Annotated in this window: 49 protein-coding genes and 1 pseudogene (2 of these 50 cut by a window edge); 24 read left to right on the forward strand and 26 right to left on the reverse strand. The window is 62.6% G+C overall.

Annotation, left to right across the window (positions count from 1 at the left end; all coding sequences use genetic code 11):
* Nucleotides 1–775, reverse strand: the 5' portion of a protein-coding gene (locus tag JF616_03535; GenBank protein ID MBW8886810.1) for a hypothetical protein. The gene continues 551 nt to the left of window position 1, outside the view; the window shows 775 of its 1,326 coding nt (coding positions 1–775); the start codon lies at nucleotides 773–775; its stop codon lies off the left edge, out of view.
* A 22-nt stretch (nucleotides 776–797) separates the two neighbouring features.
* On the reverse strand, nucleotides 798–2,246 hold the full coding sequence (locus JF616_03540) for a polysaccharide deacetylase family protein (GenBank protein ID MBW8886811.1): 1,449 nt from the start codon (nucleotides 2,244–2,246) through the stop codon (nucleotides 798–800).
* A gap of 118 nt (nucleotides 2,247–2,364) precedes the next feature.
* Here JF616_03540 and JF616_03545 point away from each other — a divergent pair, with 118 nt between their 5' ends.
* Together JF616_03545 and JF616_03550 are read left to right on the forward strand one after the other, a co-directional pair.
* The gene (locus JF616_03545) at nucleotides 2,365–3,513 is read left to right on the forward strand and encodes a glycosyltransferase (GenBank protein ID MBW8886812.1); all 1,149 of its coding nucleotides are present in this window, start codon (nucleotides 2,365–2,367) and stop codon (nucleotides 3,511–3,513) included.
* Between the two features lie 11 nt (nucleotides 3,514–3,524).
* Entirely contained in the window at nucleotides 3,525–4,430 is a 906-nt protein-coding gene (locus JF616_03550) for a glycosyltransferase (protein ID MBW8886813.1), read from the forward strand.
* A 41-nt stretch (nucleotides 4,431–4,471) separates the two neighbouring features.
* Here JF616_03550 and JF616_03555 read toward each other — a convergent pair whose 3' ends face one another.
* Both JF616_03555 and JF616_03560 read right to left on the reverse strand, forming a co-directional pair.
* Nucleotides 4,472–6,712, reverse strand: a complete 2,241-nt coding sequence (locus JF616_03555) for a T9SS type A sorting domain-containing protein (protein ID MBW8886814.1) — start codon at nucleotides 6,710–6,712, stop codon at nucleotides 4,472–4,474.
* Nucleotides 6,713–6,740: 28 nt separating this feature from the next.
* A complete protein-coding gene (locus tag JF616_03560; GenBank protein MBW8886815.1) occupies nucleotides 6,741–7,898 on the reverse strand; it encodes a tetraacyldisaccharide 4'-kinase in 1,158 nt (385 codons plus the stop codon).
* Nucleotides 7,899–7,990: 92 nt separating this feature from the next.
* Here JF616_03560 and JF616_03565 point away from each other — a divergent pair, with 92 nt between their 5' ends.
* Nucleotides 7,991–8,965: a DUF2225 domain-containing protein gene (locus tag JF616_03565; protein ID MBW8886816.1), complete on the forward strand. Its 975-nt coding sequence runs from the start codon at nucleotides 7,991–7,993 to the stop codon at nucleotides 8,963–8,965.
* A gap of 9 nt (nucleotides 8,966–8,974) precedes the next feature.
* The gene (locus tag JF616_03570) at nucleotides 8,975–12,007 is read left to right on the forward strand and encodes a PorV/PorQ family protein (protein MBW8886817.1); all 3,033 of its coding nucleotides are present in this window, start codon (nucleotides 8,975–8,977) and stop codon (nucleotides 12,005–12,007) included.
* Between the two features lie 19 nt (nucleotides 12,008–12,026).
* On the opposite strand, the gene JF616_03575 is transcribed toward JF616_03570, so the two are convergent.
* On the reverse strand, nucleotides 12,027–12,785 hold the full coding sequence (locus tag JF616_03575; protein MBW8886818.1) for a pyridoxine 5'-phosphate synthase: 759 nt from the start codon (nucleotides 12,783–12,785) through the stop codon (nucleotides 12,027–12,029).
* Between the two features lie 15 nt (nucleotides 12,786–12,800).
* Nucleotides 12,801–13,532: a hypothetical protein gene (locus JF616_03580; GenBank protein ID MBW8886819.1), complete on the reverse strand. Its 732-nt coding sequence runs from the start codon at nucleotides 13,530–13,532 to the stop codon at nucleotides 12,801–12,803.
* A 76-nt stretch (nucleotides 13,533–13,608) separates the two neighbouring features.
* On the opposite strand from JF616_03580, the gene JF616_03585 reads away from it, so the two are divergent.
* Together JF616_03585 and JF616_03590 are read left to right on the forward strand one after the other, a co-directional pair.
* Nucleotides 13,609–15,156: a hypothetical protein gene (locus JF616_03585; GenBank protein MBW8886820.1), complete on the forward strand. Its 1,548-nt coding sequence runs from the start codon at nucleotides 13,609–13,611 to the stop codon at nucleotides 15,154–15,156.
* A gap of 84 nt (nucleotides 15,157–15,240) precedes the next feature.
* The gene (locus JF616_03590; GenBank protein ID MBW8886821.1) at nucleotides 15,241–16,815 is read left to right on the forward strand and encodes an amidase; all 1,575 of its coding nucleotides are present in this window, start codon (nucleotides 15,241–15,243) and stop codon (nucleotides 16,813–16,815) included.
* Between the two features lie 46 nt (nucleotides 16,816–16,861).
* Here JF616_03590 and JF616_03595 read toward each other — a convergent pair whose 3' ends face one another.
* From JF616_03595 to JF616_03615, 5 genes are all read right to left on the reverse strand, one after another.
* Complete coding sequence (locus JF616_03595; protein ID MBW8886822.1) at nucleotides 16,862–17,185, reverse strand: PilZ domain-containing protein; 324 nt, start codon at nucleotides 17,183–17,185, stop codon at nucleotides 16,862–16,864.
* Nucleotides 17,186–17,317: 132 nt separating this feature from the next.
* A complete protein-coding gene (locus JF616_03600; protein ID MBW8886823.1) occupies nucleotides 17,318–17,710 on the reverse strand; it encodes a TraR/DksA C4-type zinc finger protein in 393 nt (130 codons plus the stop codon).
* Between the two features lie 197 nt (nucleotides 17,711–17,907).
* A complete protein-coding gene (locus JF616_03605) occupies nucleotides 17,908–21,219 on the reverse strand; it encodes an isoleucine--tRNA ligase (protein ID MBW8886824.1) in 3,312 nt (1,103 codons plus the stop codon).
* Nucleotides 21,220–21,351: 132 nt separating this feature from the next.
* Nucleotides 21,352–22,173 carry a purine-nucleoside phosphorylase gene (locus JF616_03610; protein ID MBW8886825.1) on the reverse strand — a complete coding sequence of 274 codons (822 nt, stop codon included), beginning with the start codon at nucleotides 22,171–22,173 and terminating at the stop codon, nucleotides 21,352–21,354.
* 118 nt (nucleotides 22,174–22,291) lie between these two features.
* Entirely contained in the window at nucleotides 22,292–22,582 is a 291-nt protein-coding gene (locus tag JF616_03615; GenBank protein ID MBW8886826.1) for a hypothetical protein, read from the reverse strand.
* A 237-nt stretch (nucleotides 22,583–22,819) separates the two neighbouring features.
* Here JF616_03615 and JF616_03620 point away from each other — a divergent pair, with 237 nt between their 5' ends.
* From JF616_03620 to JF616_03645, 6 genes are all read left to right on the forward strand, one after another.
* Nucleotides 22,820–23,005 (forward strand): hypothetical protein, encoded by a 186-nt coding sequence (locus JF616_03620; protein MBW8886827.1) that lies wholly within the window; start codon nucleotides 22,820–22,822, stop codon nucleotides 23,003–23,005.
* Nucleotides 22,992–23,231, forward strand: a complete 240-nt coding sequence (locus JF616_03625) for a hypothetical protein (GenBank protein ID MBW8886828.1) — start codon at nucleotides 22,992–22,994, stop codon at nucleotides 23,229–23,231. The genes JF616_03620 and JF616_03625 overlap by 14 nt, the downstream gene beginning before the upstream one ends.
* A 228-nt stretch (nucleotides 23,232–23,459) precedes the next feature.
* Nucleotides 23,460–24,530 (forward strand): hypothetical protein, encoded by a 1,071-nt coding sequence (locus tag JF616_03630; GenBank protein MBW8886829.1) that lies wholly within the window; start codon nucleotides 23,460–23,462, stop codon nucleotides 24,528–24,530.
* The gene (locus JF616_03635) at nucleotides 24,527–25,408 is read left to right on the forward strand and encodes a helix-turn-helix transcriptional regulator (GenBank protein ID MBW8886830.1); all 882 of its coding nucleotides are present in this window, start codon (nucleotides 24,527–24,529) and stop codon (nucleotides 25,406–25,408) included. The genes JF616_03630 and JF616_03635 overlap by 4 nt, the downstream gene beginning before the upstream one ends.
* Nucleotides 25,409–25,478: 70 nt before the next feature.
* Complete coding sequence (locus tag JF616_03640) at nucleotides 25,479–25,898, forward strand: ester cyclase (protein MBW8886831.1); 420 nt, start codon at nucleotides 25,479–25,481, stop codon at nucleotides 25,896–25,898.
* Nucleotides 25,899–26,029: 131 nt separating this feature from the next.
* Nucleotides 26,030–27,406, forward strand: coding sequence for a hypothetical protein (locus JF616_03645; protein ID MBW8886832.1), 1,377 nt, complete (start codon nucleotides 26,030–26,032; stop codon nucleotides 27,404–27,406).
* A gap of 131 nt (nucleotides 27,407–27,537) precedes the next feature.
* On the opposite strand, the gene JF616_03650 is transcribed toward JF616_03645, so the two are convergent.
* Nucleotides 27,538–28,755: a hypothetical protein gene (locus tag JF616_03650; GenBank protein ID MBW8886833.1), complete on the reverse strand. Its 1,218-nt coding sequence runs from the start codon at nucleotides 28,753–28,755 to the stop codon at nucleotides 27,538–27,540.
* 242 nt (nucleotides 28,756–28,997) lie between these two features.
* Here JF616_03650 and JF616_03655 point away from each other — a divergent pair, with 242 nt between their 5' ends.
* Both JF616_03655 and JF616_03660 read left to right on the forward strand, forming a co-directional pair.
* Nucleotides 28,998–29,693: a cysteine hydrolase gene (locus tag JF616_03655; GenBank protein ID MBW8886834.1), complete on the forward strand. Its 696-nt coding sequence runs from the start codon at nucleotides 28,998–29,000 to the stop codon at nucleotides 29,691–29,693.
* A 129-nt stretch (nucleotides 29,694–29,822) separates the two neighbouring features.
* Nucleotides 29,823–31,295, forward strand: a pseudogene (locus JF616_03660) (regulator).
* A 193-nt stretch (nucleotides 31,296–31,488) separates the two neighbouring features.
* Here JF616_03660 and JF616_03665 read toward each other — a convergent pair.
* From JF616_03665 to JF616_03690, 6 genes are all read right to left on the reverse strand, one after another.
* Nucleotides 31,489–31,749, reverse strand: a complete 261-nt coding sequence (locus JF616_03665) for a type II toxin-antitoxin system RelE/ParE family toxin (protein ID MBW8886835.1) — start codon at nucleotides 31,747–31,749, stop codon at nucleotides 31,489–31,491.
* A gap of 32 nt (nucleotides 31,750–31,781) precedes the next feature.
* Complete coding sequence (locus JF616_03670; GenBank protein ID MBW8886836.1) at nucleotides 31,782–32,063, reverse strand: type II toxin-antitoxin system Phd/YefM family antitoxin; 282 nt, start codon at nucleotides 32,061–32,063, stop codon at nucleotides 31,782–31,784.
* A gap of 64 nt (nucleotides 32,064–32,127) precedes the next feature.
* Nucleotides 32,128–36,600 (reverse strand): cadherin-like beta sandwich domain-containing protein, encoded by a 4,473-nt coding sequence (locus JF616_03675; protein MBW8886837.1) that lies wholly within the window; start codon nucleotides 36,598–36,600, stop codon nucleotides 32,128–32,130.
* Nucleotides 36,601–36,604: 4 nt separating this feature from the next.
* Nucleotides 36,605–37,243, reverse strand: a complete 639-nt coding sequence (locus tag JF616_03680) for a hypothetical protein (protein ID MBW8886838.1) — start codon at nucleotides 37,241–37,243, stop codon at nucleotides 36,605–36,607.
* Nucleotides 37,244–37,395: 152 nt separating this feature from the next.
* Nucleotides 37,396–38,937, reverse strand: a complete 1,542-nt coding sequence (locus JF616_03685; GenBank protein MBW8886839.1) for a hypothetical protein — start codon at nucleotides 38,935–38,937, stop codon at nucleotides 37,396–37,398.
* 146 nt (nucleotides 38,938–39,083) lie between these two features.
* The gene (locus JF616_03690) at nucleotides 39,084–40,241 is read right to left on the reverse strand and encodes an ATP-binding protein (GenBank protein ID MBW8886840.1); all 1,158 of its coding nucleotides are present in this window, start codon (nucleotides 40,239–40,241) and stop codon (nucleotides 39,084–39,086) included.
* 136 nt (nucleotides 40,242–40,377) lie between these two features.
* On the opposite strand from JF616_03690, the gene JF616_03695 reads away from it, so the two are divergent.
* From JF616_03695 to JF616_03705, 3 genes are read left to right on the forward strand one after another with little or no spacing between them, the layout of a single operon-like run.
* Nucleotides 40,378–42,033, forward strand: coding sequence for a PEGA domain-containing protein (locus JF616_03695; protein ID MBW8886841.1), 1,656 nt, complete (start codon nucleotides 40,378–40,380; stop codon nucleotides 42,031–42,033).
* Nucleotides 42,030–42,815: a hypothetical protein gene (locus tag JF616_03700; protein ID MBW8886842.1), complete on the forward strand. Its 786-nt coding sequence runs from the start codon at nucleotides 42,030–42,032 to the stop codon at nucleotides 42,813–42,815. The genes JF616_03695 and JF616_03700 overlap by 4 nt, the downstream gene beginning before the upstream one ends.
* The gene (locus JF616_03705; protein MBW8886843.1) at nucleotides 42,815–43,798 is read left to right on the forward strand and encodes a hypothetical protein; all 984 of its coding nucleotides are present in this window, start codon (nucleotides 42,815–42,817) and stop codon (nucleotides 43,796–43,798) included. The genes JF616_03700 and JF616_03705 overlap by 1 nt, the downstream gene beginning before the upstream one ends.
* A 55-nt stretch (nucleotides 43,799–43,853) precedes the next feature.
* Here the strand turns inward: JF616_03705 and JF616_03710 are convergent, their stop codons facing one another.
* From JF616_03710 to JF616_03720, 3 genes are all read right to left on the reverse strand, one after another.
* Nucleotides 43,854–44,378 (reverse strand): RNA polymerase sigma factor, encoded by a 525-nt coding sequence (locus JF616_03710; protein ID MBW8886844.1) that lies wholly within the window; start codon nucleotides 44,376–44,378, stop codon nucleotides 43,854–43,856.
* A gap of 5 nt (nucleotides 44,379–44,383) precedes the next feature.
* On the reverse strand, nucleotides 44,384–44,593 hold the full coding sequence (locus JF616_03715; GenBank protein ID MBW8886845.1) for a DUF2892 domain-containing protein: 210 nt from the start codon (nucleotides 44,591–44,593) through the stop codon (nucleotides 44,384–44,386).
* A 137-nt stretch (nucleotides 44,594–44,730) separates the two neighbouring features.
* Entirely contained in the window at nucleotides 44,731–46,713 is a 1,983-nt protein-coding gene (locus JF616_03720) for a helicase-associated domain-containing protein (GenBank protein MBW8886846.1), read from the reverse strand.
* Between the two features lie 159 nt (nucleotides 46,714–46,872).
* Between JF616_03720 and JF616_03725 the strand changes: the two genes are divergently transcribed.
* The gene (locus JF616_03725; GenBank protein MBW8886847.1) at nucleotides 46,873–47,523 is read left to right on the forward strand and encodes a hypothetical protein; all 651 of its coding nucleotides are present in this window, start codon (nucleotides 46,873–46,875) and stop codon (nucleotides 47,521–47,523) included.
* 26 nt (nucleotides 47,524–47,549) lie between these two features.
* Here JF616_03725 and JF616_03730 read toward each other — a convergent pair whose 3' ends face one another.
* The gene (locus tag JF616_03730; GenBank protein ID MBW8886848.1) at nucleotides 47,550–48,359 is read right to left on the reverse strand and encodes a transglutaminase family protein; all 810 of its coding nucleotides are present in this window, start codon (nucleotides 48,357–48,359) and stop codon (nucleotides 47,550–47,552) included.
* 521 nt (nucleotides 48,360–48,880) lie between these two features.
* Between JF616_03730 and JF616_03735 the strand changes: the two genes are divergently transcribed.
* The 4 genes from JF616_03735 to JF616_03750 all read left to right on the forward strand — a co-directional run bounded on the left by JF616_03735 (nucleotide 48,881) and on the right by JF616_03750 (nucleotide 54,605).
* A complete protein-coding gene (locus tag JF616_03735) occupies nucleotides 48,881–51,427 on the forward strand; it encodes a peptidoglycan-binding protein (protein ID MBW8886849.1) in 2,547 nt (848 codons plus the stop codon).
* A gap of 63 nt (nucleotides 51,428–51,490) precedes the next feature.
* Nucleotides 51,491–52,462 carry a hypothetical protein gene (locus JF616_03740; GenBank protein MBW8886850.1) on the forward strand — a complete coding sequence of 324 codons (972 nt, stop codon included), beginning with the start codon at nucleotides 51,491–51,493 and terminating at the stop codon, nucleotides 52,460–52,462.
* 65 nt (nucleotides 52,463–52,527) lie between these two features.
* Nucleotides 52,528–53,496, forward strand: a complete 969-nt coding sequence (locus JF616_03745) for a hypothetical protein (GenBank protein MBW8886851.1) — start codon at nucleotides 52,528–52,530, stop codon at nucleotides 53,494–53,496.
* 128 nt (nucleotides 53,497–53,624) lie between these two features.
* Nucleotides 53,625–54,605: a ThuA domain-containing protein gene (locus JF616_03750; protein ID MBW8886852.1), complete on the forward strand. Its 981-nt coding sequence runs from the start codon at nucleotides 53,625–53,627 to the stop codon at nucleotides 54,603–54,605.
* A gap of 15 nt (nucleotides 54,606–54,620) precedes the next feature.
* Here the strand turns inward: JF616_03750 and JF616_03755 are convergent, their stop codons facing one another.
* The gene (locus tag JF616_03755) at nucleotides 54,621–55,088 is read right to left on the reverse strand and encodes a hypothetical protein (GenBank protein MBW8886853.1); all 468 of its coding nucleotides are present in this window, start codon (nucleotides 55,086–55,088) and stop codon (nucleotides 54,621–54,623) included.
* 66 nt (nucleotides 55,089–55,154) lie between these two features.
* On the opposite strand from JF616_03755, the gene JF616_03760 reads away from it, so the two are divergent.
* Nucleotides 55,155–55,562, forward strand: a complete 408-nt coding sequence (locus tag JF616_03760; protein MBW8886854.1) for a DUF2721 domain-containing protein — start codon at nucleotides 55,155–55,157, stop codon at nucleotides 55,560–55,562.
* Between the two features lie 62 nt (nucleotides 55,563–55,624).
* Nucleotides 55,625–56,098: a hypothetical protein gene (locus JF616_03765; GenBank protein ID MBW8886855.1), complete on the forward strand. Its 474-nt coding sequence runs from the start codon at nucleotides 55,625–55,627 to the stop codon at nucleotides 56,096–56,098.
* Between the two features lie 75 nt (nucleotides 56,099–56,173).
* Here the strand turns inward: JF616_03765 and JF616_03770 are convergent, their stop codons facing one another.
* The 3 genes from JF616_03770 to JF616_03780 form a co-directional block, all read right to left on the reverse strand.
* Nucleotides 56,174–56,344 carry a hypothetical protein gene (locus JF616_03770; protein ID MBW8886856.1) on the reverse strand — a complete coding sequence of 57 codons (171 nt, stop codon included), beginning with the start codon at nucleotides 56,342–56,344 and terminating at the stop codon, nucleotides 56,174–56,176.
* Between the two features lie 2 nt (nucleotides 56,345–56,346).
* Nucleotides 56,347–57,000 carry a hypothetical protein gene (locus JF616_03775; GenBank protein MBW8886857.1) on the reverse strand — a complete coding sequence of 218 codons (654 nt, stop codon included), beginning with the start codon at nucleotides 56,998–57,000 and terminating at the stop codon, nucleotides 56,347–56,349.
* Nucleotides 57,001–57,193: 193 nt separating this feature from the next.
* Nucleotides 57,194–57,671 carry the 3' portion of a GNAT family N-acetyltransferase gene (locus tag JF616_03780; GenBank protein ID MBW8886858.1) on the reverse strand. Its footprint extends 29 nt past the window's final position, so 478 of the gene's 507 nt are visible here — the last part of the coding sequence; its start codon lies beyond the right edge, outside the window; its stop codon occupies nucleotides 57,194–57,196.

The raw sequence follows: 57,671 nt of genomic DNA on the forward strand, positions 1-57,671 counted from the left end.
GGTAGGCCGCGCCATAGGCTCCCAGGAACGGGCTATCGCCGCTGGCGGCGCGGAAAGCGTAGAAGCCGAGGGGCAGGAACAGGAATTCCAGGGAGTAGGCGAGGGTGAGCGGCAGGGATCTCTGCCAGAGAGCGCGCACGCGCGCCCCGCGCGGGCCGGGCCAGGGCCAGCGCAAGCCGCGGCCCCCGGAGGCGGCGCGGAACAGGAGGTAGGCGAATGCCGCCGCGGCCCCGCCCGCGAAGGCCCCGGCGGCGGCGATCAAGGTGGGATGGCGCCGCACCAGGAACCAGGTAAGGGCCAAGGTGACCCCGCCCCCCAGGATGCGATGGACCACGAGGTCGTACCATTTGCCGCGCGCCACCGACCACCATTCCAATTGCGCGGCGCTGAAGAGCAGGGCCGGCGTCAGCGCCAGGGCCGTCAGGAGCATTCCCCGATCCCGGAAGGCCGCTTCGAAGGCCAGGTAGATCACCGCGGCGGCCACGGTCGCCCAGCCGCGCGCGCCCGCGATGAGGGCGAAGGCGCGATCCGAAAAACGCGCCCGCACGGCCAGGGAGATGCCCGTGACCGGCGAGGCCAGATTGGCGACGTTGGAAAAGAGGGTGAAGTCCAACAGGCATACGCCGTAGCGGCCGAAACCTTCCAGCCCCAGGGCCGCCGAGCAGACGGAAATGGAGATCAGGTTCAGGGCCTGCCCGATCGCCAGGGAGGAGAACAGCAAAGCCGTCGGGCGCGCGGGCACCATTTCCGCAACGGCGGCGGCGCGGGACCGCATGCCGCCGGTGGATCCGCCGCCTTCACCCGGCATCGGCCCCCACGTAACGCGCATGCGTCCCCAGGGGATCGAAGTCCGGCAGGCCGCGCCCGTCCGCCCGGGCGATCAGATCGGCGTAGACTTCGGCGTTGCCGGGGAATTCGTCCGCATGGAAGTAGTCGTTATGGAACAGCACGGTGAAGACCCCGCCTTGGCGGCAGGCCGCCTCCAGATAGCGTCCCGCCAGGGCCCGCGCAGGCTCGACCTCGCAGGTGCGCGGATCGTAGGCTTGGAACTCGGCGAAGATAAGCGGGACTTCCATAAGCCGGGTAGGGCGATCGGCGGCGCAATCGAACCAGAGGAAAGGCCAGGACGTGCCGCAGCGGAAGCCGGGAGTATCGTTGTAGCCTAGGGTGGAATCGACGCGTATCCCCGCGGCCGCGAGATGGGAAAAGGTCGAAGCCGCGTCCCAGCGCAGGTAATGTTGACGGTTGAGGAAGACGGGCGCGTCCGCCAAACGCGAGATTTTTTCGCGCTCCGCGCGGATGCCCGCGGCATCGTCGATCACGTGCACCTGCCCATGCAAGCCCACGTCCTTGCCCGCGTCCTGGCATTGGCGCAGCACCTTAAGGTAGCGCGGCCGCGACAGTTCATAACGATGGATGAGATGGTCCCGCCCGTTGGCCAGGAAAAAGCTGGCCGAGCGCCGGCGGCCCTCCATTGCATGCACGCGTTCCATGCAATCGTACGGATCGCGGCCCGTGAAGGCGCGCGTCCCGATTTCGCCCCAGGCGCGCTTCAGCGCGCCCCAACGGCCCCGGGCCAACTGCAGCGGCGAGCGGGCGATCTGCCCCGCCACCGATCGCATGCGCCATTTGGAAAGGTTGTCGAGATCATGGGTGAGCCACAGGCGCGCGCGGCCGGGAAGTGCGTCGATGGAAGGCGTGAAGCGCGGGAGCAGCCCCAGGAGTCGGAACATCCAGCGATCCACCCAAGGCTCGGCATCCAGGCCGAAGGCGGGGTCCGGCAATTCGCGGAAGACCGCTTCCCGGGAGGCGGATGCGAAGGCGGGCAAGCGCTCGGCGCGGCGGAAGAGGATGTCGGCGCAGAAGGAAAGCAGATCCCAATCGGAACGGATGATCGCGCCCGAACGGGTCAAGGCGAGGTTCCCGCATGCGTCCAGGACATCGCCTCGGGCCGCGGCCTGACCGGACCCGGCCGCCGTGCGCGGGACCGGAAAACCGCCGCGGCTGCGCGCGCAGACGGGCGCGCTATCGCCGGCGGCCCGGCCCGGGATCACCAGGCAGGCGGCCTCGCCGACGGGCTCGCGATCCCAATGGATATCGGCTTCCGCATCCGTTTCGACCAGCCCCAGTCCCAGATGCGCCGCGTAGGTGCGCACCAAGTGGAGGACGGCGTTGTGGTCGGGATGGGATCGGTTGCCGCGGAACCGCAAGGGATCGGGCGAAGCCATGCGCCGGGAATATAGCAAGTCGGACCCGATGCCCCGCCAGGGGCCCCCGCGCGTTGACTTTTCCGGAGGCCCATCCTAGTTTGGGCCCGTGGCAAACCGGGGCGCAAAGGGATCGGCGGCGCGGGAAATCACCCTGGTGTCGGCCCAATCGCCGCGCTATTACCCCCATGTCGCCCGCCATCTCGGCAGCCTTCGGAAAGCCTTTCCGCGGGTACGTCTGCTTTATTGGGAGAAGGACCCGAACGAGCCCATGTACGCCTTTCCCGGGGTGGAGGCCGTGCGAGTGGTCCTGCCCTTCAGCTCGGGCGGCCCGCGCTTCTTCCTGAAGCTCATGTTCGCCTTCTGGCGCCGCCTGCGGATGATGCGGCCGGAGAATATCGAAGCCATCGATCCGTACGCTCTGATTCCCGCGCGCGCCTATGCGCTCTTCGCCCGGCCGGGAGGACGGCCGCCGCGCATCGTGTATTTCTCCATGGAATACTTCGCCGAAATGCCCAGTCTGCGAGGTAAGCCATGGAAAAGGGGGGTCTGGCTTTTCCTCGAGCGTTGGGGCGCCTCCGGGGCTGCGGCGGCGGCCACGGTTTGCGACAGCATCGCGGAACGGTTGAGCGCCGGATTCGGCCTGCCGGTGGCCACGGTACGCAACGTACCCGCCCGTTCCGGCGGCGGCCCGGCCCCGGACGATTCCCTAGGTAACTTGGATGATACCTCGTATCCCGGCCTGCATGCCCGCTGCGGGGTGGCTCCGGAAATCCCCTTGCTCATTTACCAGGGCGCCCTGCAAATGGGACGCGGCCTCGAAGCCTCCATCCGGGCCTTGGGGATCGTTCCCGGATTGCATCTGGCCATCGTCGGCGGAGGCGGCCTGCGACCGGCCTTGGAAGCCCTGGCGCGGGAGTCGGGCTGCGAAAGCCGGGTCCATTTCCTGGGGGAAGTCGATTTCCGCGAACTCGTTCCGCTCACGCGCGAGGCGGTGGCGGGCTTGGCCCTGATCGAACCCTTATCCGCCAGTTATCGTTTCGCCCTGCCCGGCAAGCTGTTCGAATATATCCAGACGGGCGTGCCGGTGATCGCCACCGCCCTACCCGAGATGCGCAAGATCATCGAAGGCTACGGCGTCGGCGTGTGCCTGGAAGATTACGGCCCCGTCCCCCTGGCCTCCGTCCTGCGGCGCCTGGCCGAGGATCCGGCCTGGCGCGCCGGCTTCGCGGCCAACTTGGAGCGTGCCGCCGCGGATCTCTGCTGGGAAGCCGAAGAAGCGCGTTACCTCGCTTTGTTCCGATGAGACCGCCCGTTATGGCCCAACCCGAATACAGCCTGCTCATCCCGGTCCGCAACGAAGCCGCCCGCATCGAGGGCGTGGTCCGCGCCGTCTTTTCCGAGCTGCGGGGGAACCCCGTCTGGGAAGTTTGCATCGCCGACGACGTCTCCGATGACGGCACTTACGAGCGCTTGCGGGAATTGTCGCAGGCGTTCCCGTTCCGCCTTTTACGTCCGCCCGCGAACCTGGGACGCGGCGGCGTCCGCAACTTCCTGGCGACAGAGGCCCGCGGCGCGATCCTGGTTTTCCTGGACGGGGACAGCCGGCCGCAGCCCGGATTCATCCGGGCCTGGGAAGGGCTTGATCCCGCCGTTGCCTGGATGGGCAGGATCTCTTACGAGGCCTCCCCGCCCAGCGGCTTCAGCCGGTTCCTGGCCCGGGGTTCGGGCATGGGTAAGATCCGCCGGCCGGGCCCGGTACCGACGGCCTACTTCGTCTCGCAAAACTTCCGGATCTCCAAGGACGTTTTCCTGAGGGCCGGCGGTTTCCGTACCGATCTGAAGGGTTGGGGCGGCGAGGACGTGGATTTGGCGTACAAGCTCGCCCGTCTGGGCGTGCCCTTGAGGATCCAGCCCGACTCCGAGGCCCGTCACCCGTCGGTTACGGGTCTGGCGGGTTATTTCAAGCGCTTGGAGGACTTCGGCCGGATCAACCTGCCGACGCTCGTCGCCGAGCACCCCGACCTGGCGGCCCAGTTCAAGCTCGGCCTGGCGCGGCCTCCCTGGAGCCTGCTCTTCCTCAATCCGATCCTGGACGCCCTATGCCGCGCATTAGTCGTGGGCATCCCCGCCTGGCCTTGGCCTTACGCCCTTTACCGGTATGCGGTTTTCAATCGCTATGCGCGCGGGTACCGTCGATCCCTAAGACCGCCGCGGGCCTGAGGGTTTATCGTTTTACGATGGGATCGCGCGGCAATGAGGGCTCATCGCGCGACGATCAGCTTGCCGTGCTTGGTTTCCTTGGAGGTTTTCACGACGTAGAAGTAGACGCCCTCGGTGACCCGTTTGCCCGACGGGTTGCGCCCATCCCATTGGATTTGGTCTCCCGCGCCGCCCTTGGACAGGGTACGCCGGAAAACCACCTCGCCCGCTTGCGTCAGTACCTGGACTTCGCTTCCCGCCGCGAGGTTGTCGAAGACGACGACGCGATGCTTGGGCAGGAAGGGATTGGGATAGGCCTTAACATCGGAAAGATTGGGGCGCAGGGGACGCGAAAAGCTTTCGTAACGCGCGATGCCTTTGTCCGTGGAAACCCAAACGTCCCCGTTATCCGGATTGACGGAGAGGTTGAATATGGTCTCGGAAAGCAGGCCATCGTTGAGCCCGTATTTGCGGAAGGTATGCAGCGATGAATCCTTCCCGGGGATCACCTCGAAGACGCCGCCTTCCGTGCACCCCGACCACAGATGCCCGCTGGGATCGCGCTCCAGGTTCTTGCAGGACACGCCGGAAAACCCATCGAGGGTATGGTAGGTTTTCACGCTGTCGGGGTGATTCGCCAAGTCGTTCACGTAGAGCAAATCCGAGCCTTCCGTCGTGATCCAGAAATTCCCGTAGGCATCGGCGCTGCCCGCCAAGGTGGGAGAGGGAGAGGTAAGCAAATGGGGAAGCCTATTACCCGGCTCCACGGAAACCTTGCCGCCTTGATCACGGATGCGGTAGGCTTCCAATCCCCGATCGGTAACCACCACCAGCATGGTGTCCCCGACCACCTGGAGGCCGCGCCCCTGCTGGGTGCCCTGTTCATCGGTCTGCGGGCAGGTCAGCTGCCGGGTCGCCCGATCGAAGTAGACTAACTGGTATTTCGTATTGGTCCTTAGGATGGTGAAGAAATACCCCTTATCCCGATAGGCCGCCATGGCCTCGATGGCCGGATAATTCGGATCCTTGTCGACCGATGAAACCATGCACGAGTTGGTGGCGTCCAGGGAGAGGGTCACGTTGCCCCGGCGGTAGCGGATGCCGGATCCCCAAGTTCCCAGGACTACTTCGTCCGGCCCGGGTATGTCGAAGTTATGCAGGCCGCGACCGGTCCATTCCGAATTATCATCCAGGATCTGGAAAGCCCCGCCGGCCGTATCCCATTCCTGGCCCCGTAGCTTGAACATCTGGGGGTTGGCATAGCCATATACCCCGTAACGGTTGGCCTTCGTGGCGGTGATCTGCTGGTAGGGCAGGCCCAACGGGTTGACGAGAGCAACGTAGGCGGCCGTATCCCGGGGAAAGAATTCATACATGAAGTCGAAGCGGCCTACGTACCAATGATCGCCGACCTTGCCGATGGTCCCCATATTGAGGGTATCGGGGAAAACCTTGCCGTCCACTTCGAAGGTGGAGCGATTGCGGGAAATGCGCGCGGGGGGGTCGGTCAGGACCACGCCGTCGTAGTCGCTCGCGATGCCCTTGGGCCCGTAATACAGGACGCCATGGGCATGGTCCTGGTTCGCGTCGGGCGGAAGATGGAGGCCGGTGTCCGCCGCGACCGTATTGGAATCCTGCGGAGCGTCCGCCAGGGTCGGGTCGAAATAGAGGCCCCCCGTCACGACCTTGGTCCAGATCGCGGGATTGAAGATGTTGACTTGCGGATCGGTGAGCAGGCGATCGAAATGCAGCACGGCGCGGAAAATGCCCAAGCTGGTGCCCGTGAAAAGCGTATCCCCCACGAAGAGGAGGGAGTTCACCGACATGCCCGACACCGTTTCCAGCTTGGTGACGTTCGCCTCGGCGACCCGCTTCTTCACGTTGTAGAAGCTTAAGCCCTTATCGCTTCCCACCACCAGGTAGCCGGAGCGGTACAACAAGGCCCGCTTGTTCAAATGCCATCCCGCCCCCTTGTAGCCGGCTTCCAAGACTTCCCAGGAATCGGATCCCCAGTTGTACTGGTATAGGAAGCCGAGTTCCGAAGCCGCGAACACGTCCCCCTCGGGACTCGTCGCCAAGGCGTTGATGCCCACGTCCCGCAGCCCCTCATGGTTGCGGTAGGCGGACTCGGCCCGGGTGGAGGGATTGAGTTTGCGGATGCCGCCGGCCGTAGCCGTGAACAGGAAGCCTTTCGCGGAGGCGAAGGCGCGGATGTCCCTGAAAGCGGTGTAGGTGGTCCAGTCGCCAACATAGGCCCGGGCCGCGGAAACGATCGTCAAGGCGATCAGCATCGCGTTGCGCATATTCCCTTTCATGGCACGGCCATCGGGGCTAGATTCGGCATCGCGGGTAATCTACCAAATAAGGATTCCGCCCGGCGAGGGCGGCCAGCGCGTCCGGCACTTCCGCATCCAACTCGATTTCCTGGTCGACGGCCGCCCAGGGCAGTCCCGAGCCCTCCAATTTCACCGCGTCCTTGCGCGTGCAAAGGATGGGCGCGCCCGGGAAACGGGCGACGACGGCCCGCAAGCGCGCGAGCGGAGGCTCACCATGGTTGCGCCCCAAAACGATCCCCAAGGGCCGGATTCCCTCCCGCTCCAAATCGGACAAGAAGGGGGCGGGATCCCCCAAGGAACAATGGACCAGGCAAGGCCGGGAGCGATCCCACCCGGCGGGAAGGATCAACCGGCGACGGAAGCAGGGCCCGTCCGGCCGATCCGCGGTTCCCCTAGGTAACATGCCCGTTACCCCATCCTGCAAGGTCGTCCCCGTGTCTTCCGCCCCGATCCGCCAAGCCCAGGGGCCGGTCACGACCCGATCGGCGCGCGCCGCCGCGGAAGCCGCTTCCCGGAACGGTCCCGCGGGAAGCAGATCCCTGCGACGGGGCTTCTCGCCTGGGCGCGCCAGTAGGATGCGGAATGCGCCGAAGAGGCGCGGGTCCTGGAATCCGTCGTCGGCGATGAAGACGTCGAAAGGGCCGCCGGCTTCCCCGCCCGCGAGCCGGCGCCATGCGCGCGCGCGGTCGCGCGTGGCGAACACGCGCGCTCCCGATTCCCTTCGCAGCAGCACCGCTTCCTCCGAACTGGCCCGCCAATCCGAATCCGGCCCCACTTCCAAAAGGCCTCCGGCTTCGCCTTCCAGGCCCGCGGATCCGCGCGCTTCCCCCGGCCCGATCCGATAGGCCAACAGCGCCGGCCTCAGGCCGCGCCGGGCTAATTCCCTGGCGAATGCCAGGGCCATGCTGGTCTTGCCCGCGCCGCCGGCGCGCAAGGATCCGATCACGATGAGGGGCCGGTCCGGAGGCGGGCCGAGAACGGCGCATTCGCGCATCAGCCAGGCCTGATGCGCCCGGAAACCGAGACGGTACAAGGGGGTCAAGGGGAGAAGCCACGCATGCGGCCGCCAGAGCCGCGAGCCCCAACTTTCCCAAACCGGCAGGGCCCGTTGCCAGGCCTGCGGTCCCGGGGAAATTGAGTTTCTGGCGGCCACGTGTGATAATGGTTGGGATTGTTCCGACGGTCTCCGCGTGGCCGGGAAATCTAGCTATTCCCGTCTCCCGGCCACCCAAAAGCGAGGATGCCATGGGGTTCGACGATAAATTGGTCCGCAAGAAACTGGAAGTGCTCCTGAAGGACGATACCTTGGTGGAGAAGTACTTGCGCGTCTTCGGGCCCCGCTTGGATATGGGGAACGTCGCCAAGCTCAAGCAGGAGCAAATCCGATCCACCGCTTCCGAAGGCGTGGCGGGGGATAAGGACGATCCCACCTACCGGATCATGCTGAAATGCCCCATCTGCAACCAGGCGGATATCACCTGCTTCGAGCTCAAGGCCAAGAGCCTGACCAGCGCTCTCGACCGGTTCCAGGTCCCCCGCTATACCGGGGTGAAGCCGTTCCGCAGCGTCAACTACAGCCTTTTCGCCGTTACCGTTTGCCCGTCCTGCCTTTTCGCCTCGCCCGACAAGCGCGATTTCGTGACCTTCTCCGTGCAGGCCAGGGCCGAGAACAAGTCCCAGCTCAGCCCTTTCGTCCTCGACGAGCTGCGCAAGCGCATCGATGACCGCAAGAAGATCGTACCCGCGCCCGACCTGGCCGCGTTCTTCTCCCATCCGCGCTCGCCCGAAGCCGGCATCGCGAGCTATCGGCTCGCCATCCACCGCGCCCTGGCGGAGGCCTCGTTGGAGACGCCGCTGGCTTGGTACAAGGCGGGAATGTACGGGCTCAAGATCGCCTTGCTGCAGCGCGACACCGGCAAAGACGATACCGATATCCTGAAGGAATCGGCCAAGTACCTGGCCAACAGCTTCCGCGCCAGCGAACTGAAGCTTCCCGACCTGGAGTGCCAATTGGTCTACGTCCTAGCGGCGCTTTTCCTGCGCCTGGGCGAACAGACGCAATGCCAAAGCTACTTGGGCGTACTGGAAAAATGGAAAGGCGAAGTCGCCAAGGGGCAAAGCCAGAACCCGGATCTGACCGCCGCCCACGTCGATCGTTGGCTCGACAAGGCCAAGGAGCTGTGGACCGATCGCGAGCTTCCGGATTTGTGGACGCATTAACGGATCCCGATGGCCAACGATTCCGGCGCGCCCCGTAACCGGCGCGTGACCCTCATCCGAATCCCCGCCAGTAAGTCCCGGGGTAAAACCGGGACGCTCTTCGCGGGCCTCCTCTTATGCGCCGCGGCCGCTCAGGCGCAAAACCTGAACCTGGGCGGCTTCGGGGATTACGCCGGCGGAAGCGCGGGCATGCCGGTGCTGGGATTCCTCAAGCTACCCGTTTCGGCCCGCGGGGTGGGCATGGGCGCGGCCAGCCGCACCACCGACGAAGAGGCCACCTCGGTGCTGGGCAACCCCGCCTTGTTGGGCCTGGTGGGGGATTACTATTACGCCGTCTCGCACACCGAGGTATTGGGCGAGTTCCGCCACGAGAACCTGGCTTTCACCTATCCGACCGCCAGCTTCGGCAATTTCGCGGGCTCGGCCAACATCCTGGCCGCCACCGAGTTCGAGGACGCCCGCGACATCGACGAGAACCGATCGCATCCTTCCGCCTACGACGCCGCCTTCGGCCTTTCCTACGCGAGGAGCCTGTGGCAGGACCGCGTAAGCGCGGGAGCGCGCCTGGACCTGATCCACAGCGAGGTGGCGGGCGCCGGGGCCAACGGGTACGCGGTATCGACGGGCGCCCTTTTCATGCTGGTCCATGACTTAAGGCTGGCATTTACCTTGGATAACCTTTCCCACGGGATTCGTTACGATCAGCACGCCGACGCCCCCATCGAACCCCTGCCGCTCGCCCTCGGAATGGAACTGGGCAAGCCTTTGCTTAACGATCGCTGGTCGGCCCAGGTGGGCGCCGCCCAGGGTAACGACGGCGTTACCCGGTTCTACGGCGGCGCGGAATGGCGCGCGCTCAAATACCTGGTGGTGCGCGCGGGCTACGACGGCAGCGCTCAGGACCGCCGCCTGGGCCCATGGCCCGGCATCGCCGCCGGCTTGGGCATCAAATACGATCGCATCACCTTGGACTACGGCTACCAGTCCATGGGGCCCCTGGGCGATTACCATGCCTTCTCGCTCAGCTACTCCCGCAAATCCGAATTCCTGCCGCGCGACGATATCTACCTGGAAAGGGCGCAGGGGAAATTCCGGAAGGGGGATTACCGCGCCGCGCTTGCCTTGGCCCGCGCCGCCATCGCGGTCAACCCTTACAACCTCAAGGCCCAGGCGCTGGCCCAAAAGGCGGCCTTGGAAATCGATCGCCTGGACGAGATGGCGGTAACCCTGGCTTACACCGGCAACACCGATGGCCGCTTGGCGTCGGAGTGGCGCGACGGAAAGCCCATGGGCGGCCTGCCCCGGCGCAAGACCAAGCTATTGGAAATGAGGGGATCGGACGGCAAGATGCTCATCCTGGACGCGGGGGATCTCACCGCTCCCGGGGCCGGCCTGGACAAGTCCCAGTACGTATACGGGGCCTACGCGCAAATGCCCTACGATGCGGTGAACGTGGGAGCGGCCGAGGCGCGCCTGGGGGCGGAACGCTTGGACGCGCGCCTGCCTTTCCTGGCATCGCAAAAGCCCCTCGACGGAATGCGGCCCTTGGTATCCGAGAAGAGCCTGATGCTTAAGCATGGGACGGAAGTCCGCGTGCTGGGCGCCGCCTCGCCGGCCGGCGTACGGGCGGAAGCCTTGGGCGGCAAGGAGTTGGAAAGCGTGGCGGCTGCCGTCCGCCGGCATGCGGGCGGAAGCGCCGGTAACCGCATCCTGGTCCTGCTTCTGCACGCGGGCCTTCCGGAAGCCCGCGCCCTGGCCGCGAAAGTCCCCGAGCTCGACGTCATCATCCTTTCCGGCGAGCCCATGGCCCTGGCGGCCCCGATGCAGGCCGGCCATACCTTGTTATGTTCCCCTGGCTTCGGGGGCACCCACGTGGGAGAACTCACCCTCCGCCTGGATAAGCGCGGGCATATCCTGACCTATCGCCACTTCCTGCTTCCCCTGGACGGTTCCGTCCCCGAGGATCCGGCGTTGAAGAAATTCCTGGAGCCGGTCACCGTGGACCCGAACAAACTCTCGTTCGACGATGCCGACGACGATTACCGCGCGCAAGTGCTGGCATACGTGAACGCGGATACCTCCGGGAAAGGGGGCCGCCTGTTCCTGCGCGATCTGCGCCGGGGCAACGATTACGAGGTGCCGACGGGAGGCCTTCTGTGCGCCCATCCCATCCTGGGGTACGGCAAGAACAAGGTCGCCTTCACGGGCGAGGACCCCTCCGGGGCGCGGGAGATTTACGCTTTCGAGCCCGGCCTGGCCCGCCTGGACACCCTCACCGCCCTGGGCGGGCGCGCCGGCGAGCTGCATTGGTTCTTGCGCAACAACGCCCTGCTCGCCATCTACGCCAAGGACGGCCATTCCGAATTGTACCGCATCGATCCCTGGAGCCGCGAAACGCGCGATTTGACCAAGGGCCGTTTCGGCGCGGTGACCGGCTTCGATCTGGCGCGCGCCGGCGATCGTCTCGCCCTTTGCGGCCAGGATGGGAAGTCCGCGATCCTCTGGGTAACCAATCCCGATCTGGAAACGCCCGTGATCATCGCCAGCGAACGAGGCTTCGCGGGATCGCCCCGCTGGGATGCTACCGGCGACAAGCTGGCCTGGCTGGCCGCCAATCCCGCCGATAGCGGGCGCGGACTTTCGCCTGCGGACACGGCCGGCGCGGGACCGGGCGGCGGGACGCCGGGCGGCGAATTGCGCGTTTTCGATTTCAAGACCAAGACCCTCATCAACGCCACTTCGCATAGCCGCGTACGTTCTTTCGCCTGGTCCGCCGACGGCAAGCGCGTTTTCTATTCCGCCGGCGTCAACCTCGCCGACGTGAACGCCTTCCGGGTGGACTCCATGACCCTCTCCAAGCTGACCCCCGCCTCCCTCGACCCCCGCAGCGAAGAAAACCCCGCGCCCAAGCTGCTAGGCGATCGGGACGGGATCCTCTTCGAGGCCGCCACCGCCGGGGAACGGAAACTGATGTGGATGGATCTCAAGACGAAGGAAGAACGGGTGCTGGCGGATTCGGCGGGCTACAACTCGCTCAAATGATCACCGTCACGTAAAATATTCATACCCGGTCCGGACCCGATCCGGCGCATCGATCGATGATTTCCAAGTAACGGGCGATGGCGCCTTCGATCCCGAAATCGAAACATTCGCAGATGAAGGCGTGGCCAATGGAAACCTCGAGGACGTGAGGCACTTCCCGCAGTAGGGTCTCCAGGTTTTGCAGGCTCAAATCGTGGCCCGCATTCACCCCGAGGCCGACCCGCCGCGCTTCGACGGCGGTATCGCGAAATGCCGCGGTGACGGCGGCCTGTTCGGCGGATCCGTACGCCGCGGCGAAGCTATGCGTATAGAGTTCCACCCGATCGGCGCCGACCGCGCGCGCGGCGGCGGCATGCCGGGGATCGGGATCCACGAACAGGCTCACTCGGATTCCATGCCGATGGAGCCGCGTGACCGCGTCGCGAAGCTCCTCCTCGCGGCCGGCTACCTCCCAGCCATGGTCGGAGGTGAGTTGATCGGGCGCATCCGGAACGAGCGTATATTGCGCGGGGCGGACTTTTTCCGCCAGCTCGAGAAGAGTCTCGTCGATGACTCCTTCGACGTTGAGTTCGACGCCCGGATATTGGCGGACGAGACGGTCGAGATCGACAACGTCCGCGTATTTGACGTGCCTTTGATCGGTACGGGGATGAACCGTAATGCCGTGGACTCCGGCGGAAAGACAGCGGCGGGCGATCGCCAAGAGATCGGGCTTGTTCGCGCCGCGGGCGTTCCTTACAAGCGCGAACTTGTTCAGATTCACGCTGAAACGGGTCATCGGTTCCGACCCATGCTACCAGACCTTCCGCTTCGCCACCGTGGATCCTTGCCGGCATTCGTATTCGAAGGCGAACGCCTTCTCGCGATGGGCTTCCGCCGCCTGCGTACCCCAGCGGTCGCAGGAATCCTGCGAGGGGAATTTCCCGGGAGCGTCCACCTGCCCGTCGGATCCGGCGCGGTAGGACCCCGTCCATACGGAATCGGGCGCGGGCGGCGGCGTCGGGGCCAGGGCTTCGGTGCGCTCCCGTTGGATCATGCGCCAGCGTACCTGCCGGTAGCGTTCGAACAGTTCGCGGCTTTGCGATTCGCCGATCAAGCGCGCGATGCGCCGCCGCCCCGCTTCCGTATACCCCGGGATCCGCAGTTTGCCGCTGACGTTGAACCGATCCCCCCCGGTCGAATAATCGTCGTAGCGGAAGGCGAACGCGCTGTCCCCTTCGGCCTTGAGCGCCTGCAGGATCTCCTCGTCGCGGGGATTGGCCTTGATCAGGAATTCCAGGCTGTTCTTCTCGAGGTTGATCTGGGTTTTGCTCAAGGAGTCGACTTCGAGATACCCGAATAGGGACCCGTACTGGTTGACATGGGCTTCGGCCTGGGCCGCGGAGCGGGACGGCTTGTCGCAAGGCGCGCCGCAATAGGTGGACGCGCAGGCGAGCAGGAAAGCGAGGGCGGATCCGGACGCGGAGAGGAGGACCGCGCGGGCCAAAGCGGGCATGGCGTAAAGATAGCCAATGCGGGACGGCAAGCTTCAGTTCGCCGAAATCGTCACGGCCTGCCGGGCCATCGTCATTTCGGACGATTCCTAGTTTTCCGGCCCACCCATGGCCGCAACCGTGCGTTTGTCCGAAGTGGTGGCGGTACTCGCCCGGGCTACCGATCTGGCCTGGGGCCAGCCGCGCGAATACGCCTGGGATTGCTGCCGGCTGGCCTTGCGCCTGGCCGAGGCGGCCGGGGCGAATGCGGAGGCGCGCCGCCAAATCTACTACCACTCCCTGTTACGTTATCTGGGTTGCAACGCCGAGACGACCTTATTGGCGGCCATGGCCGGCGACGATATCCTCTTCCGCCGGGATTACGCGCGCATCGATGGGAGCGACCTGCCCGCCGTTCTCGGCGTCATGTGGCGATCCTTGCGGCAATCCCGGCCGCAGGCCCGGGGCTGGGACCTCGCCCGCTCGGCCGCGCGCGGCCTGCTCGCCATGCCCAAGGTACGCGATAGCCTGGAAGCCCATTGCGAAGCGGCCCAGAGGTTGGGCGCGCGCCTGGGGTTGCCGCCTCCGCTACTGGAAGCCCTGGGACAGTTGTACGAGCGTTGGGACGGCAGCGGATTCCCCCGCAAGCTTCGCGGGGACGGCCTGGCCTTTTCCACGCGCGTGGTGGCCCTTTGCCACGACGCCCTCATCTTCCACCATCTGGGCGGCCCGGAAGCCGCGCGCACCGTGATCCGCGAGCGGCGCGGCAAGGCCTACGATCCGGACCTGGCGGACCGATTCCTGCGGGATGCCGAAGGCCTATTGGCGGGGCTGGAAGGCGCCGGAGCCTGGGAAGCGGTCATCGCCGCCGAACCCTCTCCCGGACCGCCCCTGGCCGAAGCCGCCCTCGACGGGGCCTTGATGGCCATGGCCGATTTCTGCGAAGTGAAATCCCTGCATTTCCTGGGCCATTCCCCCGCCGTGGCCGACTTGGCCGAAGCGGCGGGCCGGGCCGCGGGGCTCGCCCCTACGGTAACTTTGATGTTACGTCGGGCGGGATGGGCGCATAATCTCGGGCGCATCGCCGTTTCCGCCGGGATCTGGGATAAGCCGGGCCCGTTGTCGCCGCCGGAACGCGAGCAGGTGCGCCTCTACCCTTACCAGACCGAGCGCCTGCTTTCGGCCTGCCCGGGCCTCGCCGAAATCGCGACCCTGGCGGGCCGCCACGCGGAGCGCCTGGACGGAAACGGATACCATCGCGGCCTCCCCGCCGGGATGCTGACGACCCCGGATCGCATCTTGGCGGCGGCTGCCGTCTACCGTGCCTTGCAGGAAAGCCGCCCATGGCGGGAATCCCGCGCACCCGCGGCCGCGGCCGATCTGCTCTCGCAGGAAGCCAAGGCGGGACGCCTGGATCGGGATGCAGTGGACGCAGTGCTAGCGGCGGACGGGCAGGTAGGGCCGCGGCGCCGAACCGGATCGGTGGCCGGCCTGACCGGGCGGGAGATGGAAGTGTTGGCCTTGCTCGCGCGGGGCCATACCATCAAGGCCATGGCCGGGCGCTTATTCCTATCCCCCAAAACCGTGGATCGCCACATCCAGAACATCTACGGCAAGATCGGCGTTTCCACCCGCGCGGCCGCCGCCCTCTTCGCCTCCGAAAATCGTTTGCTCTGACTTCCGAAATGGGGAGTTCTCCCGATGAGGCGGAGCCCGGGTAAACCTATCATAATGGGCATGCCCATCCCCTCGGAGAAACCCATGTCCGACCCAGCCAAACCCGCGAGCGTCCGCATCCCACCCGCTGAAGGCTTGGCCGGCCTCCCGGCCTCGGTCCTGGCCCGCCGCATCGCCGCCGGCGAAACCACCGCCCGCGCGGTGGTCGAGGCCCATATCGCCCGCCTCGAACAGGTCAATCCGTTCCTGAACGCGGCGGTCGTGAAGCTGTACGAGCGCGCCCGCGCCATGGCCGAGGCCGCCGATGCGAAGCAGCGCGAGGGACTTCCCCTGGGGCCATTGCATGGCGTCCCCGTCACCTTGAAGGAATGCTTTGACGTGGCGGGCACGCCTTCCACTTTCGGCCTGGCCGCGCGCGCCGGCCATCGCGCCGCCGCTGACGGAGTCTATACGGCCCGCCTCTTGGCTGCGGGCGCCATCCCCATCGCCAAGACCAACGTGGCGCAACTCCTTTTTTTCTACGAAACGGAAAACCCCGTCTACGGCCGCACGCTTCATCCCGAGCGCGACGACCGCAGCCCGGGCGGCAGCAGCGGCGGCGAAGCGGCTTTGATCGCCGCCGGCGCCTCCGCCTTAGGGCTCGGCACCGACCTCGGCGGTAGCGTGCGCATCCCGGCCGCCTTCACCGGCATCGCCGGTTTCAAGCCCACCGCGGGACGCTTCCCCGATCCCGGGCGCGGGAGCGTGGCCTGGGGCCAGCGGGCCATCCCCAGCCAGGTCGGCGTGCTCGGCCGGAGTATCGCCGATGTTACCCTGGGCCTACAAGCGCTGGAAGCGGGGCGCGATCCCGCGGTCGATCCGGGCCCTGCCCTGGGCGATCCTGCCGCCGTGGACATCGCCGGATTGCGGGTCGCCTGTTTCGAAACGGACGGGGTTTTCCCGCCTTCGCCGGCCGTCCGCCGGGCCGTGGGCGAGGCCGCCGAAGCCTTGCGCCGCCGCGGGGCGACGGTCATTCCTTGGCGTCTTCACGACGGGCGGCGGGCCCTGGAACTCTCCGGCGCCCTGCTTTTCGGCGACAATGGGGAGGGCTTTCGCGGGCTGCTGGGCCGGGAAAAGCCGGTCCCCCAATTGGCCGATCTGGTAAGCCTATCCCGTTGGCCCGGCTTCCTGCGCAAGGGGATGGGCGCGGCCTTGCGCGCCGTCGGCCAAACCGGGATGGCGGATAACCTGGGCATTTTCGGACACCGGAGCGCGGCGGAGTATTGGCGCAACGTGGAAGCGCAATCCGATTTCCGCGCCGGCTTCGCCCGCGCGCTCGATCAACTTCCGGGCGGCCCTTGCGACGCCGTGCTCTGCCCGCCCTGCGCGCTCCCCGCCTTCACCCACGGGGCCAGCCGGGATGTCGTCACGGCCGGGTGGTACGCCTTGCTCTTCAACCTGCTAGGCTGGCCGGCCGGCGTGGTCCCTTTTACGCGCGTGCGACCTGGGGAGGAAAGCGATCGCCCGGCTTCGAGGGATCGGGTGTCGGCACGGGCCTCGGAAGTGGAGGGCGGGAGCGCGGGACTTCCTATCGGGGTGCAGATCGCCGCGCGGCCTTGGCGCGATGACATCGCCCTGGCCTTGCTCGCGGCGGTGGAAAGGGTTACTGGGCGGGACTAACGCCCGACCCTGATCGTTGGCCTAACGCCCGACCACGGTCGCGGACCTAGCGGCCCACTGCTTGGTTGAACCAGCGGACCAACTCGAACTTTTGACCGTCGTCCATGGGCTGGAAACGCACGCCCACGCCGCGCAGGCCGGGCTCGTCCACCACCCAGATGACTTGGGCGTATATGCCGTTGAGCTTCGGGTTGTAATAGCTATGCAGCAGGACCACGTCCATCTCCCGCAAGCCGGCCACCTCGCCCAGGAAACATCCCCCCAAGTTCACGTTGAGGATATTGGAATCGAAGGCGTGGCCGCTCTGGAGGGTCACTTTTACGGTGACGTCTACGGGCCAGCGCGCGGAGCTTCTGCGTTCATCGGACATGTAAGGGACCTCGCTCCCCCATCATAGCCCAAGGTGGAGGGCCCGATCACGGAAAATTTGCGTCAGGGATTCCTCAAACAAAAAGCCCGCCGGCAGATTGCCGGCGGGCTTTACCTATCAAGCTTGGAGCAATCAGCCCTCGGCGGCGGCCTGGGCGGCCCGTTCCTGCTTGGTCTTGCAATCGATGCACATCTTCGCCGTGGGCACCGCTTCCAGGCGGGGCTTCGGGATCAGCTTGCCGCACTTCTTGCAAACGCCGAAGGTGCCGTTCCGGACCCGGTCCAGCGCTTCTTCGATGTAGAAGAGGTATTTGCCTTCGCGGCTGGCCATGTGGAAAGCCTGCTCGCGATCCTGGGTTTCCGTGGCGTGATCGGCCAAATGGTAGGCATGGCTGGAAAGATCGCCGGCGCCTTCCTTGGACGACAAACGCATGGTATTGTCCTCCAGGTAGCCGAGCTCCTGGATCAGGGTTTCCTTCTTTTCATTGAGCAGGTTCTCGAAGAATTTCAGCTCGGGCTTGCTCATGCGCGCGCGGGGGGCGGCCGGGCCCTCTTCCGCGGCGGGCTTGGCGGCAGCCACCGGCGCCGCCTTGGGCTTTTCCCGCGGGGCTTCCTTAGCCGATTCCTTGGCGGGAGCGGCTTTGCTCGGGGTTTCCTTACCGGCGGTCTTCTTCATGCGATCCTTTCCCACCGACCCCTTTCGGAGCGGTGGATCGATTCAATCTAAACTTTTTTCGATACTGAAAATACGGCGATTTCTCCGTTCACGTCCAGCGAATTATCCTGCCCCTCCCGCACCGCATCGGAAAACCGCATGTCATCGGCTAAAACTTCGGCCGTAATATAGGCAAAATGCGTTTCCAAAGCCTCGCGGAAAAGCTTCGATCCCGTCTTCACTTCGAGCGTTACGGTATCGGTTACCTCCAGGCCGCCATCCTTGCGGAGGTTCTGGATTTTGCTCACGCTTTCCCGCGCCAGCATCTCCAGGCGCAAATCGTGGCCGATGGCGGTGTCCAGGGCCACGGTCAATTCCGGGCTGGCTTCCACCACCAGGCCTTCCTTGGTTTCGCGCACCACCTGGATATCCTCCGCCAAAAGCTCGCCCGCTTCCATCTTCAGGGGTACGCCCGAAAGCACCGATTTTATCTCATCATGGGTGAGCTTCGCAATCTTTTCCGCCACCGGTTTCATGGCTTTTCCGAGGCGCGCCCCCAAGCTCTTGAAATTGGCCTTTGCCTTATAGGTGACGAGGGAGCTTTCATCCCGGGAAACCTGGACCGCCTTCACGTTCAGCTCTTCGCGGATGAGGTCCTCCATGTCCAGGATCTCGCGTTCCTGGGCCTCATTGCGCACCACCACGATGAGTTGGCTCAAGGGTTGGCGGTTCTTGATATTGTGCTGGGAACGCAAGGAACGGCCCAGGTTCACCGCCTGCCGCACGCGGGCCATCTTGGCGTTCAGCGCCTCGTCGAACAAGGTCGCGTCGAAGACGGGAAAATCGCATAAATGAACCGAAACCGCTTCCGCTCCGTCTTTGCCGGAGAAGCCGCCGCCTAGTTCGCGAACCAGCACCTGGTAAATCTCCTCGGCCAGGAATGGGAGGAAGGGCGCCAGGACCTTGGAGAAATCCACCAGTACCCGGTACAGGGTGGCGTAGGCCTGGTTCTTATCCTGGTCGTTATCGCTCTTCCAGAAACGGCGCCGCGAACGGCGGATATACCAGTTGGTCAGATCGTCGATGAACTCCACGACGGCGGGTACCACGTTATAGAGCCGGTAGGCGTCCATCTCGGTTTGGATCTTGCGCAGGAGCTGCTGCAAGTCGGAGAGGATCCACCGATCCAATTCGTTGACGGAGCGCGGGCCGCCCTTGGCGGCCGTGGCCTGCCCCGGGCGCCAGGCCAGCTGGCCCTTGGCGACATCGGCATTGGCGTAGGTGGTGAAAAGGGACAACGCGTTCCACAGCGGCAACAGGACCGCGCGCACGATGTTCTTGACCCCGGCCTCGCTGAAGTTGAGCTCTTCCGCTTTCACCGCGGCCGAGTCGATCATGAACATGCGGATGGCATCGGCGCCGGTGCGTTCGATGAGGTCGTTGGGATCGGGATAGTTGCGCAGCCGCTTGGACATCTTCTGGCCGTCTTCGGCCAGGATGATCCCGTTCACGATCACGTTCTTGAAGGCGGGCTTCTGGAAGAGGGCCGCGCCCAAAACGGTCAAGGTATAGAACCATCCGCGCGTCTGGTCGAGGCCTTCGGCGATGAAGTCCGGGGGGAAATGGGCGTCGAAGGTGTCCGCGCCTTCGAAGGGATGATGGCGCTGGGCGTAGGGCATGGACCCCGATTCGAACCAGCAGTCGAGGACTTCCGGCGTGCGCCGGTATTCCTTGCCTTGGGGATCGAAGGTCTTCTTGTCCTTCGTCCGGATCACCAGCTTGTCGACCACGTGCTTGTGCAGATCGTCCGCCAGGACGCCGGTGAGGGCGCGCAGTTCTTCCACGCTGCCCACGCAAAGCATCTCGCCATCCTCGGCGATCCAGATGGGGATGCAGGTGCCCCAGAAGCGGTTGCGCGACAGGTTCCAATCGCGGGCGCCGTCCAGCCATTTCCCGAAGCGCCCGGTCTTGATATGCTCGGGCACCCAGTTGATCTGCCGGTTGCACTCGATCATCCAGTCCTTGAGGGACTTGGTTTCCCCGGCCGCCGAGGTGACCGGCTTGTCGAGGGCGAGGAACCAATTCTTCTGGGCGCGGTACAGAAGCGGCACGTCGGTGCGCCAGCAATGCGGATAGCTGTGGACCATCGTCTCGTGCCTGAAGACGCGGCCCTGGCTCTTCAGATGATGCAGGATGAGCTTGTCCGCGTCCTTGGCCCCGATGCCGGTCCATTCCGGGACGAGGTGGGTGAACTTGCCGTCCGCATCCAGCGGATCGAAAAGCCCCAGGCCTTCCTTCCGCCCCAGTTGGAAATCCTCTTCGCCGAAGGAAGGCGCGATATGCACGGCCCCGGCTCCGTCTTCCGCGCTCACGAAATCGGCCATCAGGATGGTGTACTGCTTTTCCGTCATGTAGGGCATGTACTGGAAGAGCGGCTTGTAACGCCGGCCCGCGAAGGCGGATCCCTTGCGCGTCTCCAGCACCTCGGCCACCGTGCCGTCCTTCTTCGCGGGCGCCGCGGGGAAGTAAGCCAGGCGCCGCGCTTCGGCCACCCAGTACTTCTTGCCTTCGAAGCGCACCAGGGTGTAGTCGAGATCGGGATGCAAGGCGATGGCCATGTTGGATGGCAGGGTCCAGGGCGTGGTCGTCCACACCAAAAGCGATTCCTCCCCGTCCGTCTCGGCTTCGCCGTGCATCTGCACGGCTTGATCGTGCGCCCGCAGGATCTGGCCGCGCTCCGCTTCCAGGGGAAACGTCAAGGTTACGGAGGGATCCTGGCGATCGCGATAAGCCTGGTTGACCTCGAAATTGGAAAGAGAGGTAGCCAGGGCCGGCGAATAAGGCTGGATGCGGTAGCCCTGGTAGATGAGGCCCTTATCGAAGCATTGCTTGAAGACCCACCAGACCGATTCCATGAAGGAACGATCCATGGTCTTGTATTCGTTGTCGAAGTCGACCCAGCGCCCCATGCGCGCCACGGTCTTGCGCCACTCGTGCGCGTAGGTGAGGACCTTCGCGCGGCAGGCCTCGTTGAACTTGTCCACCCCGAAGTTGATGATGTCCTTCACGGTGTGGAGGGAAAGCTGATCCTGGATCAGGTTCTCGATGGGCAGCCCATGGCAGTCCCAACCGAAGCGCCGCTCCACGCGGTAGCCCTTCATGGTCCAATAGCGGGGAACGATGTCCTTGATGGTGCCGGCCAACAGATGCCCGTAATGGGGCAGGCCGGTCGCGAAAGGCGGCCCGTCGTTGAACACGAAGGGCTTCCCCGCGGGACGGTTCGCGACGCTTTTCCGAAAACTCTGGTCCGCTTCCCAAAGCTTAAGGATGCGTTCTTCCATCGCGGGAAAAGACTGGCTCTTATCGGGGTTCCGGAACATGGGCTCTCTGTAGCGAAAGGGGAGTCAATTTAGCAATAAGCGGCGGGAAAGTCTCCCGGGAAAGGGCGTTTGGGGCCTGCCGGTAGCCTGCGGGATACCGATTCCCGGGTAAGAAGCTTCCGTTAGGGACGCTTAGGCTTCCGCCGCCAGCGCCCGCACGAGTCGCGCCAGATTGGGCTCCGCCTCCGCGGCCACGCGCATGATGGCGGGGATGTCGATGGGCTTGAGATCATCCGGATCGCAGGCATCGGTAATGAGGCTGATGGCCGCCACCTTTAGGCCCGCATGCACCGCGGCGATCACCTCGGGAACCGTGGACATGCCCACCGCATCCGCGCCTAACACCCGCAGCATGCGGTATTCGGCCGCCGTCTCCAGGCAGGGCCCGCTCATGCAGGCGTAGACGCCGCTTCGGAGCCGGAGGCCCAGCCTCGCGCCGGCGTCCGTCAGCTTGCGGCCCAGGATCCGATCATAAGGTTCGCTCATATCCGGAAAGCGCGGGCCTAGGGCCTCGTGGTTCGGCCCGATGAGCGGATTGGTCCCCAACAGGTTGAGATGATCGGTTATGACCATCAGATCGCCCGGATGGTAACCGGCGTTCACTCCCCCCGCGATATTGGTGATGATGAGGATTTTCGCCCCCAGGGCCCGCAGCACCCGGACGGGGAAGGCGATGTCCTCCATGGAATGGCCTTCGTAGTAATGGAGACGGCCCTGAAGCATGGCCACTTCGCGCCCTTCCAGCCGGCCCGTGATCCACCGGCCCGCATGGCCTTCCACCGTAGGGCGCGCGAAATGGGGAATGTCCGAATAGGCGATTTCGGCCTCGGCACGGAGATGCCCGGCCAGCGGGCCCAATCCCGTTCCCAGGATGATGCCGATTTCCGGATTTCGGGGGGCGCGGTCCGCGATGTAGGCCCGCGCCGATTCGATCTTTTCCAGCAAGCCCGCCATGACCTCGATCCTTCCGGCCCATCCTCGCCGGCCACGCCGGGCCGGTGCCGAAGGAAAGGCTAGCAATCCCCGGGCGGAATGCGTTTGGCGCGCGCCGCCCTTGCGGGAAAGGCTTGCCTTAGACCCGGCGGCGCAGGCGCCGCAGCTCTTTTTCCAGATCGCGCACCTGGCCCTTGATGGCAAGCAACCGATCGATCACCGGCGTAAAACGCTGACCGCGCTTGGCGCGGGGATCATCCTTTCCCGTGAGCCAATTCCGCAGCGCGATATAGCTCACCTTGAATTGGCGTTGGGCGGCGGCGATGCCCCCGCGCCCGTGCTTGTTGTCGTACTCCTGGACATAGCGCAATACCCGTTTCTTCTGGTCCGTAGTGTAACGGTTGCCGGTAAATCCCTGCACTTGCCTCATGGATGTTCCGATTGCGATTGTGTTCTGCATGTCTGGCCCTTCCTGCAGCGGCCCCTCGGCCGGGTGGGTTATAAGACCTGACCAAACAAATTAATGGCAATGCGCTTCGCAAGTTTTTTTTCAAGGATTGAACGGCCGCCCAGGTTACCTTTTAGGGGCATTGGGCGCCTGCGGTCCGCGTCCCGGCCCCGACGGCAGGCCCGGCGCGAAGGAGCCCCATGTCCCGCCTCCCTTTGCATGCTTGTCCTGGCGTCCCCTTCCCTCGCCGCCAACCCTACGATAGCGCAAGGCGGTATTCCCACCTACACCTGGCATTGGAAGGATCCCGGCAAGACGGTGGAAACCTTCCATTCCCCATCCTCGGGTAATCCCCCCAATACCTCTTTCGATCTGAGCAAGGCCTGCGCCGATACCATTCACTAATTTAAATGGTCTTGAGAACCTGATCCGGGTATGGGTCACCGACGAGTCCGCGGACGCGGGCGATTGGTATCCGGGGGACGCCTACGTCGATATCGTAGGGCGGCACTACTACTATCCGCGCATCGCCAACCACGGTTCCCTGGCGGCCTCCTTCGAAAAGGTGAAAGATCTCTTCGGCGGGACCGGGCGCATGGCAATACCGCCCCGGATTGGAATTCAATCCTGAACAATCCTTACGTGCTCACCTTGGATAAGATGCCGGGATGGGACAAGGTCATCGTCGGGCTGGGCCGCGAGGAGGCTTCGGGAGAGGCCGGGGTCTACCAGGTCCCGCCAGCCTCGGGAACGGCGACGCCTATTCGTCGCCGGGGGCGATAATTTCGCCATAAGGGTCCAAGAGTTTCGCCATGGGGATACTCCGGTCCCGCCGTGAACGAGTATCTTCGTCTGAAGCATGTCCGCCCTTCCGGAACCCCGACCCTCCCCCGCGCGTTCCTCCGAAAGGGGCAAGGTCCAACGCGAACTGGCCGCGCTCCTGGCGGACATCGCGGAGGCCCGCGCCGATTTGGGCCGCCAGGCCGAGTTCCTACGCTCCCTCCATCATCGCCTTGATCGGGAACTGAGGCCTTGGGAAACCAAGCTGTCGGCCTCCCGCCGCGAGACCTTACGCATCCTGGGGCGGCAATACCGCGCCGGGTGGCTCCCGCGCCGGGACGGCGAACGCTTGCGCGAGGCTTTGCGCGGACTGGCGGATGAATTGGAAGCCGGCTTCGGCTTGGACCTTTCCGCCGAGCGCCGGGAATTCCTCGATCCGATCGGGACGGGCCCGTCGGATGGGGCGGCCCGATCCGGGGCGGAGCGGGACAATCGCAAGACCCGTCTGGAGGCGTTGCGGCTGGCGATCGGCAACGAGAGTGGACCTATGCAAGCCGCCGAGCGGGAGAAGCGGGACCGGATGGATACGCTGCGGAAGGCTTTGCGGGACAAAAGCGATAAGACCGAGACGGAGACCGCGGCGGCGCCGGCGGAAGCGCCGAAGGAGCCCTCCGCCGCGGGCGATATCCGCGCCCTGTATTTGCTTTTGGCCCGGGCCCTGCATCCCGACAAGGAGTCCGATCCCGCGCGGCGCGAAGCCAAGACGGCGTGGATGCAGAAGGTGACGGCGGCCTACGGGGCGCGGGATCTGGCCAAGCTGCTGGACATCCTATCACAGGATCCGCTCGGCTCGGTGGGACCGTACCTGTCGGCGGCCCCGGTGGCGGTGGTGAAGGGATTCGCGAAAAGGTTGCGTAGGGAACTGGCCGCGCTGCGGGCCAAGGCGGAAACGGGACGCACCGGCGTGCATGCCTCGCTGCGCCGGTTCCTGGGGGCGCAGGGAATCAATGAAGGCGAAGTGAAGCGCTACGCGGCGGAGCTGAAGAAGGAGGTGCGCTTCGTGAAGGAGCGCAACGAATGGTATCGGGAGCGATCGGGGGTGGAGGAGATGCTCAAGGCGATGGGCGGGGATTGGCGGGGGTATTTGTGAAGACGGTCCGATTGCCCGAAGACATCCTCGCCGAGCCGGGCGGACATCCCGATGACCTTGCCTTTCGCGACTATACGGCCCCGATCGGCTCCTTCAAGGGCCGGAGCGTGTTGTCCCGGAACGCCATCAGCCTCGTGATTAGCGGCGAAAAGACCATCCACTTCGCCGAAAAGAAGGTGGAGATCAAGGCCGACGAGATCCACTTCCTCTCCACGGGTAACTGCCTGGTTACCATGGACATCTCCGAAAAGACGCCCTTCCGGAGCATCCTGGTCTCTTTCGGCCACGGAACCCTGGACGCCTTTTACCGGAAATACGCGCGGCGCATATCCGGCCTGGGGATCCCGGCCCGCAACCCCGATCAGCCTTTCCTCGCCTTCAAGAAGGATGCTTTCGTCGACGGTTTCATCGCTTCCCTGGATATCCTCCTTAGGGGTGGAGCCAAACCTTCGGCGGAAATGAAATCGCTCAAGTTCGAAGAGCTGATGCTGTACTTGCTGGAAAAGCATCCCCGCCGGCTCCTGGCCTTCCAGGCTTTCAAGAGCAAGGATCCGGAGGATTCCCTCATCCGCATCGCGGTCGAAACCAATGTCACTTCCCGCATCGGCCTGGAAGAGCTGGCCTACCTTTGCAATCTGAGCCTTTCCACCTTCAAGCGACGCTTCCTGAATTTGTACGGGGAACCGCCCAACCAATGGATCCAGCGGCGGCGGATGGAAATCGCCCGGAGCCTGCTGGAGCGGGGCCGGGAAAAGCCCAGCGAAATCTACCATAAGGTGGGATACCGCAACCATTCCAGCTTCACCTCCGCCTTCAGGCAGAGCTTCGGCATGACCCCTAAGGATTTCCGGTCCCGGCGAATGGACGTTCCGCGATAGTTTTTGGACCAAGGGCCTAAACTTCGCGGATCCGGTTGGAGGTAATTTCCCTCGCAACCAAGGAGACCCCATGCCCTCGACCCCCGGCCGCAACAAGGAAATCGTGATCCGTTTCAACGAAGAATTCATCGGGCAGGGGAACCTGCGATCGTTCCGGGAATTGGTCGCCGAAGACCTGGTCAACCACTCCGCCCCGCCCGGGGCCCCGAACGGGCCCCAGAGCATGGTCCACTTCATCCTCGAAGTGCTGCGCAAGGGCTTCCCGGACATCCGTGCGGAAATCCTGGACCAGATCGCCGAAGGCGACAAGGTGACGACCCGGAAGGTCTTGCGGGGCACCCATAGCGGCGAATTCCTGGGCGTCGCGCCCACGGGCAAAACGGTCGCCATCAACGTCATCGATATCATCCGGTTGCGTGACGGGAGATACGTTGAACATTGGGGCATAGGCAACCTCGCCGACGTGGTCGCCGGACTCCGGGGCGGATAAGCCGCGCCCACCCGCCGGTCCCGCACGCCCACTCTACCGCGAAAGGCACGTAGGGCTTGATCGCAGGCGACGAGAATTCCTTTTTGGATTTTTGCCAACTATCCGGTTGGATTTAATCGCGGGAGGGAAGCATGCAAACGAGCAGGTTGGCCAAGCTTGGAATGGGCGCGGCGGGATCGGTTTTGGCGGGTATGGCGGTCCTATCCTGCCATTCCTTAAGCACCCGGGGAGCGCCGATCAACCCGGCCGTCCGGGAAACGCAAAGCGACTACGATCAATCCCTGAAGCCCCATGCCGATGAATTTTGGGAAACGGGTCGCGGGATTTTCCGGAACGAGACTTTCGGGAGCGAGGATTTCTGGGGCGGGAAGCTCCGCCTGCATGAGATTTTCAACGGGGAGAAGCATGGCGGCCAAGGCCCCGGGGTCACGCCCAGGCAAGCCTTGGCGCTGGGCCTTAAGGTGGACATCGGGCGGCTGCCCAGTATCCTTTTGTCCGCCCTGCAGGGCGGCCGGGTCAGCCTCGATGAGGGGAAAACGACGCTGGAACTGCTCAAATCCAATTCCGTAGTCGGGGTGAAAGCCTTCTTCGACGACCCCAAGGACGACATGCGCATGACCTCCCTCGGCATCACCTGCGCCCTCTGCCATTCGACCGTGGACGATCGTTTCCAGGCCGGCATCGGGGCGCGCCTGGACGGGTGGCCGAACCGGGATCTGAACGTGGGGGCCATCGTCGCGCTGGCGCCCAATCCGAAGCCGTTCCAGGATGCGCTGGGGATCGACAATGCCACCCTGGTCAAGGCCCTTAAGGCGTGGGGCCCGGGCCGATACGATGCCGAATTGATCCACGACGGCAAGGCGTTCCGGCCCGACGGCAAGACCGCGGCCACCCTCCTGCCCGCCGCTTTCGGTTTGGCAGGCATCAGCGTGCATACCTATACGGGATGGGGTTCGGTGACCCATTGGAACGCCTATGTCGCGGTGACCCAAATGCATGGCAAGGGAACCTTCTATGATCCGCGCCTGAACGATAAGGATCGTTTCCCCATCGCCGCGCGCACCGGCGATTGGAACCATCGCGATAGCGTCGATCTCGTCGCGCCCAAGCTGGCGGCGCTGAACTACTACCAACTCTCGCTGCCCCCGCCGAAGCCGGCGCGGGATACCTATGATCCGGAAGCGGCCAAGAGGGGAGCCGGGCTTTTCAACGGGAAGGCGGCCTGCGCCCGTTGCCATGTTCCTCCGCTTTACGCCGAGCCGGGCTGGCCCATGCACACGGCGCAAGAGATCGGCATCGACGACTTCCAGGCTTCGCGTTCGCCGGAAAAACGCTACTACCGGACCACGCCCTTAGGGGGGCTGTTCACCCGCCAGAAAGGCGGCTATTACCACGATGGGCGCTTCGCGACGCTTGACGACGTGGTGACCCATTATTCCGGGGTGTTGGGGCTGCAGCTTTCGGAAGGCGATCGGAAGGATCTGATCGAATTCCTGAAATCACTGTAAGAAAGCGAAGGCTCCTCGCCTTCCTCCCAAATCCTGCAACTTCGATCCGTGCCTTCGCCCGCATCTCTTACATCCTATAGTAAGATGGGCCGTCCGGCTCTGGACTTCGGTGGAACACCAACTTTCTTGTCTTAATGATGGAAGGGGAAGCGATAGGCGGGCGTCCCGGTCCAGCGCTGGTTTCGGCCCAAGGCGTTGAAGAAAAGCATTGCCCCGGAATTTTTACCGGAAAGCGATCCCGGCGGTTGCCTCGGTGCGATGGAAATGGGGTTGAGCAAGGACGCCGACAATTGACCGGTCCCCATTGTCGCCTTGCCGCCGGTCGCCTCCCAGAAATTGGATTCGCCCGTGCCATCGTCCCCGGGCCGGCAAAAGCGTTCCGCGTCGCGATCGATGGCGGACCAAGCCGAGTCGGACAAAGGTTTATCGGAAAGCACCACGATCAGGAGCCGGAAATCCTTTTGCGCCGCGGCGTAGCCCGGCGAGCGAGGTCCAAGTTCGGATACGATGCGGGTCGAATCGTAGCGGACGCGGGTATCCGCTTCCCAGGTAAAGGTGGAATCGTTATAGGCGGTGATGTCCCGGAATACGTCGAAGGGGGTAACCTGGCTCGCCGGCAGAAAGCCCGCAAGGTACAGTTCCATCTGCGAGTAGGGCTTGGAATTGCCCCCGTTGGCGAATGGCCCGAACGCATCGGCCTGATACCGTTTGGGATTCCCTCCCACGTTCTCCTTCAGGGTGCTCTGCTTGAAACCGCCCAGTTGACCGGGCGTGCTCCCGCCCGTGAAGCCCCAGTGGGGGCGATAATCCGGATAGATCGTACCGCCGCCGTTCCCGTCCGGCTCATAGGCCCCGGCCTGGATCCCGTAGTTCCCCCAGGTATGCATCAGCTCATGCAGGGACGGCCCGTAGGCCAAATCCTCGAGTTCGGCCAAGGCCATCACCGACTTCAAGCGCCCCGCAGAGCCGTAATCCCGCGTCCGATCGAATGCGCCGATGCCCAGGCCGACGGTTGCGTTCGCGATGGGAATGAGCTTTCCGTAGTAAGGGAATCCTGCCGGGATGACCGGTTCGTCCAGGATCAGGAAAATGAAATCGAAATCGTCCCGGAAGGTCCGATACAGTTCCTGCACCAGGGCGGGGCATTTCGCCCCATCGCTGAACCCGTCGTTGGCCTTCCAATCGGCGTACTCCGCCGGGCCCATCGTAAGCGATGCCACGCGTTGGTTGGGATGGATGGAAATGGGATGGGATTGGGCCCCGGCCGCTTCCGGGAAAATGAGAGCGGCGATGGCCCCGGCAAAAGCGGCCGCGATAGCCGCATCGGCGAACCTCGACCTCGGTAACACTGGCGCTACCCTTCCGGACCGTCGCATCCCATGTTGGTGGGAAAGGGCATCCCCCACGTTCTACCCGGTTACCAGATCCTGCCACTTCCGTCCGCTCGCTTCCGGACAAAGGACGGAATTGGAAAGCAATTGTCCACGCCTTCGCGTGACACCCTTCACAAACGGCCCATTACGGCGGTTCGGAAGCCTGGCCTGACTTTTGATCGGATCCATCCCGTAAGGCTGCAACCGCGAGAGGTCCAATGCCAACGATCACCATCCCCGCCGAGCCCGAAGCGATCACCATCGACCCCGCGCGCACCGCCTTGGTCATCATCGACATGCAGAGGGATTTCCTCGAGCCTGGGGGATTCGGCGAAACTCTCGGCAACGACGTCTCCCGGCTCCAGCGCGCCGTGGGGCCCATCCGCGATCTTCTCGAAAGAGCGAGGGACAAACGGTTGCTGATCATCCACACCCGCGAAGGCCATCTTCCCGATCTGAGCGACGCCCCCAAGGCGAAAATCGAACGCGGCGCCCCCAGCTTGCGCATCGGATCGCCCGGGCCCATGGGCCGCATCCTGATCCGCGGGGAAAAGGGGCACGCCATCATCGAGGAATTGAGGCCGCTGCCCGGGGAATACATCATCGATAAGCCGGGCAAAGGGGCGTTCTATTCGACCGGCCTCGGCACCTTGCTTACGGCCGAGCGGATCGAAAACCTTATCGTCTGCGGGGTGACGACGGAAGTGTGCGTGCATACGACGGTGCGCGAAGCGAACGATCGCGGCTACAAGTGCATCGTGCCCGGCGATTGCTGCGCCTCGTACTTCCCGGAATTCCACGACGCGGGATTGAAGATGATCAAGGCCCAAGGGGGCATTTTCGGCTGGGTCACGGACTCGTCCAAGGTATTGGCCGCCTTAGGCCAGCCCCGACAAGAACGCGTCGCAGCCTGATCGCGGAGCGCACTAAGACGGCTGCCGCGGAGAGCGCCTAAAGCAGGACGCCGCGCGAAGCGCCTGGAGATGGCCCCGATAACCCGTTGCCGCATTTTTCCTTTCCATCAACGACCCGGAGGACCCCACATGACCAGCGCAGCTTCCTCATCCTATTTCAAGCCCAGGCTCTGGGTACCCGGCGATTGGAACGCCCTGTTCGGTTTCGGGACCAATATCCTTGTCAACCTGCTCACCTTGAGCGGCCTGCTCATCTACGTGCTGCAAATGCCGAAGGAACTGGTCTTCGGGCGCATCCTTCCCGCCGCCGGCATGATGATGTGCCTGAGTACGGTGTACTATGCCTGGCTCGCCTACCGCTTGGCGAAAAGAACCGGCCGCTCGGACGTATGCGCGCTTCCCTCGGGGATCAGCGTACCCCACATGTTCATCGTCACCTTGGTGATCATGCTGCCCGTCAAGCTCGCGACGGGCGATCCCGTGAAAGGCTGGCAGGCCGGGCTGGTATGGGTATTCGTGCAAAGCTTCATCCTCATGGGCGGCGGTTACCTGGCGCCCCTGGTCCGCAAGATCACCCCCAAGGCGGCGCTGCTGGGGGCCCTCGCCGGCGTCGCCATCACCTTCATCTCCATGAAACCGGCGCTGGAAATGTTCATGACCCCCATGGTCGGCGTGGTCAGCTTCGCCATCATCCTAGTCAGCTGGTTCGGCGGAGTGAAATACGGCGGCATCCCCGCGGGGCTGGTCGCCATCGCGGCGGGGACCCTGGTGGCCTGGAGCTCCAACCTGTTCGGCCTGCACTTCGGGGGCATGAATGCGGAAGCCCTCAAGGCTTCCTTCGGCACCTTCGGCTTCGCGATCCCCCATCCCCAACTCGGCCTCATCCTGGGCGGCCTGCACTGGTCCTTCCTCAAGACCATCCTGGTCACCGCCATCCCCTTCGGCATCTATGATCTGGTCGAGGCCATGGACAACGTGGTCAGCGCGTCCGCGGCCGGGGACGAGTATCCCACCACCCGCGTGCTCACCGCCGACGGGGTCATCAGCCTGATCGGCTGCCTGATGGGCAACCCTTACATCAACGCGGTCTATATCGGGCATCCGGGCTGGAAGGCCATGGGCGGCCGCATCGGCTATTCCGCCGCCACCGGCGTCATGGTCATCGCCCTTTCGTGGTTCGGGATCATCTCGCTCATGACGGCGGTCGTTCCCGTGGTCGCCATCTCCCCCATCCTGCTCTACATCGGCATGCTGATCGGATCGCAAGCGTTCCAGGAAAGCCCGCATCGGCACGCCCCGGCCATCATCGTCGCCATCGTGCCTTCGCTGGCGGCCTGGGCCAAATTGCAGATCGACAATTCCCTCGGCGCCGTTTCGGGAATCCATCAAATCACCGCGGAAATGATCGCTTCCATGAAGCAGGTGGGGATCATGTACCAGGGCCTTTCCATCCTGGGCGGGGGCTCCATCCTCTCCGGCATCGTGCTGGGCGCGGCGACCATCTACATCATCGATCGCAAGTTCATGCAAGCGGCCGGATTCGCGGCTGCGGGATCGGTGCTGACTTTCTTCGGGCTGATGCACGGGGAAGAGGTCGGCGTCTTCGAGAACCCGTGGGTGGTGTGCGCCTACCTGGTGGTAGCCGCGGTGCTGTTCGCTTGCGGCCGCTTCTCCAAGGATCCCGTGACCAGGGCGGAAACGGCGGAGGCGCCTGTGCCGGAGCAGATGAAGGAAGACGTTCGGCTGGCGCCCGTCGCGGGAGCGGTGGCCTAGGGAGCGGAAGGGTTCCGCTAATCTATTCTTCCAAATCCTTGAGAGGAAGGATTTGCTTGAAGTGACGGACCGTCAGGATGAAGGCCGTTTCCTCTCTAACTTTGTAAACGATTCGGTAATTGCCGAACACGATTTCCCTTATGCTTACCGAATCCAATTCAGGTAGCACGCGCCCTGCTTTCGGAAAGTCCTTTATACCTTCGATTTTCCTCATTAGTCTATCGGCCCATTTGGCCGCATTCGCCGCACTGTCCTTTTCGATGTAGGCGTAGATTTCTTCCAACCGCCTATACGCGACATGGGTCCATTGAACCTTCATTTTTTGGTTCTTTTCCCGAGCATCTCCCTTATTTTCTCGTTGGAATATATCCGCTTGTTCTTGATGTCTTCTTCGGCTTCCGCCAAATCAGAGAGCAGTTCGATTTTATCCAGCAGAGCTTCGTACTCTTTGACGTCAAGAAGGACTGCCGAACTCTTCCCATGTTGCGTGATGACCAGAGGGCGTTTTGTCTTATTGACCTGATCAATCAAGTTGGTTGCATTCGCCCGAAACTCGCTGATGGGCTTTATATCCTTATCTAGCTCAATTCGCTCCATTTTAACCCCTTGTTGTACCATATATTGTACGTTTTACGGTACAAGGCGTCAATGGGTCTTTTAGCTACTTCACGGCCCAGATGCTGAAGGTTTCGTCGCTGGGGTTGCCGTTGGGATCCACGCAACGCACCTCGGTGGCGAGATTGGCGGTTCCGCTCCAACCGTTCACCGAGCAGAGGCTGGACGAATTGAAGGGGGAAACCTGTACGTTACCCGCGCGGGAAGGGAAGACCCCGCCCAAGCCGTTGAAGGTCAGGTTCCAGATACCGGTGGAAGGATGGGTCACGGACACGGTGCCTGCGGAGTTGGTGGCGTTCGCCGTGCTGCCGTCAGGGAAGACGAGGGCATAGCCCAGGCCCATATTGCCGTTCGCGGGCATGGGGCCGGTGATGGAGACCGTGAAGCTGGCGTAGGCGGTGCCGGTGGCGAATCCCGGCGGAAAGCATTCGACCAGCGCATCGTAATCGCCCCCAACGCTCATTCCGCTGGAGCCTACCGCGCAATGATCGGTTGTTGTGCCTAGACCGGTCACCAGGATTCCGTCCGCAGAGCCGATGGCGGTCGACAATTTCCCGAAGGTGATGTTGTAGAGTCCGTGGGTGGTGGGATAGTTGTCGGCTTGGCGGGCCGAGGCGGTCCCGCCGGCGGAGTTGTACCAGACCGTCGGCGAAAAGGTGGGGGAGGAGGCGATGCGCATTTCCGCGTAACCGAAGGGCGCCTGCCGGGGCGGATACAGGGCGAAGGAGAACTTCGAATCCGTGTTGACGCCCGCGGAATTGAAGCAGATCACCTGCGTCGTAAGGCCGGCGGCGGTGGTGGTCATGCCCGTGGTTTTGCAATACCCGCCCCTGATACCGAGGGGCGTCACATTCGCCGCGCCCCTGGCGATGGTGCCGTCGTCCATGCCGTTGAGTACCACAGTGTAGAGGCCGACGCCGGCATGGGTGACGGTTACCGCACCTCCCGAGCTGGCGAAGGACGACGAAACATGGACGACCGCCGAATCGTCCATTACGAAATAGGCCAGGCGCAGCGGCGGCGGCTTGCGGTTCACGGTCACGTTATAGGTCTTGTTCACCGTGCCGTCTTGCGAGGTCACCGTGACCGAAAAGGCATTGTCGCCCTCGATCAGCGGGGAGGCCGGCGAGCTCTGGCCCGAGATCACCACGTGGTTTCCGGGATTCACGACCACGGTGGAACCCGTGGCCGCGACGGTGGGGGTGAGCGAGAAATTGGCCAAGCCGTTGGCCACGGTATCGGCGTAATTAATCTGGGCGGAGGAGAAAGCCGGGCTCAGGCTGCCGCTGCTGGGAACCAGAGAGGACAAATCCGCGTTCGCAGGCGCGCGCGTGATGGTGACCGTATAGGTCTTTTTCACCGAGGTATCCTGCGCCGCCACGTTAATGGTGACGGCGTTGGTCCCGACGATGAGGCTGAGGGTTCCCGAGGCGGTTCCGGAAGCCACCGCGGTGCCGTTCACCTTGATGCTGGAGCCGGCCGCCGACGCGGTCGGGGTGGCGGTAACGCTGAGGACCGAATTCGCGACCGTTGCCGTATAGGCGATGGTGGCGGATGCGAATGCGGGGCTCAAGGTGGCCCCGGAAACGACCAGAGCCGACAAGGTCGCGTCCACGTTGGCGGCCCGGGTTACCGTTATCGTGTAGGTCTTGGTAGTGGTTCCATCCTGGGCGGTAACTACGACGCTGATGGCGTTGGCCCCGACGATCAGGTTGACCGCCCCCGAGGCGGTGGCGGAGGCCACGGCCGTCCCGTTCACCTTGACGGTGGATCCCGTTCCCGCCACGGTGGGAGTGACCGTGAGGCTGGCGGTAGCGTTGGATACGGTGGCCGTATACGCGATGGTGGCAGGCGCGAATACGGGGCTCAAGGTTCCCGCGGAAAGGGCGAGAGCGGAAAGGTCCGCATCGGCGCCGGCCGCGCGGGTGACGGTGACGGTGTAGGATTTGGTCGTCACCCCGTCGGCGGCGGTCACGGCGACGGTGATGATGGTCGAGCCCACGGTCAGGGTGATCGCGCCGGAGGCCGAACCGGATGCCACCGCCACGCCGTTCACTTTGATCGCGGACCCCGCCGCGGCCGCGGCGGCGGTCACTGAAAGGCTGGAGACGGCGTTGGCCACCGAAGCGGTATAGGCGGCGGTCGCGGGCGCGAACACGGGGCTCAGGGTCCCCGCCGACAGCGCCAGGATCGCGAGATCGGCATTCGGGGCGCTCCCGCGGGTGACGCCGATGGTGTAGGTCTTGGTGGTGATCCCGTCCGGCGCGGTCACCAGGACGGTGATGGCCGTGCTTCCGATATCGAGGGTGATGGCCCCCGAGGCGGCGCCCGAGGCGACCGCGGCGCCGTTCACCTTGACGAGAGAGCCGGCCGTCGCGACGGTGGGGGTGACCGTAAGCGATGACACGGAGTTGGCCACCGAAACCGTATAAGCCGCGGTTCCGGCCGCGAAGGCGGGCGACAGGGCGCCGGAGGAGATCGCGAGAGCGGATAGATCGGCGTTGCCCGAGGGCGTTACGGTGACGTTCACCGTGGCGGTGGTGGTTAAACTGTCATCGTCCATGACCCGGAAGACGCAAGGCAAGAGGCCCGCGGTGGCGGGGACCTGGAAGGAAGTATCGCCCTTGGATGCGACCGTAAACGGGCCGCTCCCGATCTTCCACTCCATCCGGATCACCTTCCCCATCCCGTCCGAAGCCTTGCCATGCAGGTTCACGGTCCCGCCCACGGGAAGGCTGGTGTCCTTGCCGGCATCCGCCTTGGGGGGATCCAGGACCACGATCACCCGGGCCTGCGCCGAAGCGGACTTGCCCGCTTGATCCTGCACCTGCAGCGACACCGTATAGGTGCCGGTATCCGGATAGCGATGCCCGCCGTGAAGGGCCGCGCTGCGGCCGCTCAAATCGCCTTGCGAAACCGATTTGCCGTCGCCCAGGGGGTCGAAGCTATACGATTTCAGATCGGCATCCGTCGCCTGCGCTTGCGCCAGGAAGGCTACGGAATCCTTGATGGAAATGGTGGTGTCGCGCGGCGAAAAGGACGGTATGGTAGGCGCCTTCGAATCGTTCACCGTCACGAGGACCGTTTCCTCGTCCGTAAGGCCCCTATTGTTGGTCACCCGGAACACGCAAGCGATCACGCCCGGGGTGGTGGGCGCCGTGAACGTCACCGTCCCCGAATCGGAGGCGGTCGAGAAACTTCCGGTCCCGATCTTCCATTCCCGGAGCACGATGGTCCCCGAGGAATCGGTGCCGGTGCCTTGCAGGCGGACCAGAGCGCCCGCCGCCACGGATTGGGCCGAACCCGCATGGGCCTTGGGGCGATCGAGCTTCACCGCGACCTGGATCGAGCCGGTGACGGAGGCGCCGGCCGCGTCGGTGATGCGCAGGGAAGCCTTGTAGGTCTTCTCATCGGCGTAAGCGAAAGCGCCGCTCAGGGTGGCGGCATTGCCTTGCAGATCCCCGGACTGATCGAACTTGCCGTCCCCGTCGAAGTCCCATGCGAAAGACTTAAGCGCGGTTCCGCCGCCCGAAACCTGGGCGGAGAAACGCACCGTGTCGCCGACGACGGCGGTCGCCGGCGTGGCCGATAAGGAATCGATGGCAGGAGCGGTCGCGCCTACCTTTATATGCCGGGAGGCCGTGGCGACGTTTCCTTCGCCGTCCCGTACGCGCACGCGGACTTGGAAATCGCCGGTCACCGGAAAGGCCTTCGCCGGGGTGGAGAACAGGGTTTGCCCCGCCGTCCCCGCCGCCGAATCCTCGTATTTCCCGTCGCCGTCGAGATCCCAGGCGAACGCGGCGACATCGCCGTATTCCTGGGTCACCTTGACCTGGAAGGACACCCTCGCGCCGGCCGCCACCGTGGTGTCGGAGCCGAAATCGAGCGCGGGCGCATCGACCGCCACCGTCACCGAGGAGGCATCGAAAGCGGTGTCGCCGGAACTCGCGCGGACATAGGTCACGCCCGCATGCACCGGCGTCAGCACGCCGGACTGCGAAACCGTGGCCACGGAAGGGTCCCCCGTCGACCAGGAAAGGTCTTTCCCCCGCCAGGCCTCCGGCGGCTGGGCTTCCAGGGCATAGGTCCCGCCCCCGACGTAAAGCCGTACGTTGTCCGGTCGGATGTCCAGGGAGGTTACCCGCGGCGGATGCAGCCGATCGATCGGGATTTGCACCTGCATGGTGCTTTGCGTACTGCCGTTGTAGTCGCGCTTTTCCTCGTACACCAATTGGCCCGCCTGGAAGCCTTGGATGGTGAACTCGGCGGCGCCGCCGTCGTAACCCTGGGCGGGCAAACGCTGGAGGGTGTCCAGGCTCGCCAATTTCCCGTCGAATAGGGTATCCGTTCCCGACGACGCTTTCAGCACGATGACGACGCGATCCGCGCGCAGAAGGGCGGTGTCCACGGTGATGGCCATGGTGGTGCGGCCCGGCGGAGCATCGGCGAGATGGCAAGCCAGCGGGAGGAGCGGGAGAAGGAAAAGGGTCAGGCGGGCGATGGTTTTTTTCAGATTCATCTCGTTAATTGGGGACGCGGTAGATCTTGTCGGGGGCGGGCGCCGGTTGGTTTTCGATAATGAAATAGGCCGTCGTCAATCCGGCGGCGACGGCAGCCGCTCCCCCCGCGATCCAAAAGCCGACATGGCCGTCCTTGCGGGGCTCCGTGGAGGCCGCAGCGGTCCGATCATTGGCGCGGGATGTGGCCGGGGGATCCTGGGGCAGCGCCATGCGGGCCGCATCGACGCCGAAGTTTTGCTGACGGGCCAGGAATTCCTCGCGCACCTTGTCGAAGATGCGATCGATCTCGTCGCTGACGTACATGTCCACCAGTCTGGCCGAAGGCAGCAATGCCAGTAATCGGTACATGTAGTACTTGCCTTTCTCGCGCGTATCGGGATTGGCGGTATAGACCACGGCCAGGTGTTTGGCGATGAACACGCTATCCTGGAGGCTGTAAGTCTTGTGGGAAGACATAAACGCTTCCAGCGCGTTGGTGACCTTTTCGAAGTTGCCGTCGTTGTAGTCCGCGTGGATTTTCTTCTGATCCAGGGCCGCGACCACCGCGGGGCTGGAGGCGGATTGGGACGGGGAGGGGGATGGCGCGGATTGGCCGGGACGCCAGGCCAGGAAGGCCAACAGTAACAGGTAGGATGTTCGCATCCGGGGAAACTTAACTAACTGGGCTCGTCCTACCATTTACTTGGGCCCCCCGCAGCGCGCCGGGATCAGGCACGCTGGGAGCGTTAGACGCTTCGGAAGCGCGGTTTGCACCACCCAATCGGAATCGATCGATTAATTAATCGGGATTCCGCTCAAAACAGGTAACGGACGTAACTCCGGTCCCCCACGCGGATGAAATAGACCCCTCTGCCCAGTCCCGCGGGCAACTCATACAACCCTTCCCCCAATCGACGCAGGGATATCCGCCGTCCATCGCGGGAAATCAGGCCGACCTCTGCCGATCCTTTACCGGGCCCGATGGCGACCTCTAGGCGGCGGCCTTGCAGGCGTACGGCGTATCCCGCGGGCAGCGCCCCGTGCGGGCGAATGGCCTCCGCGGGAGGGACAGGCAGCGGCGGCATGGCCAGGATCCATTTTTCCAACAGGGCGATGGCGGCGGGATTGACTTCGAAAGTGGCGACCGGGGGCATCTGATCGACGCCGCCGAAATCGCCGGGGACCGTATTGCGCGTCTTCTGGCGTTGCAGCAAAACCGATTTCGAGGGATAGCCGGCGATGATCAGCTTGGCGGCGATGACGAGCGAATCCTTGCGCAGGGGATTGTGGAGGGTATCGGTCACCGGCCAGAACTCCGGGGCGATGGTATCGACGCCGTGGTCGGAGCCCACCCAATGGTCGCGGAATTCGATGTGGGGCGTCATGTTGAAATAGTCATAGTTCAATTCGGTGCTGTTATAGGCGCCGAGCCAGCCCCCGCGCGTGCCATGGCAGCCGGAGCAGTTGGCGCCGATGTAGGATCGGGCGCGCACGTCCAGGCTTTTCCACTTGTCGCTGGTGAACGCGCTATCCTCGAGGCCGCGCCAACGGGGGGCCGTTTCCCACGTGGCCGGTTTCACGCCGTTCAGGACGCCTTGGGAAATCAACCAATCTAATTGGTTCATGGCGGGAACTTTGGGGGCGGGGCGGTTGAGCTGGGCGGTGAAGAACCCCAGCACCGAGCGTCCATGCACGGTATCCGATTGGTTCGACAAATGGCACCGGTCGCAAACGTAACGGCTCGGGAAGGACCATTTCTTCATGCGCGAGGCTTTTCCCAGGCCATCCGGGTAGAAGCGGATCTGGTCGTCGCTGCCTCCCGGCGGCAACAAACGCGCTTCCTTCTGGTTCGCGTCCCACTTATAGCTGTACCCGTACCACTTGTCCGTCAGGGTGATATGCCCGTCGGTCGAATCCCAGATTTGCTTCTTCAGGTAAAGGATGCGCGTTTCCCACAGCACCCGGGTATTGGTGTCCCCCGGCACCGTATCGATGGCGAACTCCTTGACGAACACCGTGCTGTCGGGATAGCTCCAATAATCGTCGTCGACCCTGAAGCCGATGGTTTTTCCGGGCTTCACGATGACCCAACGCTTCTTCTTGGCGTCGTCGCTCCAAAGCGGCGTATTGACCTCGTAGTATTTGGCTTGGCCTATCAGCGCCGCGTTCTTTCCCGGCGCGCCCGGGTACAGCCCCGTCGCGGTCAATGTCTTGGGGATGGTGGCCGTATCCTCCGGGTTCCAATACCTGAAGCCGGCGGGAGACGCGGCGACCGTGGCGCGCGCGGCCAGGGCCGTCATGGCGGAAAGGAGAACGAGGGCCCGGAGAGCGAGGGCGGCGGGAAAGCCTGCGGGCATGGTGAGCTCCTAGGGTGGCGGTTGATCGATGTCCACATCGCGGGGACATCACCGATTCTACCCTTAAAGGAGCGCATGGGCGGATATGGCCCGCCTGGTAGCGCTCCCCCACGGAGAGCGCTCTCGCGCGGAGAGCGCTTTACCGCCTAATCCGGAATGGGTTTCCCCGGCCTCAGCTCCGCGAGGAATCTACCGCAGGGAATGCAGCGGATTCCATCATGGATAAACCTCTCCGCGCCTTGGTGAAGAAGGTAACGCTTCGCGATCGGATACTCCTCCCCGATGGAAATCAGTCCAGAAAAATCCTCCGGGCGGATCCGCTTCGAATTCTTGACTTCGAAGGCATGCATGCCGTCCTTGCCGTAGACGATGAAATCGACTTCAGTGCCAGCCCGGGTCCGCCAGTAGGAAAGCGAGTGCTTGTCCCCGCTGTAACCGATCCACGCGCGCAGGTGTTGGAAAACCATGCCTTCCAAGGCCGCGCCCTCCACCATCCCCGGATCATCCAAAGGACCCGTCGGCCTGAGGCTACGGAAAACGCCCGTATCGAAGTAATAGAATTTGGGGTGGCTGGCCAAGGCCCGCTTGGACCTTTTCTGGAATATCGGTAAACGATGGCCCAGCATCAAGTCTTCCAAAACTTCCAGATACCCTTCGGCCGTTTTCTGGCCCACCTGGCATTCGCGGGCCACGTGGCTAAGGTTCAAGATCGAACCATGCGAAAAGGAAATGGCCTCCAGGAAGCGGGCGAAGGACCCGATGTTCCTGACCAATCCCTCCGCCTGGACTTCTTCCTTGAGGTAAAGCGCGGCGTAGGAAGACAGAGTGCCTTCAGGATCCTTGGCGTTCATCACCAAGGGCACGAGTCCGCTTTTCAATGCCTTTTCCAGCACGAATTTCTTCCCCAATTCGGCGGCCATGAACGGATGAAGGTTTCTCACCAAGGCACGTCCCGCAAGCAAATCCACTCCGGCCCGTTTCAATTTCCGCGCGCTCGACCCCGTCATGATGAACCGGATCCGTTTGTGACTTTCCATCAAGGAGTGGACTTCGTCGAGCAAGGCCGGCGCCTTTTGGATTTCATCCAGTACGACGGTATCGGTCCCGGGGCTCCCGGCTACCAACTCCCGCAGCTTTTCGGGGTTGGCGGTAAGGGAGCGGAATAAATCCATCCTAAGAAGATCCAGGTATAAGATCTTCTCCCCGAAATGCTCGTGGATCCAGGTGGATTTACCCGTGCCCCTGGGCCCGAACAGGAAAAAGCTCTGATCGGGAGGAGTTAAAAAACGAGATACTGTTTCCATTTTGAGTCTAATTTTAGAATATCTATCTCTAAATTGCAATTAAGAAAAACAAGAGGAGATCCCCATTTGGCGCATCTTGAACCCGCCTTTATCGAGGTGAAGTTGCGAAATCCGGAATGGCAAGCGTCCAAGGGACATGCGCCTATTTCTATCTCTCTCTTTCGTTTTTTGCGCCGCGCTCGCGGCCTCGCTGGCCTCCGCCGAGACCGATAAATCCCTTCCGGTTACCCAGGGCCAACTCAATCGGGTCCGGCCGGTGTTGGCCGTCCTCCCGTTCAACGACGCCAATGCCAGGGCCAAGGAATACGGATACGGCACCACCTTATCCGCCATGCTGGTGACGGAGATGCGCAACCATTCCAACTTCACGGTCCTGGAACGATCCAAGATCGCCGAGGTCCTGGGCGCGCAAACCTTATCGTCCTTGGGAATCACGCAAAGGCAAATCCGCCAATTGGAAGCGGCCTATAAGGCGGAAGTGGTCCTGACCGGCGACGTCGCCTATCTGGACGGCGGATTGGAAGTGGACGCGCGTCTCATCTCCACGGGCACGGGCGAAGTCGTGGCGGCGGCTTCCGGGCATTCCGGCGCCGACAAGGATTTGCGAGCGCTGGTGCAACTCCTGTCCGGGACCATCGAGAAGAAATACCTCCGGCAATGGATGGGTTCCATCACCGTGGCTTCCCAACCCGTCGAGGCCGAGGTTTTCCTGAACGGCGATTTCGTGGGCAAGGCCAATCCCAACAGCATCCTGAGGCTGGACGATTTGTTGGGCGGCCGCTACCGCTTGGAGCTGGTGGCGGCGGGCTACCAAAGCTGGATCGATACGGTGGGGGTGAGCCCCAAGACCCAGGTGTCCATCAACGCTTCGCTTACCGCCTTGCCGGGCAACCTGGTCGTCAATTCCCAACCCGTGGACGCGGCGATCTTCCTGGACGGCAAGCCCATGGGCAAGACGCCGCGGGAAATCAAGAACGTGGCCGAAGGGGAGCACCATCTTCGCGTCGAGCTCGCGAACTTTTATCCGTCCGAGGAAAAGGTTTTCGTGAACCGCGGGCAAAGCACGCAGTCCAACGTCCAGTTGAAGATCAAGATGGGCTTCCTGGACGTATCGACCTTGCCGGCGGGATCATCCGTCTCGGTGAACGGCCGCTTTTTCGGGAAGACGCCCCTGAAGGTGGACAAGGTCGAACCGGGCAAGGTTTCCGTGGAAATATCCTCGGGCGGCTACCGTCCCTTCCAAGAAACCTATAGCGTTAAGCCCAGCGACACCATCATCATCAAGGAGGATCTGAAACTGCAAACCGGCCTTCTTACCGTGGTCTCCACCCCCAGGGTGGTGCGCGTGCGGCTGGATGACGGCGGCACCATCAGGGATTTGGGGCGCACGCCCGTGGTCAAGGAAAGCCTGAACATCGGCCATTACAAGCTTCTGCTCGACATGGACGATTATTACTCCAAGGAGACGCCCATCGACATCGTCACCGACGAGGAGACCCGGGAGGAAGTCAAATTGGATCAGAAGCCGGGCCATTTGCAGATTGTCTCGGAGCCGCATACGGAAATCCTGGTGGACGGGGCCTTCAGGGGATACACCCCGGCCGATCCCGTGGCCCTGCCGGAGGGCGAATACACCGTGACCCTCAATTCCTTCCACGGGACCTCCATCGGAAAGGTTTCCGTCAGCGCGGATCATGACACGGCCCTGCATCGCGGGTTCGCGAAAAGCAAAACCTATTTGCTGGGCGCACTCTTCTTCGTCGCTTCCATGGGAGCCTTGATCGCCTTATGAAAATGATCGCCTATATCCTGTCCCCCGCCCTGGCCGCCTTGGTCTGCCTTTCCCCGCTCGCGACGCGGGCGGACATGACCCGCTACGGCTTCACGGGAATCAACTACGTCCCCTCCGACGAGAAATCCTTCGGGCCGGATCTTTCCTCCGGCTATTTCATGGCCGTGAAGGATCAAGGCAACGTCTCGCGATACCCCGCCGGGCTCACCTTGATGGCCTCCTTGACCACCCTGCCGATCGAGATCGGCTTGAGCAACACCTACCGCATGGCCTCCGGCAGCGAGGACGGCGGCTTCTCTCCCCAGACCGCCGGCCCTTACATCCCCATCGTCCCGAGCATCAAGTACGCCCTGGGCGAAGCGCCCACCACTTGGGGCCAATGGCGCATGGCCACCGGCTTCGCCCTGCCTTACGGCGCCTACTTCGTGGCGGGCTTCCAAAGCACCTTGCCCTACGTGCAACCGCATGTCACCGCCGGCCTCAGTTCGCGGTACAACGCCTTCCATATTTTCGGGGGCGCGCAATTGCGCCTGGCCGATGGGAAAGGCAAACCCCTCCCCTTGTCCTTCACCTCCGATTTCGCGCTGGGGAATTCCCTGGAGCAACTCGATCGGATCGAAGAGCGGTTCTATTCCGTGGGCGTGCGCATGGATGCGGGGCAGTATTTGCAATTGGGCATGGTTTACCGCGTCGACAGCGGGTATCCCACCCTGGCGAATGATGGCTTCGTCGCCTTCTCCGTCACCGCCCATTTCAATCCCTTGTCCCGGAGAATGCCGTAATGCGGATTTTAATCTTCCTGGCCGCCATCGCCGTAAGCGCCGCGTCCGCAACGGAAAGCGTCTCGGCATCCGATCGGTTCGGCGGACCCATCAATGCCGGCGACGTCTTCCCGACCACCATGGAGCCTTTGCATCCCCTCAACCCCGCCGATTTGGCGCGGACCACGGAGACGACGGTCCAGTTCGGGATCCAAGAGGACGGCCGCAGCCTGATCCTCGGCTTGCCGAATTTCCAGCTCGCCATTTCCGGGCAAACCCTGGATTGGACCGATCCCTCGGGCGTAAGCGACTCCTACGACGCCAAGAAATACGAAATCGGGTACGGCCTCTCGACCGTGGATCTGGGGCTGACCGCCGAAGGCGCGGCCTCCGCAGCCTTGGGATTCAACCTACGCTACCTGGATTACCTGTCCCGCACCCGGGCCGACGCGCAGAAGACGGAAAAGGCCTACGCCGATGTCGGGTTGTCCGGCGCCTTCCGCAGGTTCCGCGCCGACTTCGCCTGCTTGAACCTGGCGCGGCTCGCGGGTAACGCCAATGGTACCCAACCCGGGAACGATCCCAGGGAGTACAATTTCGGTCTCGCCTATGGGCTGCCCTCCGATTGGATGGCCACCGCCCGCCTCGGCTTCCAGGATACGGCCAAAGGCCAATCCATCGTGGACGTGGGATTCGAGAAGCTCTTTTTCCGCAGCGTCACTTTCCGGATCGGTTCGCAACGGCGCTACGCCCTGGGCGACGGCGCCGCGACCGAGGTCAAGAGCTCCCTCTCCGGCGGGATTTGGTACCGCGTCAATTTCCTGGGGGAAGGCTACCGCTACCCCGAAAAGGACGGGGATTTGTTCAGCCTACCGACCTTCGTCCGCATGCTGAGGGACATCGAGGTGGGCGGCCTGGTCACCCTGACCAAGACGCCGGAGGCGACGGATAACCCATCGCAATCCAACACCTCCTTGCTGATGACCGTGGGGAAGTCCTTCTGATTCCCCGGAGGCCCGCCGCCGTGAGCGGGCCAATCATTTCCCAGGTAGCCGCGGCTTATGGCCGTAAGTATTCCCGCATCATTTTCCTGGCCCGATGCAACCGCGCCTTCACCGATTCCCGGGACAAGGAGAGCCGTTCGCCGATTTCGTCGATGGTCATTTCCTCGATGTCGCGCAGCAATACGATTTCGCGGTAGTTGATAGGCAGCGACTCGATGCAACTACCGATATCCAGGCGCAAATCCTCCATGGGCTTATTCGCGAAGCGCGCTTCGAATTCCGGCGTATCGATATCGGTCCACCGGAAAGCGTATTTCGCGAGCCGCGTGCATTCCCGCCGGACGATGGCGAACAACCAACCGGGGAAAGCCGCCAGCACGCGCAAGGTTCCCATTTGATGATAGATCTCCAGCAGGGCCTTTTGCACCGCCTCATCCGCATCCTCGGAAACGCGGCAGCTTCGGCGGGCATAGCGGCGGATATCCGGTTGCGCGGCGGCCAATAAGGAGAGCAATGCCTCCCGATCCCCGGCGCGCGCGGCCTCCAAGAGAGGCAAATCATAGGGTCGCGATGCGCGCATACCGGTTATTTTCCCTTATCCAACTTCCGCCCCGCCATGGCGCACATCGGGCAAAAGCCCACGAAGCCGGTCAGCAGGGCGACTGCGCCCATCGCGGCCAAGGCATAACCCGCGGGTGATCCTTTCAAAGCCCAAAGACCTGAAACCAGCATGGCTAAACCCAGGGTAATCCGGATTCCCCGCTCCACGCCCGGCACGTTTTTAACGTAAAACATACGCCCTCTTTCGGTTCGGACGCCGATCCATCCGGCGCCCGGGAAAGAGAGGAGGTGAAACCCGGATCCGGTTCGCGACCGGAAAAATATTTCCGTAGGACTAGGCTCAATGGCGGCGGCGGAAGCGAAGGCGGGCGCTATGGCGGCGGCCTCGGCGGCGATTTCGCATTTGTAAAGAACCCTTTCTTCGCGAGCTTCCGCACCACCGCGTCCCGCGTTCCGTTCCCCAGGTACTTCAAGGCGGCGGTCCCCACCGCCGCGAACTCCTTCGGGAAAGCCGCCCGGATCTCGGCCATGACCACCGGGTCCTCCCCTTCGAGCAGGAGGGTTTCCTCCACCCGCACCGTTTTCTTCGCCCGCGCCCATTCGCCGATCTCATGCGCCACGTTCGCCGGCAAGGCGTGCTTCGACATGGACTTCAGCGCCGCCAGCATCGACTCGGCCGTGCGGCCCCCGTGCGCGGCCGCCTGCACGGATTTCTTCTTGATCCGGAACACGTTTCCTTCCGACTCCGCGAAGGCGGCCAGTTCCACCTGCGCTTCCAGGGACTTCTCCAGCAAGGTCACCGTGAAATCGGCGCCCACCACGGCTACGTCCTTGCGGATTCCGGGAAGAGACCATTTTTTCGCGCGGCCGAAAAGCCATTCCCCCACCGAGGTAGGCAGGACGGCGATCCGGCCCGCGCCCGCTTCCGCGAACCCCAGCGCGCCAAAGCCGGCCAGCCGTCCCGCGTAGCGGTGCAGCAAGGCGGCATAGGCCTCCTCCGGGGCCTGCTCCCATGCGGCCCAACGGCCCTCCAATTCCGGATCGCGATCCGCATCCCGGAGGAACGGATTCGCTTTGCCCGCCGCGCTTTTCCAAAATGCCTGCCATTCCACCGGGCCGGGCAATGCGGCGAAGGCGCGATGCAACCATTCGAACAGGAGCGGCGTCGCCGCCTTGTAGGGGATGGGGTTGGCCCCGAAGTCCCCCAGGTAAACCAGGGTGTCGTACTGGGAAGGTTCGCCGCGGTTGCCCGGCGCGGCCGCCGCGAGCGGGACCACCTCCAGCACGGCCTTCAGCTTTTCCTCCCGCGATAGGGTAAGCCAGGCTACGCCCTTGGGCGCCGCCCCCAGCCGCCACTCCTTGCGCTTGCCCCCCAAGGTTTCCGCCAATTCCAGCCGCAGGATGAGCCATAAGGCCGGGCATGCGCGGTCCTCCGGCTGGAAACCGGTTTTGGGCAGCCAGGGAGGCAAGGGAATGAACTCCTTGGCCACCTTGCGATGATGGGCCAAGGGCACGTTCCATCCGTCGCTCAGGACGGGGGCCGGATGGTCCTGGAGGGACCGCAACCAGGCGTCGATATCGTCGAGCACGAAGGGCCGCCAGAAGGGATCGGGCGCCGGGGCCGTCTTAAGCACCAATTTTTCGGGTCGATGTTCGTCGGCGGCCTTGGGCGCCGCCACCGCGAAGCATGGGAGGAAATCCTCCTCCCGCCGGTATACGATGGCCAGGCCGAAGCCGACGGCCAGGTTCAGCAGATCGGCCGGTTCGAAGCTTCCCTTGGGATCCTCGAAAGCGCCCGCATCCAGGATGTAGGCGGCATCGCCTAGGCGGGTCGCTTGGAGAAACCATCCGCGCAGGAGCCGGAACTCCGCGGTCCCGAAATCATCGCCGCCGGGCACCCAACCCCCCATGGCCCGGATGAAAGTCGCCGGCGATTCGCTTTCCGCCAATCCGCGGCCGAAAGCGCCCTCCTTGAACCGTTTGACGTAGGCCTGGGTGGCGTACTCGTTATTCTGCCCCGGGCTCATCCCGGTCATGGCGTTGCGCTGCGCCATGGTCGTGGTCGCCTGCACGTAAGCGCGCAGGTCGGTGCCGTCCCGCCTCGACCAAGGCGCCAGCCTCTGGACGAAAGCGATCAGGTATTGGAAATCCGGCGTGGCCCGTTTTTGGCCCAGCCTGTCGGTGTCGAAGCAGAAGGCATCCAGCTCCGCGGGCAGGTTCCGGAAAGCGTACAGGGGATCATGGAAGCCATGGGGCATGCCGAGGGCGGCGACGCGTTGCGGCAGGGTAAGGGCGTGCCAACGCGGGATTTTCGGAAGCAGGTTGCGCCAATATTCGCGGGTGAAACCGTACATGGCTTTTATGGTAGAAAGTCGCCGGCGAATCGGATCGAGAATCGTAGGGCGTTCGGAAAGGAGTTACCTTAACTTCTACTTGATCCGTCTCACCTTTATTCACCGCACCCGCGCCGTGGAGCTTGGAATATCATGAATCTTAGGCAACTATCCCTCGTTATGGCTTTAGGTTTCCCTTTTACCTCCGTCTTCGCCGATGGGGTAAAACCCCCGGATTCCACCCAAAATACGGAAAAGGGCGATAAGATCGATCGCATGGCCGTTCAGGTCGATGAAATCCATAAGGATGTGGTGCAGAGCCCCATCGCCGATAAAAATTGGGGCGTTGAAGTCGATCCTTTGTACTTGCTCTTCTTCGATAAGGGCGGCGGATTTTCCGGCACGATATCCAATTTTTCCCTGAATCGCTCCGCGGAACTGGCCTTCCCCTTCACCTACGAGGCAAACTCCGATGACCAAAGCAGCCATGCCTTCACCATCGACGCCCAATACCGTTATTTCCTATCCGGCCGGCAAAAAGGGTTTTATATCAGCGGACTCACCCGCTTCCAAAACGCGAGCTACCACAATATCTTGGTTTTCGATTCGACCAACGGAGGGCGGAAAACCCTGAACCGGATGGGCGTGGGCTTCGGAATCGGGGGCAGGATTTTTTCCCGCATGGGATTGTACTGGGGTTGGAACGTTTCCCTGGGGAGATACTTCGTCGGCGACAAGGTAGGGGACGGCGACCTTCCGAGCCTTCCTTCGCTATGGATGAAGGATTTGATCCTCGACGTGGAGCTTCTGAAAATCGGTTTCGCCTTTTAACCGCGACTCCTTTTTATCACGGGCCCTTAGCCCGCCTCCTCATAGGTCCACACGTCGAAGCCGGAAAGCCGGTTCAGGCCGAAGGACATGGTCAGGGGCACGTCCGCCGCGTCCCTACCGCGCGCGATCAGGACTCGCCCGATGCGCGGGGTATTGTTGCGGGCATCGAAGGTATGCCATCTCCCGCCCAGATAGACTTCGAACCAGGCGCTGAAATCCATCGGTAAAACCACGGGCACGCCAATGTCCCCGAGGTAGCCAGTGCAGTACCGCGCGGGAATGTTCATGATGCGGCAGAACGCGATGGCCAAGTGGGTGTAGTCCCTACAAACCCCCACCGCTTCGCGATACGCTTCCGTGGCCGAACGGTTCGCCCGCGCCAACATGTAGTCGAAGCGGATATGCCGGTTCACGAAATCGCAAATGGCCTGCACCCGCGCCCATCCCAACGGCGTGCCATAGAAGAGCGGCTTAGCCACCTCGCGAAGTTCGCTATCGGTATCGCAATAACGGCTCGGGAGTAAATAGACCAAGGTTTCGTCCGGCAGTTCTTGCACTTCATGCTGCCGCGCGTTCCAAGCAAGCTTATCCGGTAGGCCGTCGTCCTCGACCGTGAAATCGTTACGGAAGGCGGTACGTCCCTGTGGTACGAAAACCCGGGCGCAGCGGTTGCCGTACAGGTCGACGTATTCGGTTATGGGCGTGACAGGAAGCACACTGAAGGATTCCCGGTTCCGGATATCCATCATACGGGAAGGGTGCAGGAATAAGGTGAGTACCACCGCGGTGGGCTCGGGATACTCAAAGCCTATTTCGAAACCGGCGCGTATCCGCATGGAATGAACCTAGTTTGATAGCCCTCCAATCCTCCCATGTTATTTCTTTCCGCCGTAAGATTCCGAGGCTGGACGATCAATAAAGCGCAGCTAAACGCACTTCCTGACATAAACCCCCTAACGGAAGGGGACGTGATGGGAATCATATCCCGATTTCCCTGCGGAAGTATCTTTCCCCTCCGACCATGCCCCCCGATTCCTTCTTTAAGCCCTTCAGCGAAATCGATAGGCGATTGGGTTCGGGCCCCCGTCCCCAAGCCGGCGACGCCGCCTCGACCGGGGCTGACGCGTTCGCGCCGGAAGGCGCTGCCCCCATTGCATCAGCGCCGGAAAAACCGAAACCGAAATCGGCCCGTCTTTTCAATCCTAAATGGGAGGCCGAGAAGGTCGGCTTCAACGAGGAGTCGCCGATCTCGGTCGAGGTGGAACTGCCTCCGGAGGTAGCCCATAAGAAGCGGGTCAGCTTCGAACTCTTCGCGAAGACCCCGAAAGGGCCCGAGCGCATTTCCCAAGGCGAGGCCATGGCCGAGGACGGGAAAGCGACCCTGAAGATCCCCGTATACATCCCGAACTTCCGGGACGAAGACGGGAACAATCTGCAACGGGTGGAGTATTACTTCATCGCGCGGCATTCGGAAGCGGAGCCGCTGGATGGATCGAAGGCGCCGAAGGTGGTGGATGAGATGGCGGATCGGGTCTTGGAGATGCATATCCTCCAGAACCTCACCTTCGCCACCGGCAAAAGCTTCATCCGCGCTTCGGAAGCCGGCGACCTCAAGGCCCTGGGCCAGGCGGTCCAGGATTGGAAGGCCAAGCATTCCGACTGCAAACTAGCCGTGTTCGGGCATGCCGATGCGGTGGGCGACGAAGGGAGCAACAAATCCCTCTCCGAACGCCGGGCCAAATCCGTGCAGGCTTATCTCGCCAAGGACGCCAAGCCTTGGGAAGCGCTCTACGGCGAAGAGAAATGGGGCCTCGCGGCCGTGCAGGAATTGCTCAAGCACCTTGGACACGATGCGGGCGCCATCGACGGGCAGGACGGGCCGAAGACGCAAGGCGCGGTGAAGGATTTCCAGGAGAAGCAAGGAATAGGGGTGACGGGCGCGGCCGATGCGAAGACCCGGGAAGCCTTGTTCCTGGCCTACTTCGAATCCAATGCGGCGCCAGCTTGCGATGCGAAGGAGTTCGACGCCATCGACGGAAAGTCGTTCACGGGGTGCAGCGAGTTCAACCTGATCGAGAACACGCAAGGGGCTTGCGAGACGAACCGGCGGGTGGCGGTGCTGCTTTTGAAGGTGAGCAAGAATTTCCCCATCCATTACCCGTGCAAGCAAGGCGCGATCATGCCTTGCCAGAAGCAGGCCGGGTTAAAAGGGGAGCGGAGGACGCCGGGCTTCAAGTGCCGGTTCTACGACAACCTGGTTGTAGAGAAGAAGGGGGCGGGGCCGACGCCCGTGGGCAAGCTGAAGTGGGTAGGCGTTAAGGAGGGAGAAGATCTCAAGCAGTATGTGAACCTTGCGGCGGATAAGCCGGGCCAAGGGCCGGAGCGCACTTTGGAGATCGAGGTCGAAGGCGGTTCCGATGGGGCGAAGCTGTATTGGAAGGTGACAGCCGGGAAGGATAACAGCAAGCGGAATGATCCGAAGCCGGGATTAAAGCCCGACACAAAGGGGAAGCTGACGGAGTTCAAGGACGGGGTCGCCGAATTGGAGATCGAGGTGAAGGGCGGTAAGGCGTCCTTGGTGTTGGCTTGCGGATTGGCGGGGGGCGATAGCTTCAAGGTGGAGGTTGGGTTAGGCAAGGGGAAGGCGGATGGGACAGTTTCGGTAGTGAATTGGCGCAAGCTGGAGTATGAAATCCATCAGCCCTTGGCTTCTGGAAACAACAGACTTACAGACTATACAGTTTTTAACCCCGATAAAAGCCCGGGCTTACCCGAGAAGTCACGATCCTCTCTCGATAAGGTATTAGGCTCAAACTTTGTAGAGTTTAATCCCATTTTTGCCGGGAATTTCGGGAAAGAGGATTTAGCCGAAGATGGCAAGCACAATATCATCGACGCCCATTATTTAGGAAAGAACAAGGGAAACAAGGCACTTGTGCTCTCCTTCGGGCAACTGAGGAACGTTCTTAACAGGAAGGCCGTGCATAGGAGCGAAAGGAAGACGGTCTCAATGGTTTGGTGCGACTACATTGCAAAAGTGGTCGATTGGGAACAAGAGTTCGACAAGGTTTTCAAACAGATGGAGGTAAGTCCGAAGCACTCCGTCTTCGAAAGAACCATCGACGCCTTCGGCGCTTTTTCGTACGGAGACTATTCCATTACTAAACTGAAATGGAAAGCTTCGCGTTGGTACGATGAGTCCGCGTCCGGAGGCAAAGGCGAATGGAAACCAATCCTCTCACCATCAGACCCGGGAGGCGCATTCATATCGGGCGGCGTTTTCACGTCCGAGGAAGATATCAAGGCGCACGTGGAGTTCAAGGGGATTCGGACGCTTAGCCTAAAATTCCCAGCTGGAAAGCATGCATATCCAGGTAATTCCATCCCCAGGGATTCTGATGGACAATTTTTCGACAAAGGAAAGGTAATCGGCCTATCGATCATCATCGTTGGTGCCGCGTGTAAAACCAATACCAATGGTGCGGCTCTGCAAGGTGATATATGGATGAATACTTTCGCCGGAGAGGTCGACCCCGTGGGCATGGCCATGGTAATTGCCCATGAGTTGGGTCACAACATGGGGCAAGCATACGCCAATAGTTCTGTCGACTCGACTTTCGGAAGGCCGTTGACCAAACCCATACCGGGTTATCCCTTTCCAAAAGGCGTACCGGAAGGCGATGTCTACGGGGAACATGGGCATATCGGCACTCATTGCGCCAAGGGGCTTAAGGATAAAACCGTTTCGGATTTTCAGACGGACGCGGCGTTCAAAGAAAGAACATGCATCATGTTTGGTGCCTCGGATATGGCCGCTTCGACGGAGTATGCTTTTTGTGAAGATTGCAGTACCTACATCCGCGCTGAAGACCTTCAGGACATCAGAAAATCCTGGACGGACTAGGAAAGCATGTCGTCGGCTCGAAATTGGCTTTTGGCCATCCACTTAATTTTAGGCGGGAACGCTATGTCGGAAGAAAAGGGGCCCCTCCACCTCTCTGGGGAGCAATACTGGAACAACCCTTTATCGTTTAAGGGGGATATCGGATTGGATCGTTTGGACGCCCATGCGGATGGCATGCTTCTGGATGCGCCTCCCGCAGTCAATCTTTCGACCCACAAAACCATCCCTCTCGTCTGCCATCGCTCGGGGGATTCGGAAAAACTCCACGTCTATAATTTGGAGACGACCACGCAGCTGGTCGTCAGTAACTTGGAAAACGGAAAAATCCAACTCGTTAAGCTGGCAGAAAGCCCGGCACGCCGAAATGAACCTCCGCCGTCCCCTGGTTGGTCAACTGATTGGCTTGAAGTGGATTTGGCGAAGCAAGTTGATCTGGGCCAAAAGGTCGGCCGTTACCTCGTTTGGCTTGCATGCGGTCCGGAAGCATCCAATGAAAGGACCATCGAACTTTATTCCGATACTTTTAAGATTTCAACTCAACCATATTTGGATAAAATTCAAAGCATTCGAAAAGGCGGAATACAAAAGAATGAGCCGCCGGCTTCATTTGATTTCCACCACACTCAGGTAAAATCGACCGAATCCAAAGAAATGGAATGGGTACTCGGCCAAGAAAAAGGGCCTCATGGTGAAGGGCGTCTTCGAATTCGGTTTCGCATTGCCGGGTTGCCTGGCTTCCTCATTCCCGCCCAGGAAATGAAGTCGGATCCGGACGGCCGGCCCATATACGGCCATATCCCGATGTTGGTGTTCGGGTTCGGAAAAAACCGCCTCTTGACTCTCAAATCCTTGGTGGATCTTCCTATCGTGGAGAAACCGGAAGGCCCGTCCGATCACCGCATTCTTTCGGGTGACATTTCATTTCATCTTCCCAGTCTAGAGAAGCCCGGCATCCGTGACGAGCCTCTGGATGTCTGGGCGGTTGCGCTGGATCACCGAGCCTATCTCCAGTTTAAGGCTGCGCATCCTAAATGAAGGGTAGCGGAAACAGTTGGCAACCCAAAATGGAATTGCCTTAATCGGTTAAGGATCGAGGTACTTTGATTGACGCCTTGCTGGCCGCCCTTCCCGACCAAGCCTATTTCGAGCAGAGGGATTTTGGGTCGTCTATGCGCGAGACCCTACTCGCCTCGGAGGAACCCTATGGCTGCTATCTTCATGGCGCGAAGGTATGGGACCTGTCCAAACATCCCGACTATCCTTTTTATTCCGTATGTAAAACGAACACGGTAGATAATACCGTCTTCATTCCCTTTCGCAACGCGACCGTGGTGCTGTCTTCCATAGTGACCGGTGAGCTCATTCTGGAATCCATGCGCGAAGACGATGGGAAGATGCCGCTAATCGAGCAGCCTAAGCCAAAAACGCCCCGACCCGGCATTCCCCGTGCGAAAACCTACGAAACCTATGATATGTGGCGCACGATATCAGCCCATGACCTCTCAGGCGGAACAGGCAGCTACCTGGCTTTCCTGCATGCCGGTAATTTCCAATCCGACGCTTTCGGATTCCGGGTCATTTCGGATAAGGCCCCTCCGCCAACCTCTCCATTCGAATCCTTACTCACCGCCAAATCCGGGGGGGAATCCAAAGGCCGGTCCATCCCGGGTGTCCAGTACCATCCCGTTCCCGGACTGGAAGCCCCATCGACCGGAGGGTTGACTTTTCGGACCGGAAAGCCGTCAATGCACAATGGATTGGCTAGCATGCCAGTGGAGTGCGCCTTTCGATTTATCGGAAGCTGGAAAGGGGATTGGGTACGTCTACCTTTGCACGTCATGGCTGCCGAGGCCGGCTCCGATGATCCTGATGCAAATGTGATTTGGTTACCGCGTGAAAAAATGATATTCAAGGACGGAACTTATTCCGGGACTTTCAGCTTTGATCTAGCCGACTTTTTCACCCCGCTCCCGGGACAGAAGCCAAAAATCCCGCCCTCGGCGTGGGTCAGTTTCGTGCATAGGAATTGGCACGGCCCAATCACCCGAGTTGACTTCGGGGCGCATTAACCGTTGAAGAGATTCGAGGAATGAAGGAAGGCGGGGTAAAGCAGGCCGAAATACCCCAACCGCCGCCCTTCCCCCTTCATCCCCCCTCCTCCCCCTAATGCTACCTTTCCCCACCCGGAGGACCTCCCATGCCCACCCTGCCGCGCCCCGCTCTCGTCCATGCTAGCCGCCCCGCCCGCCGCCTGGCTCTAGCCCTGGCCGTCCGCCCCGCGCTCCTATTCGTCCTCGCTCTGTGCTTCACCTCAGCCCTCGCCGCCGACCGCGTCCTCCTCTTCACCAAAACCGCCGGCACCCGCGAGAACAATGTCGTCGCTTCCCGCACGCCCCTGAAGGCCTTCTACGAGGGCAAGGGCCTGATTGTCGACACCTCCGAAAATGCCGCCCTCTTCTCCGACACCGGGCTCGCCAAGTACAAGGCCATCGTGTTCCTCAAGACCACGGGCGATTTCCTGAACGATACGCAGCAGGCCGCCTTCGAGAAATGGTTCAAGGCCGGGGGCGGGGCGCAAATTATCCATGCGGCCTTGGATGCGGAGCCCAACTGGGCCTTCTACGGGAAGATGATCGGGGGCGCTTATTTTCAGAGCCTGCCCGGCGATTCGACCACCAAGCACACCCTCGTCGTGGCGGACAGCGCGGACGCTGCTTCGCGTCCCGTTCTCGCCGCCCACCCGGACGGCCGCTGGCCGCGCACCGACGAGATATACGGCTTCCGCGCCAATCCGCGTTCGGCCACCAACCCGTCCATGCACATCCTGATGACGGTGGACGAGTCCACTTACAAGAACGGGCATGCGGGAACCGATCATCCCATGAGCTGGTCCTGCGCCTACATGGGCGGGCGCGCGTGGACGACGGCCATCGGCCATACCACGGATTCCTATGCGCCCAAGCCCAGCTCCCCGAACTCGGATTCGCTCTTCCTCTATCACTTGTGGGGCGGGATGGAATACATCCTGGGTCGCGACGTGGTCCCGGTGGCCAATCCGGTGGCCCGGAAAAAAACGGTGGCCGTGCCGAAGGAGGGATTCCTGACTTCCGGGGCGCGCTTCGGGGATGGTTTGGAGAAGGACGCCCGCGGGCGCGAGGCCGGCGCGGAAATCCGTTAAGCCGTAGGCGGGCGGCTAACCGCCCACGAAGTCGAACTTCCCGTTCCAGGATACGCCCTTAAAGCCTTTCATCGCCTTCAAACCTTCGAAGGCCGATGTCGCGTGCAGCTTGGCCACCTTGGCGTGCAGCTTCCGGTACTCCGCAGCGAAGACCTTCTCCGTCGCGATCTCCTGCGTGGTCTGCACCACCCCTTTCACGACCGTCTTCGGATCCGGGGGCTCTTCCGCCACGCCGTCTTCGGGATCGGCATCGGCATCCTCTTCGGAGGGGTTGTATTCCCAATGCGTTCCGACCCCGCCGAACTCCACCGACACCACTTCATCGTCGCAGAAATAGGCGATGTCATGGCCCTTAGGGCCGCGGCGGGTCAGGAAGGCATCGAAGTCGCCGGCGCCCGGGGGCTTTTGGTAATCGCCGGGGGCCGAACGCTTCAGGGCTTGCTCGATCTGGGCGCGCATTTCATCGCGGGCTAAATGTTCCATGCTACAAAGATAACGGTTTCTGCGGCCGAGAACCTCCTTCCGGATAAGATTGCTACTTCCGTGGGCATGCATATCGAAATCAGCACCCCCGCCCTCCTTTTCCCGGCCGTTTCCCTGCTCATGCTGGCCTATACCAACCGGTTCTTCGGCTTGGCGGCCATCATCCGAAACCTGCACCGCACCCATACCGAAAAGCCCAATCCCGTCTACCTGCTGGAAATCAAAAGCATGCGCTGGCGCATGCACCTGATCCGCGACATGCAATCCTTCGGCATCATAGCGATGATCCTATGTACCGCCTGCATGTTCCTGCTCTTCCGGGGCTACTACCGCGCCGGCGAGGCGGTCTTCGCGGTGAGCATCCTTTGCCTGCTGCTTTCCCTGGTCTGGGCCCTGGTCGAAATCCGGCTGTCCGGCCAGGCGCTGGATTTGCACTTGCGGGATTTGGAAGCGGAAGAGAAAAGCAAGGGCTGAGAGCGGGAGGCGCAGGGAATCCCATGGGGCGGTTGCCCGGCACTCCGGGATTAGTTATTCTGATGGCCATGCGTAAACACCAATTCGCTTTGTCTTTTTTCGCCGGCCTTTCGATGCTGCTGGGAGGCTGCTCCCTGGTGGACAAGGCGAGCGACGCCGTGAACGTCGCCAGCGTGAAATTCTCCGAAGGTTCGCCGGCCGTGGACGGGCAGAACATCGAATACACCGGCAGCCTGCTTACGCCGAGCTTGGAGAAGTTCAAGCTGGTCATGGTGTTCCACGTGAAGGCGGATAATTCCGGGAACAGCGGGAAGGCGGCATTCGGCTCGGATGCCATCAAGCCCATCCTCAACCTGCACATCAACTCCCGTTCCGCCACGGCCATTTCGACGCCCATCCCGGCATTTTCCGTCGAGGGCGGCGCCGTCACCACCCTGGACTTCCCCGTTGAAGTACCCATCACCGCGATCGATAACGCCATGGCCAGCTCGATCTGGCTTCGGGGGAAATCTCCACGCGCCCTTCGGGTTCCGTGAAGAGCGCTTTGTCCGCCTTGCTTTAAGTTCCTACAACTACCATTTTAAATGGTGTAATGGCGGTTTCGGCAGGGCTCAGAGATTTCCGTACCCGATGGCGGCTTCGGCCACTCCCAACAGTACGTGACGATAGAGATAGAGCCGGCGCCACTGGCTCCGGTCCAAGGCTTTGAGCTTGGCGACCCGATCGGCCCTGGGCTTCCCGTCCGGTCCCAGGAAGAATTTCTTTTCGCTTTCCAGCAGCATGCCTAAGGCAGCCGGCGCTCGGTGAGGTCGGACATGCGGCCCTTATCGTCGACGAACACCTTCCATTCTTCGGGATGCACCAGGTCCCCGGCCGCATCGAAGCGGCCTTCCTGGATGCGGCGGTAAAACTCCTTGGCCAACCCCGCCCGCCTCTTCTCGGCGGTGTCGGAGAGGGCCGGTTTATTGGGGGGAGACGTGCGCGCGACCGAATCGGCGGGACCCTGGTCCAGGCAGGGCAGGCAGTCGCAGATGCCCGTCAGGCGGCCGCGGACCAGATCCACGCGCCGGTCCTTGGGAAGCGCCTTGAAGTTGAGGGCGTCCAATTTCCGCTTCATGATTTCGGGCACGGAACCGTCGGCGGCCAGCATGCGCTTCTGATCGACGGGATCGAGCAGGGCGATGGCGGCATGATATTGGTTGTCCTGCACCAGGGTCGTGAAGCGGGACAGCACGTCGAGCATTTCCTCAGGCTCTTGGCAGCTGCGTCCATCGACGGCGGCGGCTCCCGCCTTGGAGGCCGCGGCGGAGCGCTGGGCGGTGTGGGCGCATGCGACCAGGCCTGCGAGCGTGAACAAGAAGAGCGCCGCGGACAATGCGACCCGCGCGATGCGGCGGCGGAGGGAAGGGTTCGGAAGGGAAGGGGACGCCGTTTGCATAAGGCCTCCAATCGGGGATGATCGGAACCAAAGCAAAGGGAAGGCCAAGCGGCCGGATCCGCGCGCGTAAGGCCAACTGAGGCGCAGGCACTATTCGGGCCGGAGTTCAAGGAAGTGGGCGGTGGATTCAACCGTCAGAATGAGCAGGCGGCGCGTCGAAATGTCACGTCTAACCAGTCAATCATGCCGTGCCCTAAAGCTTCTTCTGCCAGAACATGGCATGGCCATGCCGGGGATCCAGCTCATATCCGGAAAACCCGAACTTGCGGTAAGAGCCCATCGCCACCTCGTTCCCGCTCTGGACCTCCAGGGTCAATTTGCAGCAACCCTTCTCGCGGGCGATGGCTTCGGCGGCGGCGAGCAGCCGTTGGGAAAGGCCCAGGCCGCGATATTCCGGCAGCACGATCAGATCGTGGATGTTCAGGAGAGCCCGCCCTTGGAAGGTGCTGAAACCGAAGAAAGCGTTCATCAATCCCGCGGGCCGGCCATCGCGAAAGCCAAGCAGGGAAAGGGCCTGGGGCAGTTTGCTTAATTCCCCGACCAGATTCGCTTTCACCTCCTCGCGCAAAGGCTCGCCGCCGCCCAGGGGATCCCGGGCGTAGGCGTCCAGCAGGAGCGGGATGAGTTCCTGATGCCGCGGATCGGCATAATCGGCGCGGATGATTTCGAAG

Source organism: Fibrobacterota bacterium, assembly GCA_019509785.1.
Lineage (GTDB): Bacteria > Fibrobacterota > Fibrobacteria > UBA11236 > UBA11236 > Chersky-265.

Excerpts from the sequence above, each read along its gene's own strand:
- JF616_03760 (MBW8886854.1), top strand. The coding sequence starts at position 55,155 with ATGCATATCGAAATCAGCACCCCCGCCCTCCTTTTCCCGGCCGTTTCC.
- JF616_03670 (MBW8886836.1), bottom strand. The coding sequence starts at position 32,063 with ATGGAGCGAATTGAGCTAGATAAGGATATAAAGCCCATCAGCGAGTTT.
- JF616_03595 (MBW8886822.1), bottom strand. The coding sequence starts at position 17,185 with ATGTCCGATGAACGCAGAAGCTCCGCGCGCTGGCCCGTAGACGTCACC.
- JF616_03680 (MBW8886838.1), bottom strand. The coding sequence starts at position 37,243 with ATGCGAACATCCTACCTGTTACTGTTGGCCTTCCTGGCCTGGCGTCCC.
- JF616_03555 (MBW8886814.1), bottom strand. The coding sequence starts at position 6,712 with ATGCGCAACGCGATGCTGATCGCCTTGACGATCGTTTCCGCGGCCCGG.
- JF616_03590 (MBW8886821.1), top strand. The coding sequence starts at position 15,241 with ATGTCCGACCCAGCCAAACCCGCGAGCGTCCGCATCCCACCCGCTGAA.
- JF616_03770 (MBW8886856.1), bottom strand. The coding sequence starts at position 56,344 with ATGCTGCTGGAAAGCGAAAAGAAATTCTTCCTGGGACCGGACGGGAAG.
- JF616_03775 (MBW8886857.1), bottom strand. The coding sequence starts at position 57,000 with ATGCAAACGGCGTCCCCTTCCCTTCCGAACCCTTCCCTCCGCCGCCGC.
- JF616_03570 (MBW8886817.1), top strand. The coding sequence starts at position 8,975 with ATGGCCAACGATTCCGGCGCGCCCCGTAACCGGCGCGTGACCCTCATC.
- JF616_03695 (MBW8886841.1), top strand. The coding sequence starts at position 40,378 with ATGCGCCTATTTCTATCTCTCTCTTTCGTTTTTTGCGCCGCGCTCGCG.
- JF616_03725 (MBW8886847.1), top strand. The coding sequence starts at position 46,873 with ATGGCTTTAGGTTTCCCTTTTACCTCCGTCTTCGCCGATGGGGTAAAA.
- JF616_03600 (MBW8886823.1), bottom strand. The coding sequence starts at position 17,710 with ATGAGCAAGCCCGAGCTGAAATTCTTCGAGAACCTGCTCAATGAAAAG.
- JF616_03690 (MBW8886840.1), bottom strand. The coding sequence starts at position 40,241 with ATGGAAACAGTATCTCGTTTTTTAACTCCTCCCGATCAGAGCTTTTTC.
- JF616_03730 (MBW8886848.1), bottom strand. The coding sequence starts at position 48,359 with ATGCGGATACGCGCCGGTTTCGAAATAGGCTTTGAGTATCCCGAGCCC.
- JF616_03605 (MBW8886824.1), bottom strand. The coding sequence starts at position 21,219 with ATGTTCCGGAACCCCGATAAGAGCCAGTCTTTTCCCGCGATGGAAGAA.
- JF616_03750 (MBW8886852.1), top strand. The coding sequence starts at position 53,625 with ATGCCCACCCTGCCGCGCCCCGCTCTCGTCCATGCTAGCCGCCCCGCC.
- JF616_03735 (MBW8886849.1), top strand. The coding sequence starts at position 48,881 with ATGGCCGAGGACGGGAAAGCGACCCTGAAGATCCCCGTATACATCCCG.
- JF616_03755 (MBW8886853.1), bottom strand. The coding sequence starts at position 55,088 with ATGGAACATTTAGCCCGCGATGAAATGCGCGCCCAGATCGAGCAAGCC.
- JF616_03740 (MBW8886850.1), top strand. The coding sequence starts at position 51,491 with ATGTCGGAAGAAAAGGGGCCCCTCCACCTCTCTGGGGAGCAATACTGG.
- JF616_03645 (MBW8886832.1), top strand. The coding sequence starts at position 26,030 with ATGCAAACGAGCAGGTTGGCCAAGCTTGGAATGGGCGCGGCGGGATCG.
- JF616_03705 (MBW8886843.1), top strand. The coding sequence starts at position 42,815 with ATGCGGATTTTAATCTTCCTGGCCGCCATCGCCGTAAGCGCCGCGTCC.
- JF616_03655 (MBW8886834.1), top strand. The coding sequence starts at position 28,998 with ATGCCAACGATCACCATCCCCGCCGAGCCCGAAGCGATCACCATCGAC.
- JF616_03585 (MBW8886820.1), top strand. The coding sequence starts at position 13,609 with ATGGCCGCAACCGTGCGTTTGTCCGAAGTGGTGGCGGTACTCGCCCGG.
- JF616_03765 (MBW8886855.1), top strand. The coding sequence starts at position 55,625 with ATGGCCATGCGTAAACACCAATTCGCTTTGTCTTTTTTCGCCGGCCTT.
- JF616_03575 (MBW8886818.1), bottom strand. The coding sequence starts at position 12,785 with ATGACCCGTTTCAGCGTGAATCTGAACAAGTTCGCGCTTGTAAGGAAC.
- JF616_03700 (MBW8886842.1), top strand. The coding sequence starts at position 42,030 with ATGAAAATGATCGCCTATATCCTGTCCCCCGCCCTGGCCGCCTTGGTC.
- JF616_03565 (MBW8886816.1), top strand. The coding sequence starts at position 7,991 with ATGGGGTTCGACGATAAATTGGTCCGCAAGAAACTGGAAGTGCTCCTG.
- JF616_03675 (MBW8886837.1), bottom strand. The coding sequence starts at position 36,600 with ATGAATCTGAAAAAAACCATCGCCCGCCTGACCCTTTTCCTTCTCCCG.
- JF616_03640 (MBW8886831.1), top strand. The coding sequence starts at position 25,479 with ATGCCCTCGACCCCCGGCCGCAACAAGGAAATCGTGATCCGTTTCAAC.
- JF616_03685 (MBW8886839.1), bottom strand. The coding sequence starts at position 38,937 with ATGCCCGCAGGCTTTCCCGCCGCCCTCGCTCTCCGGGCCCTCGTTCTC.
- JF616_03715 (MBW8886845.1), bottom strand. The coding sequence starts at position 44,593 with ATGTTTTACGTTAAAAACGTGCCGGGCGTGGAGCGGGGAATCCGGATT.
- JF616_03615 (MBW8886826.1), bottom strand. The coding sequence starts at position 22,582 with ATGAGGCAAGTGCAGGGATTTACCGGCAACCGTTACACTACGGACCAG.
- JF616_03610 (MBW8886825.1), bottom strand. The coding sequence starts at position 22,173 with ATGGCGGGCTTGCTGGAAAAGATCGAATCGGCGCGGGCCTACATCGCG.
- JF616_03620 (MBW8886827.1), top strand. The coding sequence starts at position 22,820 with ATGCTTGTCCTGGCGTCCCCTTCCCTCGCCGCCAACCCTACGATAGCG.
- JF616_03710 (MBW8886844.1), bottom strand. The coding sequence starts at position 44,378 with ATGCGCGCATCGCGACCCTATGATTTGCCTCTCTTGGAGGCCGCGCGC.
- JF616_03550 (MBW8886813.1), top strand. The coding sequence starts at position 3,525 with ATGGCCCAACCCGAATACAGCCTGCTCATCCCGGTCCGCAACGAAGCC.
- JF616_03630 (MBW8886829.1), top strand. The coding sequence starts at position 23,460 with ATGTCCGCCCTTCCGGAACCCCGACCCTCCCCCGCGCGTTCCTCCGAA.
- JF616_03720 (MBW8886846.1), bottom strand. The coding sequence starts at position 46,713 with ATGTACGGTTTCACCCGCGAATATTGGCGCAACCTGCTTCCGAAAATC.